Below are 57,671 nucleotides of genomic sequence, written 5' to 3'. Positions count from 1 at the left end.
AAGTTATAAAACCAGCGTAGCGCAGGATAAAAATGCGCTTGACCTGGTCGTCGGAAAAACGGTTCCCGACGCTCTTTTACCTGAAGGCATTGAAACACTCTCCCATGCATTCCGGGAAATACCGGCGGGTGTCTCTTCTGACGTTTTAATGAATCGGCCTGACGTGCTGGAAGCAGAACATAATCTGAAATCGGCAAATGCCAGCATCGGCGCTGCCCGGGCGAATTTCTATCCCAGCATTTCACTGACTGCCAGTGGAGGCGCAGCCAGTTCTGACCTTTCATCTCTGTTTAAACACGGAGCCGGAGTGTGGTCCTTCTCGCCCAGTATCTCCTTGCCTATTTTTTCCGGCGGCTATAACACCTCTCAGCTGAATTACACCAAAGCCCAAAAGGAATATTACGTAGCGGCATATGATAAGGCAGTTCAGACAGCGTTTCAGGAAGTGGCAAATGCGCTGGCACGCAGAGGCACTATCAATGACCAGTTAACAGGTCAGCAGAATTACGTGACCTCAGCTCAAAGCTATTTCCATCTGTCAGATCTTCGCTACCGAAATGGTGTGGATAGCTGGCTTAACGCTCTCATTGCTCAGCGTACCCTTTACACGGCAAGGACGTCGCTTATTAGTACCCAGCAGGCGTATTACGAAAATCTGATAACGCTTTACAAGGTGATGGGGGGAGGAACCGCACTCAAAGAATCGGAGATTAAACACTAAGGCGGATTGCCAGCCAGAAAATTATATTGAGATGGCTGGCATTTACCTGAAAAATACTGATTTTGTGAATAATCAAAAAATTATGAGGTATTTATGAAGAAGATTTACACCTGCACCCTTTTATTTTTTCTGAGCATACCGGCGGGCGTCTATGCCGTTCCCTTTGATGGTCCGGGCAGGGAAATCGCCGCGCCCCCGATGCCAGGTATAGTCGCACCGTTTACTGTCCCGCCTCCTGCGGCAGAAATGATTGTGATCCAAGGTTTGACGTATTGGTTATTCAATAACACTTATTACCGGGAAATAGGTAACCGGTATGTTGTGGTAGAAGCGCCTGTCACGCGCGCCCATAATAAAGCCATGTCAGTGATGGATTTCAACGGGAAACGCTATTATGTCAGGGCGGGCAGGTATTATCAGCGCAACATTGATGGGGAATATATCGAGGTATCGCCACCCGAGGGTATTCATTAAGGATGAATAGCCCTTCGTATCCCAGAGTGGATTAACCCTTAACACAACCTTTATATATTGTCACTGGTGATATTTTGACTGAGAAATCTGACACTCTTATATTTACACAACGAAGAAAAATAATAGCCGAGGCCGCTAAAGTATGTTTTAGCCGCTCCGGATTTCACGGTGGCAGTATAAGCGATCTCTCCAGAGAGACGGGGATGGGGCCGGGACAGTTATATCGCCATTACAAGAGCAAGACAGATCTGATAAATGAGGTGGTGCGAATCATCGCCGCTGAGTGGCGAAATTTTCTAACCGAACGCCTTATGCACCTGACGGAGCTATTACATATTTTGGATGGTCAGTCTCCCTTTTGGCAGGGCTGGTCTTCACAAAATCACGCCCTTTTGCTCGAAGCCTACTCTGAAGCAGCACGCAATAAGGAGGTCAGGGAAATACTATGGAAAGAAGAATTACTGCTGATTGAAACCTTATGTTTCAGAAATGAAGGAAAGATAAAATATTCTTCAGATCGGATCAGGTTGATACTGATTGTTATCGATGGGTTTCTCTGTCGAATTTTTAGAGAGGAAAAACTGGATTTGGAGGAACTCAAAAAAATTGAGTCCTTCCTTTTCGAGATTGAATAACAACTCATCGGTTCTGGCTTGCTGTCATAACATTTAAAAACCGCATAGCTATTTTATCAGCCTCATTATTTGTCTCTTCTCCTAACCTGAGCCGGCGTATCACCAGTCCATCTATCAGAAGTGAGGAAAAATAAAGTCGTGTCCGCAGGGCGCTTTCGGAAATATCAGGATTCCGCTCAGCCTCACGCTGATATACATTATTTTTCAGCTCCTCATACGCTGCGGTAAAAAGAGACTGGTAGCATGGATTACGACGAGCTTCTGCCGAAACTTCAAGCAGCAAAGAAATACTTTCTTGTGCATTATCAATAAATGATCTTTTTTCAGCAAAAACGAAGTCAGGCGAAAAAATGTCAGTTTTACTTTGGCTGTGCGTTTCTGTAAGTAACTCTTTTAAATTATCAACGGCATCAATGATAAGTATTTCAATAATTTCAGCTTTACTTTTGTAATAACGATAAATGAGCCCCGTACTCACCCCTGCCTCTCGGGCAATACTTTGTACGGAAGCATTATGGAAACCTTTTTCTCGCATACATTTGCGAGCCGCACGAAGAATTTCCTCTTTCCTGGTCATACTTGAGCTCTCATTTAAGATAGACTATGTTCCCATCTTTGTTATGGTCACAATATATAATATATAATATATAATATATAATATATAATGAAAGTTATACAGGCTACTTTCCAGTCTAAACAAGGTCTTGGTATAAAGTACTTTTCCATAGAAGACAAATCGCTCAGACTGGTATCATAACAATACTGCATAGATCATTAAACTCTATCCACACATATTTGCCTCTATTTGTGCCACCTCGTTTAGCATATCCCGTTAGAGAAAATGCTGTGCCGGGAAAAATATCCTTACCTTGACCAGGATAAAAAACAACACAGAGGTCAGAATAGCCCGTTGAGAAAATTTCATTTTTTTTCTTTCGCATCAAGCTGAAGACTGTTGCGCACCACCTTATCCAGGAACGACGCAGGAGCGAATCTGAGAATAAAATTCAATTTTCTTGCCAGCGTTCCCGCCGTGTAGCGCACCTTCGGGCGTGAAGTCTGAGCCGCTTTAACAACCACGTCAGCCACAACCTCCGGGCTTTCCGCTTCGGCCATGGCCTTGCTAACCACTTTCGCCAGCTTAGCCCGGATCAGGTCATACTCTTCAAGCCTGGCATCCGGCTCTATATTATTGTTTTCAAATTGTGTTTTCATGTAAGCAGGCTCGATGACAGAAACTCTGATGCCCTGCGTGCGCAGTTCATGATCCAGTGCTCCCGTATACCCTTCGACCGCATGCTTACTGGCTGCATAAAGTGCCACGTATGGCAACGGAACGATTCCGAGTATCGAACCCATGTTAATGATGCGCCCACTCCCCTGACGGCGCATCTGAGGGATCACGGCCCGCGTCATCCTGACTACGCCCAGAAAGTTGGTGTCGAAAATGCGCCTGGCCTGCTCGATAGAACTTTCTTCCGCCGCCGCCGGAGCGACCCCGAAGCCCGCATTATTCACCAGAATATCGATCCGCCCCTCCCGGCGCAGCAACTCCTCAATAGCCGCCCCGACAGAAGCGTCGTCCGTCACATCAAGCATCAATAACGGAAACGGATGCGTTTCCGCCAGTGACCCGCGCCGGCTCGTGCCGTATACCGTATACCCCGCGGCTAAAAGTTTAACGGCTGTCGCTTCGCCGATACCTGAGGAAGCGCCGGTAACCAGTGCTACACGTTTTTTTGTCATGCTGAATAAGGCCTGATTTTTTGAGGTTTCTCATCATTGATGAGAAGACACGCTGTAAGGGATTTATGTCGGATTTACCTCTCTGCAGAACAGCCGGAAAACCGTTCTGCAAAGTGCAACTCATTGACTAAAGTGCTTTATATCGCTCTGCGGCTTCATCTTGTTTGATGTCTGAAAGCAGAGCCTGACGCGAAGCATCAAGAGTGTCCCAGCGGGCAGCATGATGTAACGGCGGGATGGTGACCCGTTCACGGCGATCAAAGCCCACCAGTGCGGCATCCACTAACTCGCCCACTTCCATGAATTTTGCCGAGTTACTGATATCGATACCCGCACGGTCCCAGATTTCCGTATAAGTGCCGGCAGGAAGCACCGCCTGGACATAAATGCCCTTAGATGACAGCTCGACATTCATTCCCTGAGACAGAAAAAGCACAAAGGCTTTGGTTGCGCCGTAAACCGTCATGGCAAATTCCGGGGCGAGTCCGACGATGGAGCTGATGTTGACGATCGATCCCTCACCCGCTTGCACGAGCCGTGGTGCCACGGCACTGGCCAGTCTGGTCAGGGCGGTGACGTTAAGCGCGATAAGGCTTTCTATCGAATCAGGCGTCTGCTCTGTAAAACTGCCAGACTGCGCGATACCCGCGTTATTGATAAGAATGCCAATCTGCGCGTCTTCACGCAGGCGAGCTTCGACCACGGCTAAATCACTGGTTTGCGTGAGGTCAGCGGGCAAAACATCGACAGAAATGCCATTTTCCTGTCGCAGACGTTCGGCAAGGGTCTCTAACCTTGCTTTGTCGCGGGCGACCAGAACAAGGTCGTGGCCCCGGCGGGCAAACCGTTCAGCGTAAACAGCACCAATACCCGTGGATGCGCCTGTAATGAGGACTGAAGCTTTAGTCATAAGTTGATCTTCTTTATTAATGTGTAAACAGAATTCGCAATATGCGATACCGGCATAACCGTGACACCTGTTGCTTTAGTTGCTGGTCTGGGTAAGCGACGGGTAATCGGTATATCCCGCTGCACCACCGCCATACAGCGTTTCAGGATTGAGTGCGGCCAGGGGCGCGCCCGTCTTCAGCCTTTCGACCAGATCAGGGTTGGAGATGAACGGACGACCGAACGCGAACAGATCGGCTTTGCCTTGCGCAAGCTGAGCGGACGCCAGCGCCAGATCATAGCCATTGTTGCCGATGTAGGTGTTTTTAAAGCGCCGGCGCAGGGAGTCGTAATCGAACGGTGATACATCACGCGGGCCGCCCGTAGCACCTTCAACTACATGGAGGTACACGATACCTAATGCATTAAGTTCATCAGCGACGTAGTCATATTGCGGCTGCGGATCACTGCATGAAATCGCATTAGCAGGGGAAACCGGTGAAATGCGCACGCCGGTGCGATCTGCACCGATCTCATCTATTACCGCAGCCGTGACTTCTAACAGCAGGCGTGCACGATTCTCGACAGAGCCGCCGTACTCATCGGTACGCTGATTGGCGCCGTCTTTAAGGAACTGTTCCAGCAGATAACCATTCGCGCCATGAATCTCAACGCCATCAAACCCGGCGGCAATGGCATTGGCCGATGCCTTTCTGAAATCGTCGATAATCCCCTGTATTTCCTGCAACTCAAGCGCACGTGGCTCAGAGACGTCAGCAAAACCGTTGTTCACAAAGGTCTTCGTCGCGGCGCGAATGGCAGACGGCGCGACAGGCGCAGCGCCACCAGGCTGTAAATCGACATGCGAAATTCGTCCTACATGCCATAGCTGTACAAATATGCGCCCACCTTTGGCATGAACCGCGTCAGTCACTTTTCGCCAACCCTCGATCTGAGCTTGTGTATAGATCCCCGGCGTATCCTGATAGCCCTGCGCCTGTGCTGAGATCTGCGTGGCTTCGGTAATCAGCAAACCTGCTGTGGCACGCTGGGCGTAGTATGTCGCCGCCAGTTCGGTGGGGACCAAACCTGCTCCTGCCCGGTTACGCGTCAGGGGTGCCATTACGATATGGTTGGCAAGTGTTATTGTCCCAAGATCATAGGGTTGAAATAATGTCTGGTTCGTCATGTTTATTCGCCTGCTAAGGGGTTGGTCGAAGTGTTCGATATAATGATGATGATCGTAATCTATAAAGTCAACTGGTTTGATTATGATCATCATCAATGTATACTTAAACCCTATTTTTGAGAGGGGCAGGAAAGCATGAAAGTGTCGAAAGAGCAGGTTCGGGAAAACCGAATGCGCATTGTTGAAACGGCCTCAGAACTTTTTCGTGAGCGCGGTTACGATGGCGTGGGCGTCGCGGAACTGATGTCAGCGGCAGGCTTAACCCACGGAGGGTTTTACAAGCACTTTGGTTCCAAGGCTGATCTGATGGCGGAGGCAATGAGCTGCGGTTTTACGCGATCCGCCGAAAGCACGGCAGGTGTGGATCGGAAAAAATTTATTGAATACTACCTCTCCCGACAACATCGCGATGATAGGGGAAAGGGGTGTGTGATGTCGGCATTGGGCACCGATACGGCCCGTCAGTCTGAGTCAATCAAGGCGACATTTGCCGCCGGCATTGAACGTCAGCTGGCCGTTTTAGGAAATGAAAATAATGGAGAAGGCGGAACGCGTGCCGACCTGATTGACACTATTGCCCATCTTGTCGGTGCTCTGGTGTTATCCCGCGCCTGCCCTGATGATTCGTCTCTTGCTGATGAGATTCTGGAGATTTGCCGCGCCCGAATTTTGGGTTGAGAAAAATCATTCAACGTGTCCCGAAGCCTCAGGATTGCGTAAAAATCTGGCGCGTTCAACGATGATTTCATCAGGCGCGGGGTCTGGATGCAAAAGGTCGAGCATCTCAATAAGAAAGTTATCCACGACTTCTTCCTGGCAATCGCGGGGATGTGGCCGCTTGATTTTAATGCTGAGTGGCAACCGCGATTCACCTGGCTAATCTGAAACCTGTTTGCCGTGGCTTATGCGAAATGTCACCCGCTGGGGATGGTTTACTGACACTAAATATTCAACCGGTTGATGAAAACGGTCAGTAATCACCCCCCGATACACCAGCGCCGGGCTATTGGGTTGTGCATTTAATAACGCCTGTTCTTCTTCATTCATTATGGTCACGCGGAGAGTGCCTTCGTCTGAAGCACCTAAAACACCGTAGTTTTCTGCCAGAAGACGATACAGCGAACCGCTCTGCTCAAGCATCTCAGCGGTCAGGTCCGGAATAATCGCTCTTGGCAGGTAGCTGGTTTCCAGACAAAAAGGCACACCGTCAGCGAGACGCAGACGTTTAATCATCACCAAAGGGTCGCCAGCCTGAATTTTTAGTAACGCGGCAATATGAGTGCTGGCCTGAGCCTCCTGAAAATAAATCAACCGGCTACCCGCTACCGCACCATTTAACTCCGTGATTTTGCTAATACCATGCTCAATCGCCTGTGTCAGTGGCCGCTTTATGGTGGTCTCGGTCAGCCATGTCCCCTGGTTTCCCCGCCTTTCCAACATGCCGCTCATCACAAGCTCATCTGTAATTTTTCGCAAAGTCATCCTGCTGATACCTAGCAGGATTGACAGATCACGTTCTGCCGGAATTTGATCGCCTTCGTTGAATTCCGTGTTTAATAAATTCAGCAGCGCCTGCCTGGCCGTCAGATAGGCCTTTCGCGGGCGGCGTTTACTTTCGCTTAACGCTGTCATGGTCTGTTTTATAGCCCAATAAAATTAAAGAACAGACATTATTCTAGCCAACGAGTCATTGATCTGTCACTGAAAATTTCAACCACAGAACAGTTAATAACAATTTTCAATCAGACCATAAAACCATAAGTTATTATTATAATTAAATAAAAACTTTAAACTTATTGCGTATTCTTACCTGCAGGCGTATATCTTTCGTGGTACATTTTACGGTATATTTAACGGGAGTGCATGATGAAAAAAACGCTTGCCCTATTTTCTCTTGGTCTTGCTATGGCAGGGCTTTCCTGTCACGCATTGGCGCAGCAGCAAATCCGGTTTGGTACTGATGCGACGTTTCCGCCCTTTGAGTTTAAAGCCGCAGACGGCAGCCTGCAGGGGTTTGATATTGATCTGGGTAATGCGATTTGCACTCAGCTCAAGGCCAAATGTATTTGGGTTGAAAACGGATTTGATGGTCTGATCCCCGCGCTCCAGGCCCGTAAATTCGATGCCATTATTTCTTCATTGTCGATTACAGATGAACGTAAAAAAGCGATCAACTTCTCCGATAAATTATTCAACACACCCGCGTATCTGGTCGCGTTAAAAGATAGCGGCCTCAAACCCATGGCCGAATCTCTTCAGGGTAAGCGTGTGGGTGTACAACAGGGCTCTGTATTCGAAGCCTATGCGAAGAAACACTGGCAATCACAAGGCGTCGAACTGGTTTCCTATCCCAGTGCAGAGGCCGTTTACGCCGATTTGGTCGTAGGCCGTCTGGACGCGACGCTGGACGATGCGACGGTGGTGAGCACCGCGTTACTGGATAAACCCCAGGGAAAGAATTTCAGCCTGATTGAACCGCAGGTAAAAGATGATGCCATTTTTGGTCCCGGCACCGGTATTGGCATTTCGAAGCAAAATAGCGAACTGCTTGAACAACTCAACGGGGCAATTAAGGCAATACGCAATGACGGTACCTACGACCGGCTGGCTAAAAAATATTTCAATTTCAATGTGTACGGTGAGTGATTTATGAATACTTCAGCAATTATTTCCTCTCTTATCGAACAGCGCTTCCTCCCACAGGGTGGGCTGAGTCAGGTGTTCCTTGTGGCCTGCGGCGGATCTCTGGTGGATATGTATCCGGCAAATTATTTTCTCAATAGTGAATCGACTGCCTTACACAGTTACATGATGACCGCAAACGAGTTTGTTCATGCCGCGCCAAAGACATTGGGTCCTCAGTCGCTGACGATAGTTTGCTCGCATGGGGGGAATACTCCGGAATCTGTCGCGGCGGCCAAACTGGCCCAAAGCCGGGGCAGCGTCACCGTGACGTTGACGCACAATGAAAATGCAGACCTTATCGGCTTTTCTGACAGTAATTTGCTTTATGCCTGGGGGGATGACAGCCAGGTGATTAATAACCCGATGGCAATCATTTTGAGTCTATGTGTCGAAGTTTTGCATCAGACTGAGGGTTATGAAGGATATGCCGATTTCCGGGCAGGAATGGAGCAAATTGATGGGATTATCTCGCGGGCCCGACGTCAGGTACAGGCGCGCTGCGCAGCCTTTGCTGAGCGCTACGCCCGGGAATCACTGTTTTATATTCTGTCCAGTGGCGCTTCCTACGGACATGCCTATGGCTTTGCCATATGTTCATTAATGGAAATGCAGTGGCTTAATGCGGCATCAATTCACAGTGGCGAATTTTTCCATGGCCCGTTTGAAGTGACTGATTTGAATACCCCCTGGATCCTGATGATGAACGAAGGCCGCACCAGGGTGCTTGATGAAAGAGTGCGCAATTTCCTCCTGCAGTACGGAGATAAGGTGGAAATTGTTGATGCCAAGGAGCTGGGGCTTGGCGTCATACCCGCCAGTGTGGTGGAGTATTTTAACCCCGTCCTCTTCTACAGCGTTATGTGCGAATATCGCGCTGCATTAGCGAAAATACGTCAACATCCGTTGGAAACCCGGCGATACATGGGACAGGTCGCGTATTAGGAGATGACAAAATGAGAGTGCTTGGGCTGGGCGATAACGTTATTGACCGGTATACCCATACAGGTATCGGTTACCCCGGAGGGAACGCACTTAACTTCAGTGTGTACGCCCGGTTATTATCTGCAAATACTGCCTATCTTGGGGTTTTTGGCGACGACAGTGCGGCAGGACATATTCGCCGCGTACTGGAAGCAAGGGAGATTGATACCTCTCATTGCCGGGTGGTACCCGGTGAAAACGGTTATGCCAATCTGACCATTGAACAGGGGGAACGACGGTTTATAGACTCCAATGCGGGGGGAATTCGTCAGACGACGTCGATGGATTTTGTCTTAAATGACATGCCCTGGCTCAGTCAGTTTTCGCTGATACATACCAGTGCGTACAGCTACGTTGATGAGCTGCTGCCCGGATTAGGCCTGCTACCCGGCAGTTTATCCTATGACTTTTCAGATGATTTTGATGCCGGAAAGATAGGTCCTTTATGTCGTCGGTTAGACTACGGCTTTTTCTCATGCGCAGAACGCAGTATTGAGGAAACGCGCGCGATACTGGAAACGGCATGGCATGCGGGATGCCGACTGCCTGTTGCGACGCGCGGGGCTGAGGGGGCGCTGCTGTTCAATGGCAGTATCTGGATAAGTCAGCCGCCGGAAATTATCACACCGGTAGACACGCTTGGGGCTGGAGATGCTTTTATCACGGCATTTTTGTTGGCGCATGTTGAAGGCAACACGCTGTCCCAAAGCTTGCGTCAGGGCGCTCTTTTCGCAGCCGAGATTTGTTTAACGGAAGGCGCTTTTGGTGAGGGACTCCCCTACTGACTCTCTACGGTTAACGCCGGAATAATAGTGATAAAAAAACCGCACTATGCGCAATGCGGTTTTTTTCATTATTTCCTCGCAACATACACAGGACTAGCCGGATGTCGGACTTTCACTCTGCTGCTGATTGTCAGGCCGTATCCTGAACCAGATGGCATACATGGCAGGCAGGAAGACCAGCGTGATGATCGTGCCGCCAAATGTTCCGCCAATCAGGGTATAAGCCAGCGTCCCCCAGAACACCGAGTGCGTCAGCGGGATAAACGCCAGAATGGCCGCCATTGCCGTCAGCAACACCGGTCTGGCTCGCTGCACCGTCGCCTCCACCACCGCATGGAAAGGCGCCAGCCCTTCCTGTTCGTTGTGATGGATCTGCCCTATCAGGATCAGGGTGTTACGCATCAGGATGCCCGACAGCGCAATCAGTCCTACCAGCGCATTGATGCCAAACGGCTGGTTGAAGAGCAGCAGCGTTGGCACCACCCCAATCAGCCCCAGTGGCGCGGTGAGGAATACCATCACCATCGCCGACATCGACCGCACCTGCAGGATAATAATCAACAGCGTCATGGCAATCATGACAGGGAACAACGGCACCATGGCTTTGGTCGCTTTCGCGGATTCTTCAATCGGCCCGGCCTGCTCAATGCGGTAACCTGCCGGAAGCGTATCAATCACAGGCTGTAGCTCTTTCATAACTGCCGTGGACGCGTCCGGCGGTTGCAGGTTTTCGGCAATGTCTCCCCGCACGGTAATCGTCGGTGTACGATCGCGACGGCGCAGAACAGGATCTTCCATTTGCACCTCAACCTCCCCGATCTGAGACAGCGGAATGCGCTGACCGGCAGAACCCACTAAGGTAAAACCCGCTATTTTTGCCGGGTCGAGCCGGATATCTCCCGCCGCGCGTCCCATGACCTGCACCGAACGGATATCTTCACGCACAGAGGTAATCGGAACCCCTGAAAGCAGGAACTGAAGCTGCTGCGCAACCGCATTCGATGTCAGCCCTACCGCCTGAAGGCGGTCCTGATTCAGCGTGAAATGCAGCGCCGGCACCCGCGGCCCCCAGTCAGTGTTGACGGTCCTCATCATCGGGCTGGCCTGCATTACCTTTTCGACTTTGCCTGCAATTTCGCGCAGTTTAGTGGGATCCGGCCCCATGACACGGTAGGCCACCGGATAAGGTGAATACGGACCAAACACCAGTTGGGTCACGCGTACGCGCGCTTCAGGAGCCAGGCCACTGGCCGCCGCTTCACGCAGTCTGAACTTGAGCGCCTCACGTGCTTCCTGGCTGTCCGTCAGCACGACAATTTTCGCAAACGACGGATCGGGCAGCTCGGGCGCCATGGCCAGATAGAAACGCGGTGAACCCTGCCCGATATAGGAGGTGACGATTTTTGCCTCTTTTTGCTTTCTCAGCCAGGCTTCGATTGTCGCCGTCGTGGCGCTGGTCTGCTCAATCGCGGTGCCATAAGGCATCTGCACTTCAACCAGTACCTCCGGGCGGTCGGAGGTAGGGAAAAACTGTTTTTTCACCAGCCCCATGCCGAGAATAGCGACCATAAAAACGGCAATAACGGTACCGGCGACTATCCACTTGCGGGCGATAACGCGGGTCAGTACCCGGCGAAAGCGGTTGTAATGGCGGGTGTCGTAAATCGCCGCATGTCCGCCCGCCGCCGTTTTGATTTTCGGCAGCATTTTCACGCCCAGATAAGGCGTAAACACTACCGCCACAATCCAGGAAGCAATCAGGGCGATACCGACAATCCAGAACATGTTGCTGGTGTATTCGCCGGCGGTGGACTGTGCAAAACCGTTGGGCATGAAACCGACAGCGGTGACCAGCGTGCCCGCCAGCATCGGGGCCGCCGTGTGGCTCCAGGCATAGGCCGAGGCTTTGATGCGGTCGTAGCCCTCTTCCATTTTCACCACCATCATTTCGATGGCAATGATGGCATCATCGACCAGCAACCCCAGCGCAAGGATCAGTGAACCCAGGGTAATGCGGTCAAAGTTTTTGCCGGAAGCCTCCATCACCACAAAGACAATCGCCAGCGTCAGTGGCACCGCCGCGGCAACCACCACGCCCACGCGCCAGCCCATACTGACGAAACAGACCACCATGACCACCAGCAGCGCGACAAAGAACTTGATCATGAACTCATCGACGGCGGAGCTGATGTTGACTGACTGATCGGTGACCTTGGTCAGGGTCATGCCCAGCGGCATACCTTCATTGATTTTGACCGTCTCCGCATCCAGCGCCTTGCCCAAATCCAGGCCGTTCCAGCCGTCCCGCATAACGATGCCCAACAACAGCGCCGGTTCACCCTGATTGCGGATCAGGAAGGTCGCCGGATCTTCATAGCCTCGCTCAACGGTAGCCACGTCAGAAAGCTGCAGGGTCCTGCCCTGAACGACGACGGGCGTTTTGCGGATTTTCTCCAGTTTATCGAAAGCGCCATCCAGGCGGATAAAGACCTGCGGCCCTTTGGTGTCAATAGAACCGGCGGGCGTCAGTACGTTCTGGCTGTTGAGGGCGGAGAAAATATCCTGAGGCGAAATGCCCAGTGTGGCCAGCCTGTCATGCGAGAACGAGACAAAGATACGTTCGGCCTGTTCACCGATGATATTGACCTTCTTGACGCCGGGCACATGCAAAATTCGCTGGCGCAACGATTCCGCATCGCGGACCAGCAGTCGCTGTGGCTCCCCTTTCGCCTTCAGCGCAAAGAGTGCAAAGGTCACGTCGGAGAATTCATCATTGACCATCGGCCCTATCACGCCTGCCGGCAGATTTTTAGCCTCATCGCCCAGCTTTTTACGCGCCTGATAAAACTCTTCCTGCACCTGTGAAGGCGGCGTGCTGTCCTGTAGCGACAGCATGGTAAAAGCCAGACCGGGACGCGTGTAGGTCTCACTGCGGTCATACCACTTGAGCTCCTGCATACGCTTTTCCAGCGGTTCAGCCACCTGATCCTGCATCTCCTGCGCGGTGGCGCCCGGCCAGGCAGAAATAATCGTCATCTGCTTAACGGTAAAGGGGGGATCTTCAGCCCGCCCCAGTTCGAAAAACGAAAGAATACCGGCCACGGTGATCAGGATAATAAGGAACAGTGTGATTGAGCGCTCGCGAACGGCAAGCGCTGAAAGATTGAATCTGCCCCCGCTCATGGCTGGCTCCCGGCGACCCGGGTGTCGCTTTGTTCAGCTATGCGTACAGCCTCACCGTCATGCAGGAGATGCGCGCCAAGAGCGACCACCTGTTCACCCGGCTTTAAGCTCCCGGTGACCCTCGCCGCATCGTCACCCAATCCCAACACCTGCACGGGCCGCCATGACACTTTGGCGGGTTTACCTGAAATGCCCCAGACCCCCGGCCCTTTTCCTGAATCATAGAGTGCGGCTAAAGGTACCTGCATCACCTGCCCGGCTATTTTATCTTCTGCAATATGCAGCGTTACGGTAGACCCCAGCGGCGCATTCGCCAGTGCCCCCTCAAGCACATATCTCGCCTCGAAGGTGCGTGTTACCGGATCCGCCGCATCGGAGAGGAGGCGCAGTTTCGCAGGAACTGACTGTTTGTCAGTCCCATACAGCGTTGCCCCGGCCTCACTTCCAACAGCCGGGCGCAGCGTCTCGGGCAACTGCACGATGGCCTCGCGCTGCCCTGCTCTGGCTAACCGGATCACCGGTTGCCCTGCACTGATAACCTGACCGGGTTCAGCCAGCGTATCCATGACCACGCCGTCAGCGTCAGCCAGCAGCACCGCATAGCCCGTGGCGTTTTTCGCCACATTCGCCTGCGCCTGGGCGGCACTGAGTTCTGCTTTGGCCGTATCCGCCGCCGCCTTTATCTGATCGTAGGCCGATGCAGAAACTGCACCTCCAGTGACCAGTCCGCGATAACGCGCCTCATCAGCAGCAGTTTGCCTGGCGCGAGCTAGTGAGGCAGCGACGGCCTGTTGCTGAGCTTGAGCCTGCAGGCTTAGGTCAACGGGATCCAGACGCATCAATGGCTGACCGCGTTTAACGGTCTGGCCGGTATCGACCAGGCGTTCAAGGATTTTTCCCTGCACTCTGAAACCGAGGTCGCTTTGAGTTCGTGCGACAACAACCCCGGTGAATGCGCGTGAGGCATCGACAGCACTCACCACGGTCGCAGACCTGACCAGAGGAGGCTGAGTACGGGGATCGCCGGTACCGGAAGAGTCACCGCAGCCCATAAGGGCAAACGGCAACAGGCAAACAGCAAGGGTGGCAGGATTGAGCCTGAGCATGGGTTACCTTAATTGATTCAACAGGACAGTAACCGCATTCTCAGACTAGTGACCAATAATGTCAATAGTCACCAAGTCAGGGTGACAGACTTCTCAGTATCAGCGAGGACAGGAGCGCAGCCGCAGCCGCAGCTGTTTCCAGATTGTATTGCAGCTGGACAGGGCTGATGTAAGGCCGCATGACCAGATATATCGCATGTGCCGCCTCGTCCAGCGGCGTTTTTCGTTCAAACTCTCCCGCCTGCCGCCCTTCAACAATGATGTGCTCAATCAGTTGTCGCAAACGTTCCTCATGGGCCTCTGCTGAAGGCCACTTATCCCGCGCCGCAACGGCAGCAATATCGTAAAGCTTGCGATCGTGAAAAAACAAATCACTGCCGGCTTCAGTCAGCGCCCGGAATAAACGCCGCAATTTTTCGGAAGCCGACGGGGCATCAGCAATCGCTGCATTGACAATCTCCATGATCATCGCCAGTCGGTTGGTGCAGATCACCTCACCGATCGCCTGCTTGGAATCGAAAAATTTATAGATATAAGATTTTGAAAATCCTATAGATTTAGCCAGTTCTGACACTGTGGTTTTCTCATAGCCATAATGCCCGAAATGCTCTGTGGCAGCGTCGACGACCTGATCGCGGACACTGTGATCCGATGGCCCCCTTGGGGATGTACATTTATGTGTTTAGTCATTTTTCCAGCTTAGCTCAATGAGCCCTGATTGACAACGAGTGACCATTTGGTAATGTAGTCACGCCTCAGAATTGACTCAAGTAATATCCATGTTCCCCCTCCGTACTCTTGCACTGGTAGTGAGCAGCGTCTTACTGGCGGGTCTGCCGTCGGGCCGGATTTACCGCTGATAACTTCACACAACCGTACCGATAACCGGGGAAGGGATGAAAAGAATCGGCATTCTGGGCGTTGTCTCGCCTGCGTCAGACAGGTGCCCGCTAAAAGCGTGTGGGCTAAACCGTCCTTCTGGCGACGGCCTTATTGCGGATTTTTTGCAGATTGCGGCGGCAGGAGTCGCACAGCGAGAGTGGCAACGCGTTTCAGTTCATCCTGCGTAATCCCGTCCTGGGCGGGGATGGACATCCCCTCTAATAGCGTGTTCAGCGTCAGCGCTATTCCCTCGACATCGGTATCCGAAGGCAACTGGCCGGTCTCTTTCCCTGCCTGCAATCGCCGCCTAAAGAAAACCCGCCCCTCTTCTCTCAAAGTCTTTACTGCATCGTAAACATCTTTTGAATCCGGTGAAACGTTAATAGCGGCGAGAACGACAAGGCAACCACAGGGCACTTCCTGCGAGGTCAGAATGACGGCAGATTCCTCAAAAAAGTTACGTATTGACTCATAGACATTCTCCTCCTGGAGCATTTTTTTCCAAGGCTGGTCCCAGTAAGTTCTTTCGTAAAAGTTTACCGCCTCAAGAAACAGCGCAGCCTTGCTGCCGAAAGCCGCGTAAAGGCTAGGCGGATTAATATCCATCACCCGGCAAAGCTCACCAACGGAAGCAGGCTCATATCCGCATCGCCAGAACAGATCCAGTGCGCGCGTCAGAGCCTTGTCCCGGTCGAAATTGCGGGTCTTCCCCGCCGTGAGGGCGTGGAGGATGTTGAAATTGTCATAATTCCCTTCAGTTAAAAAGAGTGGCGCAGCGTGAAGCGCATGACCGTGACATCTGCAATAACGGCAAAATGTATCGATCACTACATAATAATGACATTGTTTATGTTTGGATACCTGAATTGTGAATCTTATTACTGAGATTACGAATGGCAGGTCAGGAAGAGCGGATTGTTACAGTCATCGATCCCCATAAAGCAGACCGCAACCGCATACCCGATAATCTTTGGAATCAGAATATGCAACGCCTGTCGTATCTGTCACCGGTGAAAGACGATGCAAACTGGCAGTCAACGGATATTTGATTAACCGCTCAGTCAGCCTCTTTTTGAAGGACAAATTTCCGGCACGCTGCTGCGGGGCCGTCTCAAGTTCATTGAGCGCCATCAGAAAGCGCGTAAACCCGCAGGGGTGTAAATATGTCCATTGATGATAAGCATATTGTATTTCTCATGCTGTCGGCTTGCGACCTTTTCACTGATGCAATACGTGAACTGATGAGTCAGAGGTTAGTAAGCACGATTTTACCCTGAGTCCCACCCCGGGAAGCGCGCTCGTGCGCAGATGCGGCTTCGGACAGTGAATATATGCTGTCAACCACGACACGAACAGTACCGTTGCTGAGCAGACGCCCGGCCTCAGCCAGTTGCGCACCGTGGGATCGAACCTGTGTTGATGACACGGTGATCCCGCGACTGGCGGCATCATCATGTCCCGAGAAACCCAGAGGATTGACCAGGAAGAGCGAACCACCTTGCCTGATGACCTTCAAAAAGCGCTCCATATGAGGACCGCCGACAGCATCAATAACAAGATCAACATCTTTAACGACGCTTTCGGCCGCCACGCAGGTGTAATCGATAAACTCATCTGCGCCGAGGTCACGCAAAAGTGCTTCATGCTTTCCGGAGGCAACTGCAATGACCCGCGCCCCCTTCCATCTGGCAATCTGAACCGCTAAATGGCCTACACCGCCACCGGCACCATTGACCAAAACGGTTGTTCCTTTGAGCGCGACAGGAACATGCTGGAACGACTGAAAGGGATTCGGATCTTCATGGCTGACGGCAATCAAAAACTGCCACACGGTCAGCAGTGACATTGGCGCTCCGGCTGCATGTACGTGGTCTGTACCCTCAGGTTTCAATGCCAACTCGTTTGCAGGAACGCAGATATAATCGGCATAAGCACCACTGCCTTTCATTAAATCCTGAGGAAAACGCACCATCGCATAGACCTCGTCACCGATATTGAATCCGGAAACCTGGTCGCCCACAGCAGCAACGACCCCTGAGATATCCGTTCCGGGTATCAATGGAAAACCCGGACTCGGGCGCCATTCTGGCGGAAGCGACCGATAACCGTCACGAAGATACAGATCAGGCGGGTTGATACTTGCCGCATGAACGCGGACAAGCACTTCGCCAGCATCTGCGTTTGGCCGGGGTGCATCCTCGTACTTCAGGACAGCCGGTCCACCAAATTCGTGCAATTGTACTGCTTTCATAAACTCACTCATGCTTACCTCATACCTGAATTATTTGGGTAGAGAGAGCGTAATATTATTCTGTCAGGTTGATAATGAGGCTTTGTTTCGTTTTAATGTTGCCATGAAGGAACAAATAGGTTTTGAAAGATTTACAGGTTTAATCGCATTCGCGCGGGCGGGTTCTTTAGGGAGCTACACTGCGGCTGCGCGCTCGTTAGCGGTTTCTCCGTCTGCGATAAGCAAAAGCATTCAGCGGCTGGAATCGCACCTGGGCGTGTCTCTGTTCACCCGCACAACACGTTCGATCGCTTTCACGCCTGAAGGCCGTGACCTGCATGAGCGCGTTTTACAACTGCTGCGCGATGCTGAAGAGATTGAGCAAATTGCGCAATCAGCACGTGCCGAACCCGCCGGGACACTGCGCATTGCGACATCTCTTCCTATTGGCCTGTACATGTTGACTCCCGCCATTCTGATGTTTCGCAAGCTTTACCCTGAGGTAATGATTGATTTGCGAATGAGCGACCACATCGTGGGTCTGGTAGACGACAGCATTGATCTTGCGGTACGAATCGGCGACCTTGCCGATTCCTCTCTCCTGTCTCGCCGACTCTCTCCTTACCAGCTTTGCTGTTATGCATCGCCAGAATATTTGGCAATGCGCGGAATTCCTCGCGAACCCGGCGAGCTTGTGGGCCATGACACGGTAAATTTACGCTATCAAAGTACGGGACAGATGTTTCGCTGGCCGTTTCAGATCGGGGGAAAGGAGAGGGAGATATTGCCCTCATCACCCATCATTATGGATGCGAGTGAAGCTGTTTTAACAGCGATTGCAGGGGGCGCAGGCATTGGAATGGCAACAAGCTTTATGGCCGCGCCCTGGGTCAGTCGTGGGGAGTTAATCCCAGTTCTGGCCGAATTTGCTGTTAAGCGACATAACATCACAGCGGTATGGCCCGAAAGTCGTCGCTCGAACCCAACAGTTCGCGCCTTTTTAGATTTGTTGATCAAACAATATTAAGCCGATTGTGGCAAACGCCGAACTTCTCCTGGTGTACATCGCTGTCAATAAAGTCTCAATGCGGGCTATATCACTGACGCGATTCAGGACTAAGGGAGCCGTGGCTCCCTGATCAGAACGCTTCCGAAACGCGGCAACACATCCTGGATGTGGCCCGAACGCTGATGACAACGAAAGGCTATACGGCCGTCGGACTGGCCAAAGTCGATGCGTTGTTAACCGGCCAGGCTCCGGCAGCAGAAAGGCTGATAAATTATTTCCGCTACTGGAGCGAAACGCAGGATTCCGCGCTGCCGTATGGCAAGTGTCTGGTGGTAAAACTGGGGGCGAAAGGGTGTGAGCTTGCTGCTTTCTCTATCAATCAGCAAACTCGCCTTTGATGAACGCGTTACATTATCCCGTGACCCTGTTCAGGCATCCACAGCGTGTTACGAAGGGCGGCCGCGTTGTAATACGACAGGTGCATGTATGATCTTACTTTTAAATCGTGTGGCGGTATGCTCAACAAACACGGATACGGCCAGGGGAATATGACGCCTGCTGGGATAAACAATCGACATATCATTATTAGGCTGACCGTACATTGGAAGCACGGGAACAAGACGACCGTTTTTTAAACTCTCTTGTAAAAGGGATTCAGGCAATAAACAAATACCCAGGCCGTATAAAGCCGCTTTAAGCTGCGCCTGCGCGGTATTTGCACAAAAACGTCCACCCACTTCGATCTCAAACTCGCCCTCCTCCCCGGTCAAATGCCAGACCGTCTGGTCAGACTGATTTGAAGCCCTGATGCACTGAAAGTTACCCAATTCGTGGATATCGGCCGGTATACCGTGCTGATCCAAAAACGCCTGACTTGCAGCCAGTATCCGGCGGCCTGTGCTGATTTTTCGTGCCACCAGGCTTGAGTCTTTCAGCACCCCACCGCGGAAAGCGACATCAATACCCTCAGCAATCATGTCTGATAACGTATCGCTGAGCACAAAATCAATGTAAAGACCTGGGTAGAGAGAGAGGAAATCAGCAATCCACTCCATTAAATATATTTCAAAAAAATCTGCCGGTGCGGCCACTCTGATATTGCCCATGGGCTCCTGATTTGCGCCCACCAGCAACCTGCTGACTTCGTGCAACCCATTAATTTTATCTGCGCTGTGTTCATAAAGCCGCTTCCCCGCATCGGTCAGGGTTAGCTTGCGCGTCGATCGGTGTAGCAACCGGACATTGAGCGTGTCTTCCAGATGCTGTACCCGGCGGCTTAAGGTGTTGGGCGGTAATCCAACGCGCCGCGCGGCCCCCGCAAAACTTCCTGATTCAGCAACCTTTACGAACAACGCAACATCATTGAGATCAAGCATTCAATTACTTCCAAAAATGGATGAGTGAAATGATATTACACCCCCTAATCAATAAACCTCATATTCATTAACATGTCATCACACGCTGTCTGAAACCAGACTGGCCAGAGTCTAACGACGCAAAGCAACTTACGGGGATCCTATGTCTACCACCTCACTCAGCATTGAAAACACCTCACGTAAAATCGAATACCGTACGCGGGGCACCGGGCATGGGCCGATTGTGCGTCTTATGAGTCCCCATGATTACGGACGGATCGCGAAACCTTTTGTTTTCCTCGACTTGTTTGAAGGTGACGCCGCTGTAATAGAACGGATGCCAATGCATCCTCACTCAGGCATTGCCACCGTAACGGTTATCACGGAAGGCGATCTGCGCTTTGATGATCCAATATCCGGTAGCGGTTTCATTGGTTACGGCGGTGTCGAATGGATGCGTGCAGGGGGCGGTGTCTGGCACGGTAAAGAAATGTCAGCGGGAAAGTCCCAACGGGTACGGGGTTATCAACTGTGGGTGGCGTTACCGGCAGAATTAGAAAATGGCCCGGTCGACAGCCAGTATATCGAAGCCGCAGAGATGCCAAAAACAGGGCCGGCTTACGTGATTGTGGGAGAGCACAATGGTGTTAAGAGTCCCGTCCGCGCACAGCCCGGCCTTAACTATTTGTTGGTCACCCTGCCGCCAAACACCGCCTGGGAATATGTCCCGCCTGCGGGGCATACCACATTGTGGATGAGCGTGAGTCGCGGGAACCTGCACTCTTCTGAAGTTGTTGCAGCCGGTGAATTTGTCATTTTTGAATCAGGTGAACACGCCCTCCAGCTTCGCGCGGGTAATGAAGATGCGGTGTTTGTGATCGGTTCAGCCATTCCCCATCCGCATGATCTGAAATTAGGCAACTATTCGGTTCATACCAGTGATGCTGCTTTACGGTTAGGCGAAGAAAAAATCAAGGATATTGGACGTCGTTTGCAGACAGAAATGCTGAATAAACAGGCTCACACATCCATTCCCATTTTCAAATGACAGTACGGACTGACTCTCCTTTTTAACCCACGGCAATGCTCAGGAAAAACACGAATTGAACCCGATAAAACGTTTTTTTCATCGATTTTTAGACAGTGATAAAAACATCAAAAATGACAATGAGGATAATAAAATGACCAAAGTTTTAGTGCTCTATCATTCAATGTACGGCCATGTTGAAACGCTGGCACAACACGTTGCTGAAGGGGCCAAAACCGTTTCTGGCGTAGAAGTCTCGGTTAAACGCGTGCCGGAAACCATGAATACTGAAAGCTTTAAAGCTCATGGGGGCAAAACAGAGCAGGCGGCCGAGGTGGCCAGCCCGGAAGAACTCGCTAACTATGACGCCATCATAATTGGGACACCTACCCGTTTCGGTAGTATGTCTGGACAGATGCGTAATTTTCTCGATCAAACGGGTGGACTCTGGGTCAAGGGCGCACTTGCAGGAAAAATCGGTAGCGTGTTCACCTCTACCGGCACCGGTGGCGGCCAGGAAATGACCATCATTTCAACGTGGACCACGCTGGCCCACCACGGTATGATTATTGTCCCAATTGGTGGCACAGCGCCTGAAATTTTCGATATTTCAAACTTTAGCGGCGGAACACCTTATGGTGCCTCCACAATAGCGGGTGGTGATGGCTCACGACAACCAAATGACCGTGAAGTAGCGATCGCAAGACATCAAGGTAAGTACGTCGCGGAATTCGCAAGTAAACTCACCGCGTAGGCAAATTTTTGTCATGAGTAAAAGAGAAGGCTATTTCGCCTCTCTTTTATTCACCACGCAAAGTGGTCGGCGAAAACGGGCCATGGCTTTAGCGTTTTCCCAAACCTGAGTGCGTTACCCGTCTGCCCATTCGATCCGGTTCTTACCCCGACATTTCGCGTCATACAGGGCGACATCGACGCGTTTGAGTAAATTCTCGACAGTTTCATCTTCTTTTTTGTGGCCGGCTCCGATACTGACGGTAAAACGGATTTCCCCCCGGATGACTAAGTCCCGGGTTCGGGATAATATTTTTTCCGCCACAACATTGGCTTCCTGTTTTGATGGCAATTGCAATATAACCGCAAACTCTTCGCCGCCGATTCTGGAGGCGGTGACATTACCGTCATACAGGCTGCTTAACAGATTCGCGAAGTCCCGAAGGACTTCATCACCTATGTCGTGCCCATATTTGTCATTGATTTTTTTGAAGAAGTCGACATCAATGATAAAAACATAGATATTTGTAGTGTTTAATTCCAGAAAAATATTTCTGAAATAACGTCGGTTTGGCAAATGCGTCAATTCATCACGATAAGAATCAATGCTGGCATCGGCATATTGATCATTCACGTACCGCACAATAAAATAGATGCCCATCGAAACGCAGAGCATCCCTGTCAGTCTGGAGACATCCTCAATATAATATCCCACCCACAGCGGTTGATGGATAAACTCATCCATCAGATCAAAAGCGGCTGACATTATCCAGATAAACAAACCCAGGTTAATCCACCTGCGCAGGCTGGCTTTAACGGTTAAGCGGTTGAAACTCCATAAGATAAAATTAAGTATTAGCAACTGAACGAGATCAAATACCCCGCCGGAATTCTCCAACCAGGAATGCCCGATTTCTTTTTTGGGAAAGCTGACCAAATTAATAATCATCACCAAAACACACAACGCCAGAGAGAATACCATTGGCATATACAGGGTTTTTCGTGATTCATTCTTAGTAAAAAGTCCGTTCTCATATTTCACGAATGGCATACTACCCCCTGACACATATTGAAATGAAAATCATCCTTATGCAGATTTCCCTGTCTGCATATTTCATCATTTACACATCCCTGGCGGTGCCTTCTCCGCTGAATATTGCGCAATTGTACCCGAAACTTTATTTCAGGTAGATACGATGTTAAAAACCCGCTCAAGGAAACTTAAGCGGGCTTTTGGGTTTACGGTTTAGCCGGAAAATTTTTTCTTGCCCGGCACCAGGTCTCCAAATCCACGGGTATCAGCGGCCTGGAGTAGACATAACCCTGCACCTCGTCACACCCCAACCCGCGCAGAATGTCGACCGTTTGATCATCTTCCACGCCTTCCGCCAGCACCACATAATCGAGTTGCTTAAGCAGCCTGATGACATTGCGAACAATAATGCGACCGGCTTTATCGCTGGCTATGTTACTGACAATAGAACGGTCGAGTTTAATGATATCCATGGGGATCTGCCGCAGATAGTTGATGTTGCTGTAACCGGAACCAAAGTCATCCAGTGAGATCTTAAAGCCCCGCAATTTAAGCATCTCCAGCCCGTGAAGTGCTGCCGGGCTTTCCAGCATCTTCTCGGTTTCTAAACACTCCACACCCAGCAAGGCGGGAGCCAGCCCGGCGTCGCGCATTTTCTGTTCAAGTTCATCGGCAAAATCAGGCCGGGAAAAATCACTGGCGGCCAGATTCACAGAGACAGGTAAAGAAAGCCCCCGGTCACGCCATTGGCTTAACTGAGCAATAGCATGATCAATGACCCATGCCGTCAGTTCCCGCATCAGGCTGGTTCTTTCCACTAAAGGGATAAAAAGCCCGGGCAAGACTTCGCCGTGTTCAGGATGCTTCCAGCGCAAAAGCGCCTCAACGCCCGTGACCAGACCGGTCACCAGCGAAACCTTGGGCTGATACACCAGATATAACCCTTGATCTTCCTGAAGCGCCTTTCTCAGGCCGGTAAGGAGGCTAAAATCATTCTTCTTGCGGTTGTCCAGCGTCGCATCAAAAGTCATAAACCGGTGTTCATGACTTATCGCCTCATGCAGTGCGCTGACCGCACGACGCAGCATTTCAACCGGCGCCATCGTCTTATCGCAATGCCCTGAGTCGCCAATATGAATATCCAGATCCAGCGGAACCTCGGGATTGATTCTGGCCTGAATCCCGCGCAGGCGCAGGGCGATATTTTCTAATGTCGCGCCCTCTTCGGCGGGTGTGAACCAGGCAAATCGCCCGACTGCAACAGCGTAGAGTTGTGCCGATATTTGCAACCGGGTTTGAAGCTGAACCGCCATATCCCGCAGTAAATTTTCCACGGCCGTCATCCCCAGCGAGCGCGCCATTTCATAGGCAAACGGCATGTCAATACAGTCAATAATGACAAGCTTAAACGTGCTCTCAGTCGAAACAGCGATGTCCTTGAGCATCCGCTGGCGATTTGGCAAAAGCGTGACAATGTCGATGTAGCCGACAGCATGCCACGAGGCCAGAAAACCCGACACCAGCCCGGCCAGCGTCTCAAAAATTTCCACCTGCTCGGCTGAAAGTGTGCGGGGTTGTATATCTAAAATACACAATGTGCCTACGGATACCCTGTCCTGGGTATTCAGCGGGCAACCCGCATAAAAACGGACAAAAGGGGCTTCTGTAACAGCCTGATAGTGCCTGAAATCAGGGTGCCGGGCGGTATCAGCACAAATGAACGTCTCGCCTTGTTTCAGCGTTTTTACGCAAAATGCTTCGCTGAGGCTTGTTTCGGTTATTGCAACATTCTGTGCGGATTTGATGTACTGTTTTTCATCATCCATCACCGACACAAAGCATATCGGCACCTTCAAGAGCTGGCAGGCCAGACGCGTGTATTTTTTCAACGCCTCGTCCCGAACCTCATCATGGCTTTTCAGCAGGTCGATCGCCGCGCGCATTTTATTTTCATCGCTGCTGAGATCGGTCAACATGGCAATACTCCCGGTGAAGTTAGATTTTCTGTTCTTCCTCGCCTGCTACAATCACTCTGTACGCCTGGCGAAGATGGCGCAATGAGCGTCACAACCTATCCTATCCCCACATTATAACGTTTCCCAGTCATTCTCAGAAACAGGACTCGCACAAAGGTTCAGCGTCCCTGTTAAAGCGGGTTTGACGGGTTTACAAATAGAAAAAGCGTTGCGCGAAACGCGTGCAGAAATACACAGAACGGCTTGCTTTAGGAAATATTATGGTTCCTTATGCTTTCATTCACATTTCAAAATCATATAACACATAAAATCAGCGAGTTAGATTTGTTTTATCGATCAATAGGTATTAATCAATAGGTTTTATCATAGGAAAAATCGATCAATATATGTTTATTAATTCGCGAAAGTGATCAATGATCACCATTACACAATAACGGACTTTTAGGGAGGAAATGATGTTGCGTTTAAATTTTCAGGTCTCATGCAAATTCAGATGCGAACCTATATATAGTATCGGAGGGTCACTACACGCAGTCGAAGTATTGACGAGTTTTGAGGGCGGTTACGGCGGGGGAAAAATGGAACCTCAAAAATTTATCAGCTCTCTGGACACAAAATCTAAACGTGAATTATTGCTAGCACAGTTAACTGAAATTAACGCCCAATCACTTTTTTTTGAAAAAAACAAACTCCTGTGCTCCCTGAACATCGATCAGAGTATGGCAATCATGATTCTCGAAGAGAATCATATACAAGAAATTTTAGAAAAAAATGACTTTATCAGATTAGAGATATCTGAGCGCTTCCCCAAAATAGATAAATCAGAAGGGAATATCATTCTGGACGCATTGGCTGATAAATACGAATTATGGCTCGATGACTACGGCACTGACTTCAGCAATATCAATACATTAAAAAACACAAAATTCGAATCAGTAAAAATAGATAAGAAATTCTTCTGGGAAAATGGTAATTCGGTAATGTGGGCAAACATCCTGGATAATATCAGCCAGCATTGCGCTTCCATCATCGTTGAAGGTGTTGAAACCGGCACTCAGTTAAGAAGCCTTAAATACAGCGGGGTGTCCTGCGCCCAGGGTTTCTTATTCCCCTCCGTCCCCTGGAAGACATCGAAATATTGATGCCTAAAAAAGGCGACTCTACTCTGTAAACCGACCTCAAATTTGGCGTGGAAATGTCAAAACAAATGCACCCGCGCAAATTTAAAAACGCCAAACATCAAACAACCGACTCGCTAAGCGAAATGACTTTATTTTTCCCACTGGTCTTGGCGGTATAAAGCGCATTATCGGCGCAGCTTATTGTTTCAAGCACAGATTGCGTGAGCGTGTGTTCTGCCAGGCCGATAGAAACGGTCACCTTCACTTCATTACTGTCAAATTTTAAATTACTGTCCTGGATTACCAACCTTATTTTTTCTGCTATTTTCGCAGCATTTTGTAAGTTTGCGTTTATAAATATGATGAATTCCTCCCCGCCATATCGCCCCACAAAATCATTTATCCGGACATTATCCTTTACGATCTGAGCAATTTTCTTGATGACCTTATCTCCGAACGGATGTCCAAAATTATCATTCAACGATTTGAAATTATCGATATCCAGCATGAGCACACAGAAATTTTCTTCAGAGGTCTCACCCAGATAGTTGATATGATCATCGATGCTTCTTCTGTTGCTAACCCCTGTAAGCGGATCGATTTTAGAGGCGTTTTTGAAAAACAACTCTCTTTTTGACAAATTTATCAGGTTATTCAGGAAAACATAAACCAGAGAGATATAGAGCAAACTCATGATGGTTTTAATTATGGCAAGTTCCCAATATCCCTTTTCATTAAGAATACTGATATGGATGAGCAAGTTGAAGGCCTGCGCAATACTGTAGGAGTAAAGAACGTACCTTACACCCACTCGCCCCTTTATATGAAAAATCATTAATAACACAAAATATACAAGAGAAAATGCATCATAAAATGTCGATACACCAAATAAAAACACAGTGCTCACAATCAGACTGGCAAAAAATGTCGGATACCCAAAGATGATGAGTCCAAAAGTGATCGGCGATATAACGACACTATAAATGCTGGTACTGTGCTGCGCTCCGATCTTAAACAAATAAATGCTAGCCAAACCCAGCACTATTCCTAGCACTATCTTCAAGGAGAGGTACCGGCTTAGTGCAGATTTATAGTTTATCAGAGGGATGGATATGCAGGTATAAGTGATACAAATACCGACGAGCGTGTTAATAAACGTTAACTCTATGAAGTCCATAACATGGTAGCCACTGTAATAAAATCACCTGAAAGAGTGTATCTTTTCCACTTAGAAGTAACAAGAAATTACATCCGACATCCGTCCTCTCTGTCCTGCTGAATATTTCGTGTAATACACGGCATGTGACTGGTAAGCAATCTGCAATCGTAATTTATGTGAAATATTGTCTCACCTGCTTTTGAAAGCAGGCAATTTTTTAACTAAAGATATCGCATTTGCATACCTCACACCGATCAGGTTAAAAAACACCAATTCATTAATTTTGCTAAAGTATTGGCGGAATTATAGCGGAAAATAAAACCAGCCTTCACCCTTTTATACCGAATGACAGGTCTGCAGGCTCAGGTTTGCAATGAATGAGTTCACTGTTTAATAAAACTCAAAACACGGACTGGTCACTATTACGTTTAACTTTTACGTTTAATTGAAAATATGCCCTGCTATTTCTCACACAACGTAACCCGTTTTATCTCAAAACCTTTTCTCTTCAGTATTAATTCATCCCGGCGGTTCTGATTTATAGATTTAAAAGACGAGCTGACGGGGAGTTAATAAATTAGTTTTTTTATTTTTATTTAAACGTTAAACGATGAGGTGGTTTTATGAGTACGTTAAATGATAAATCTTTACTGGAACAACCGGCTATTCAATCCAGTATCTGGTCCCGGGCAGATGCATTAAAAGTGAATGAAAATGACCCGACCACAACCCAACCGCTGGTCAGCGCAGATTTCCCGGTAATGAGTGACACTGTGTTCATCTGGGATACTATGCCGCTGCGTGACATTGACGGTAAAGTGCTTTCGGTAAATGGCTGGTCCGTTATTTTCACACTGACGGCTGACCGTGAGCCTGAAAATCCTGAATATATTGATGCCAACGGTCATTATGATATTGCGCTGGACTGGAATAATCGTCATGGCCGGGCAAAAATGTGTTTCTGGTATTCCAAAACAGGGAAGAACTGGAAATTTGGCGGCCGCGTAATGAAAGAAGGCGTTTCTCCGACGACACGCGAATGGGCGGGCTCCCCTATTTTGTTAAATAATCAGGGTGAGATTGACCTGTATTATACCGCCGTCACGCCGGGTGCCACGATTGTCAAAGTCCGTGGACGCATTGCGACCTCCAATAAAGGCGTGAGTCTTAGCGACTTTACTGACGTGAAGGCTTTGTTTGAAGCGGACGGCAATCTTTACCAGACTGAAGCACAAAATCCGTACTGGGGCTTTCGCGACCCGTTCCCATTCCGTGATCCAAAAAGCGGCAAGTTATATATGTTGTTTGAAGGCAATGTGGCCGGTGTGCGCGGTAGCCATATTGTCGGGCCAGACGAAACCGGTGACGTGCCGCCGGGTTATGAAAATGTGGGTAATTCGCGCTATCAGACAGGTTGCGTAGGTATTGCTGAAGCCGATGACGAAAATGGCGACAGCTGGACATTGCTCCCGCCGCTGGTCACTGCCGTTGGCGTAAACGACCAGACCGAGCGCCCACATTTTGTGTTCCAGGACGGTAAATATTATCTGTTCACTATCAGCCATAAATTTACTTATGGTGACGGCCTGACGGGGCCGGATGGGGTTTATGGCTTTGTCAGTGATGAAATTTTCGGGCCTTATACCCCGCTGAATGGTTCTGCATTGGTGTTGGGCAATCCGCCATCCCAGCCCTTCCAGACCTACTCACATTACGTCATGCCCAACGGGCTCGTCACTTCATTCATTGACAGCGTGCCCGCAGATAAAGCCACCACCGGCATGGATTACCGTATTGGTGGTACGGAAGCGCCTACGGTCAAAATCAAGATCAAAGGTGACCGCACGTTTGTGGTCGATGAATACGACTACGGCTACATTCCGCCGATGGCGGACGTGGTCATTAAGGAATAAGTCGCAGCGTTTTCCTGGCTTACGCTAACATTTGTCTGCCTTTACAACGCCCGGTGCAGTGCATCGGGCGTTCTTCCATTCCGGCGTGTTCCGCGCACTGAGAAGTCCTATTTCTCAAACGCCATAATAAGGCTCAAAGAAGCCGGTAACACCGTCAGCGTTAAGAAGGTGGCGACGATCAGTCCGCCGATAATGGCATACGCCATCGGCCCCCAGAATACCTGTTCGGCAATCGGCAGCATTCCCAAAATGGCAGCACAGGCTGTCAGCAGAATCGGTCTTGAACGGTGCTCGGCGGCGGCTTTGATGGCGTCATTACTGCCCATTCCGGCGATGACGTTATTGTCCACTTCGCTGATCAGAATCACCGCGTTGCGGATAATCATCCCGGCCAGCGCGATAACCCCCAGCAAGGCGACGAACCCCATCGGCGTACCCGTCGGTAGCATGGCGAGTATGATGCCGATAAGGCCAAAAGGCGCCATGAATAATGCCAGCAGCATGCGCGAAAAACGCTGTAACTGAATCATCAGCAAGATCAACATCACGAACAGCGTGACCGGCAGCACCGCGTAGACCGAGTTGTTGCCTTTATCTGATTCCGCCGCCACACCGCCCTCTTCGACTTTATATCCTGGTGGCAATGACGCTCTGATGCGCGAAACCTGCGGTGCAAGTTGCCGGGACACGGTTTCCGCATGCAGCCCCGGCGCGATATCCGTCTGCACGGTAATGAACGGCAGCCGCTGGCGACGCCACACGACCGGATCGTCAATCCCCCAGACCGGTGTGGCAACCTGACTTACCGGGATTTTCTGCCCCGTAGCCGTGGTAATCATCAGCCCTGAAAGCGTCGTCATATCCTGACGTTCGCGGTTATTTGCCCGCAGAACCACGTCGATCAGCCGGTTATTGTCCCGGACTGTCGTCACCACGCTGCCTGACCAGACGGTGTTAAGCAGTGCCGCGAGGCTCTCTGAAGAAACGCCCGCCGCGCGCGCCGCCGTCTGATTCACCCGCAGCGTAATAACCCGCTCGGGCTCTCCGGCGGTCAGGTTGACTCCGCGGGTCACGGCGCTGTTGCCCAGAACGGCGGCAAGCTGTTGCGCCGTCATTCTGACTTTCTCGTAGTCCGGGCCACTGACGCGATATTTCACCGGCCAGCCCACCGGCGGACCGAGTTCAAGCGGCGAGACGCGGGTGGTGATGTCGCTGAAATCACGGGCTAACAGGGTTTCCAGTTGCGCGCGAAGTGTGTCCCGGTCCTCCAGACTTTTCGCCACAACCACCAGTTGCGCCGTATTTTCGTTATCCAGCAACACATCCATCGGCAGATAAAAACGCACAGCACCCGACCCGACATAAGCCGAAAAGTGATCGACATATTTGTTGCCTTGCAGCGCATGTTCCAGCCGTTCGGTTTGTCGCGCGGTTTCTGTCTGCGACGCATTGGCGGGAAGGGTCAGGCTGACCAGCAGTTCCGGGCGGTCGGAAGCCGGAAAAAACTCCCCCTGCATAAACGTCGTTGCATACGCCGACATCCCCAGCAGCAGGCAGGCGACGCCCACCGTCATACACCGGTGATGCAGGACAAAATTGAGCAGGCGCTGGTAAAAACGCATTATTTTGCCGCGTTTTTTGGCGTGTGAAGCGGTTTTTCCAGGCAAAATCCACGTGCCGATGAGTGGTGAGAAAAGAACGGCAACGAACCAGGAACACAGAAGCGCAATCAGCACCACGGCGAACAGGGAGTAGCAATATTCGCCCGCGCTCGAGGCCGCGAAACCGACCGGAATAAACCCGGCAATCATCACCAGCGTGCCGGTCAGCATCGGGAATGCGGTGGTTTCAAACGCGTAAGTCGCGGCGCGCCATAAAGAATCTCCCGCCTCGAGACGTGACACCATCGCTTCGACGGTGATCATCGCGTCATCCACCAGCAGCCCCAGCGCAATGATCAGCGCGCCCAGCGAAATACGCTGTAATCCGATTCCGGCCAGCATCATGCCAATAAACGTCATGGCCAGCACAATAGGGATCGCGGCCGCAACCACCAGCCCGGCGCGGGTGCCGAGCGAGACAAAAGACACCGCCAGCACAATCACGACGGCTTCGATAAGCACCCGGATAAAACTGTTAACGGCCTGTGAAACCACGGCGGACTGATCCGCCACTTTCACCATTTCAATCCCGTGCGGAAGACGCGTTTGGATATCCGCCATCCGGTCATTGAGCGTCTTACCAAACGACAACATATTCCCGGAAGACGCCATGGAAATCGCCAGCCCGATGGCCGGTTGCCCGTTAACCCGGAATGCCGGTGACGGCGGCTCGGCGTTCTCACGGCTGATTGTCGCGATATCGGTCAGGGGAATGTAGCGACCGGCAAGGTGCAAGGTGACGGCACGCAAACTTTGCTCTGACGTCAGGGCACCGCTCACGCGCAACGCAATATTCTCGCGATCGCTGCGCAGGACACCCGACGGCTCTACGGCGTTTTGCGCTTTCAGGGCATCGGCGACCTGTTGCAGATCTAAGCCCATACCGGCGAGCTGCGCAGGCGAAAACGCAATCACGATGTTTTCTTCCTGCACACCGAGCAGGCTGGTTTTGCCCATATCCGGCAGCGACATCAGGCTGCGGCGGATATCTTCCACACGGTCGCGCAACTCGCGGGGCGTGTAGCCTTCAGCGGTAAAACCATAGATCGTGCCAAACGTGTCATCGAACTCATCGTTGACCGACGGCCCCTGTACGCCAGCGGGCAATGACGGCGTAATATCCTGCATTTTTTTACGCACCTGATACCAGATCCCGGCGACCGCTGACGGCGGCGTGTCATCGCGCAAATTAATGAAGATCACCGACTGCCCGGCGTGCGTATCACTCTCGACGTAATCAAGATACGGAATTTCCTGTAGTTTTTTTTCCAGCGTGTCCGTGACCAGATTCACCGTATCCGCCACACTGGCACCCGGCCAGGTGGCAGACACCACCGCTGTTTTAATGGTAAAAGCCGGGTCTTCGTTGCGGGGCAATTGCGCGTAACTGATGACGCCTGCGGTCATTAACATGAGCATAAAAAAGGCCATCAGCGGCTGATGTGCCAGCGCCCAGGCGGAGAGATTGAATTTGCCTGCTGGCGATGACGGCTTCATTCGCGGCCCTCCCCGAGGGTCACTTTTTCGCCGTTCCGCAACTGACTCACACCGGCAATGACCACCGTTTCGCCGGGGCTGACGCCCGTTTTAACAAAGATTTCGGAAGTGCTGTAGCCCCCTAACACCACCGGCCGCAGGTGCAGCGTCAGCGTTTTGGTATTCACGATAAAAATGGCGGGCTGCCCCCCGGCGCGGGTCAGGGCGGAAGCGGGAAGTGCTACTGCTGATTCATCTGAAGCGCGAAGAATGAGCTGCACGCTGGCACCCAGCGCCATCGCGGGCGGCGGGTTGTCGAGCGTGATGCGAACACGCCACGTCCGGGTTTGCGCATCGGCCTGCGGGCTGATATCCCGTAAATGCCCCTGAGCAACCACCGATGAATCTGAAAGCAGCGACACGGAAAAAACGTTACCGGCTTGCGCAGAAACAGCCTGCGTGTCGGCCACATCAAATACCGCATCGCGCCCGGCGCCCGACGCCAGTGTCACCACGGTTTGCCCGGCGGTAACGACCTGACCGGCCGAGGCGCTGACCTGTGTGATCACCCCGTCTGCCGGAGACAACAGTTGTGACCAGCCGAGGTTCTCGCGGGCAGTTTTCAGCGCATCTTCACTGCTCTGACGCCGTGAACGGGCCGCCTGCCAGTCGGACTGCGCGCTATCAAGCTGCGTGCGGGCGATAGCACCGCCCGGCATCAGCAACTTCATGCGTCTGAGATTGAGTGAAGCCAGTTGTTCCGCCGCGCGGGCGCTGTCGAGATCGGCCTGCGCGCTGCTGAGCTGATTACGGCGGGTATCTGCTTCCTGCGTGGCTAAAACCTGCCCGGCGGTCACCCGCTGACCGACATCGGCCTGCCGGGTAATAATCCGTCCATCCAGCCGGAACCCGAACAACGCCTCTTCATGAGCCCGTATTTCGCCGGTCTGGATAAACAGGCCGGAAGCCCCGGTAGAAGGCGCGATGACCACGCGCACCGGCCTGACGGAAGCCGCCTGTTTATGCGTTTTATCGCCACAGCCGGACACCAGCATGGCGACGAACAGCAGGAATACAGCAGGAATAAACGGCCACAGGCGGTCACAGGCGGCCAGATGGCGCACCGCGTGGCGAACATAATCAGTAAAAGTAGCGAACATGACAGACTTCCTGAATTGAGATATCGCTATTCAATCCACCCACTGTCCAGATTCCCGCGACATTTCATCAAGGAACCGTCAAGACACGCACTTTTTTTATTGGGGGGTTTCCGGCTGAGGCAAACTGACCGCAATCATCAGCCCGCGCGGTTCTTTGCGCACTGCCCTGATGCTGCCGCCGTGGGCTTCACAGATTGCCCGGGCAATGGACAACCCTAACCCGCTGCCGCCGGAATGCCGCGCGCGGGAAGATTCCGCCCGGCTGAAACGTTCAAACATCACCGGCAAAAAATCGGCATCCACACCCGGCCCGTGATCTTCAAAAGTAATCTCAACGCTGGTTTTCGTGCGCGAAACCGAAATATCCAGGCGATGCCCTTCCTGCGCATAACGCAGCGCATTTTCCATCAGAATGGTCAATACCTGCCCGAGCCGGAAGGGATCGCCGACATAAGGGCATGGGATATCCGGTGTCACGGCAATATCGAACCCGGCTTCCGCTGACTGGGGTTTGAGCCAGGCTACGCGCTCACGCAGCAGCTCAGCCAGATCCAGGCGGGTTTTACTGAGATTGAGCTGACCGGCATCGGCCAGTGAAAGTAAATGCAGTTCGTCGATCAGCCGGTTCAGATGCAAAAGCTGTTTCATGACCATCTGCAACTGACGCGGCTCCGGCTGAAATACGCCGTCAAGCATCCCCTGCAAACGCCCCACCGCGGCCGTCAGCGGCGAGCGAAGTTCATGCGCCATCGCCACATGAGACGCACGCAGTTCCCGCTCATAGCGCGAAAGTTGCAACATCATGGCGTTAAAATCGTCGGTGAACTGGTTAAGCTCCGCCGGGGCATTTTTGACCGGCTCAGCCCGCGTGTTGAAATCCCCTTGCGTGACCGCCCGTGCCACCTGCGCAAGACGGCTGAACTGTAACGAAAGCGGCCGCGCGGCTTTGAGGCCCAACAGAGCGATAATAGGGATCACCACGACGACCAGTATGCCGACCATCATCCAGTCGGCAGAGGCTATAGAAGGATCGGAGTAACGCGCCCCCCAGCCCTGATCTACAATCTCATGAAAACGCGCCAGATTAAGCTCAGGGTTGCTGCGTAAAACCTCAAATTCCGCCCGCATGGCCGGGGACATATGGTGCAAGACCCAGAGATTCTCAATGACAAAGCGCAGCCACATGCACAGCGCAATCAGGATCACACTGCCAATAGCCAGCGTCAGAATACGGACACAAATCCAGCGCCACAGGGACTGATAGTGTGAGCCGCTCATGGTTGCCGGAACCGGTAGCCCACGCCGCGCACGTTGACCAGTACATTCACGATCCCCGCGGATTCCAGTTTTTTACGCAGATTATAGACATGCGTATCCACCACCCTTTCCAGCGCCTCGCTTTCCGGCAGGCAATGTTCGAGCAGATATTGCCGCGAGAACGGACGCGTCGGAGCCCGCATTAATGTGCTCAGAACGCCGAACTCCGTGGGGGTTAAATCAAGATAACGCGGTTCGCCCGAATCTGACCGGACGGAAGCGGTGAGCGCATCGACATCGACATCGAGCCCCTGCCAGGACAAAACGGACGACGCCGCCTCGTTGCCCGACGCCACACGCCTTAACACCGCCTGTACCCGCGCCACCACTTCGCCGGGGTTGTAGGGTTTGACGACATAATCATCCGCACCAAATCGCAGCGCGCCAATTTTATCCGGCATATCACCCATCGCGGTCACCATGATGACGGGTGTGCTGCTTTCACGACGGATCGACGCCAGAACGTCCGTGCCCCGCATCCCCGGCAGCATCACATCCAGCAAAATCAGATCAGGCTTCCAGCGCTGCGCATTCTCCAGCCCGGACACCCCGTCACCGGCAATCTGTACCTCATAACCTTCACGTTTCAGATAAGCATCAAGGACATCTGCCGCATCGGCGTCGTCCTCAATGATCAGAATTCGTTTTGTTTGCATGTTTCTCGCCTTGACTGTTTCTTCATAAATCCCAGACAGTATATTGACACTGCCTCTGCATACTCCGGTTTCAGATGCGGCTACGATCCGCTACGAACCATACGGCTGGGTGATGAGGAACCACAATGATATCCAGAAAACTTATGCTGCACATTACCTGTTTCACCGTGTCCGCAACAGTGCTGCAGGCGCTGGCAGATGACAGCGCTTCGCCTGCGCAAACATTTACCGTCGGGATAGGCGCACAAAGCGCGCCGCGTTACAGCGGCTCGGATGAACGTCACTGGCTGGTTGCGCCGGTCATTCAGGCGCGCGACAACGCCGTTTTCTTCGATTCGCTTAAAGGTCTGGGATATGACTTGCAGGCTGATAATGGCCTGTACCTTGAACATACGCTGGGCGTCAGCCTGGGGCGGACCGACCGGAATTCGACCTGGCGCGATGGCTCAGAAAAACTGAAAGGCATGGGGAATATTGATGTGGCCGTCAATACCGCCATCGCCATCGGCTGGTCGGCGACGCCGTGGCTTTCCTTTGAAGGCAAAACCACGCTTCCCCTGACTGACGGACAAGGCGTGCAGTATCAGACGTCAGTGACAATATTGCCTGTGCAAAATAGCACCGACACCGTCGCGCTCCAGTCGGCAGCACTTTTTGGCGACCGCCGCTACATGAATACCTTTTACGGTGTGAGCGAAAAGCAAAGCGAGCGTACTGATTTTGCGCCCTATCAGGCCGCCGGAGGATTTTATGGCGTGGACACCAGCCTGACATGGAGCCATCAGTTCACACCAAACTGGGGCGGTGTCGTCAGCGCGGATTACACCTGGCTGGGCGATCATGCCGGCAAAAGCCCGATCGTTGAACAACGCGACGGCACCACCGTCAATTTCGCCCTGCTGTATACGTTTTAAGAAAACATTAGCGACATTCACAAGACCCCAGGGGCCGGGGAGATAAACTTAACAATGTGTCATTCATCTGTGCCCGCTTACCGCCCTGCGTAGTCTGTGAGCGGCTGACAGAAAACCCCCAATTTTTTCTTGACCCTTAGGGGCTGTCTCCCTATAGTAATGCCCCGTTGCAGCGCTTGCGGTGTAACGGATCCGGTGAGGTGTCTGAGTGGCTGAAGGAGCACGCCTGGAAAGTGTGTATACGAGTAATCGTATCGAGGGTTCGAACCCCTCCCTCACCGCCATATAAAAGAAAAAGGTTCTGATGAAAATCAGAACCTTTTTCTTTTATATCTACCTTAAAAAAATCTACATCTTCACCAGCATCAGCCCGGCCCTCAGTCCGGGTGCGACATTCGGATTCGGGAAAAGCACCTCTTCTTCCTCTTCTTCCACCCGATAGGTTTTCCCGGTTTCTTTGGCGATCACGAAACCTTTTTTGAAAGGCGTGAAATTCAGCGCACCGGCGGGAATAAACAGATGGAAATCTTCCTTCGAGCGAATCACATCCTGCACCACGCGATAATGCACAAGCGGCTCACCGGTTTCGCGGTCAGGCAGTGGCTCGCCGCTGACCAGAGTTTCCAGCCCCCGGCGAACCCCCGTGAACTGTGAATGATCGTTGCTGCCAAACGGCAATGCTTTACCCAGTTCCAGCGTGCAGCTGTCGGCCTGAAACACTTCGCTGCTGAAATGGGTAAAGGTGCCGCCCGGTGAACGGTGATGTACCAGCGCGTCGAGTCCGCACGCGCTGAGCCATGCCAGCATCGCCTCGTTTTTCGGTCTGGTCTGCAACGGCAACAGCCCGAAACGCACGTGCAGGGAACCACGAATGGCGGTGTGCAGATCATAATGAAAACGCCGTTCCGCACCGGCGGCCGTCGCGCTGTGATAAAACAGCGCCATCGCCTGCTCAAGTTCCTGCGCACGCCGGGTTTCATCATTCTGGGTATAACGTGCGTGACGGCCGCCAAACATGCGGTTCATGTCCGCGTCCACAAAACGCTTGCTGAGTCGCATTGACGGCGGATTTCCCAGCAGCACCAGCAGCCGGACACGCAGCGCGCGTGCGCCGGAGAGCAACTCGCTGACCAGTTGATTCAGCAGTTCTATCGGTGCCGTCTCATTGCCATGAATACCCGCCGAAATCACGACGGCGGTGTCACAGAACGCGCGCGGCGACAGTTCGAGAATGCCCTCGCCGCGCCACTGCCAGTCCAGCGTTTCGGTTTGTCCGGCCGGTTCAGTGACCGGCTCGCCCGCCAGCGTCACTGCTAACAAATCAAACATAACTCACTCCTTTGAGGATCAGCGTTGGAACGGATAAATAGCACCCAGCCCGAGGATATTGGTCAGCTCATCCAGCGCGGTACGCACTTCGGTCAGCAGTTGCGGATCGGCCAGATCTTTAGCCTGCATCCGGTCACGGTAATGCGTATCCACCCACGTATTCAGGCGCACAAACTGGCCGTCGCTCATCATCGACGCCACATTCACCGCATTCAGTTCATTACGGTTAAGCGCCACGCGCAGACGCAGGCACGCCGGGCCGCCGCCGTTGCGCATACTCTCGCGCAAATCAAACACTTCGATCTGATTAATTGGCCCGCCGCTTTCGATCAATTCGGACAAATAAGCCCAGACACCGGTGTGCTGGCGCGATTCTTCCGGCACCACTAAAAGCATTTTTCCGTCGGATTTGGTCAGCAGCTGGCTGTTGAAAAGATACGTTGCCACGGCGTCATCCAGCGAAACTTTCGCCTGCGGCACTTCAATCGGCTGGAAATCCAGTTCAAGCGCGGCCATTTTGCGGCGGATTTCACTGAGTGCGCTGGCCGTATTCACAAACGCCTGCTGATGATGGAACAGCACGTTGCCGTTACTGACCGAAATCACATCATTATGGAAAACGCCGCTGTCGATGGCCTGCGGATTTTGCTGGATGAAAACCGTTCTTTTTTCATCGAGCTGATGCAAACGCGCTACGGCGTCACTGGCCAGACGCGTCTGACGCGCCGGATAACGCACCGGTTCGTTTTCGCCCGTCGCCAGCCCGTCGCGTCCGTACACAAAAACCTGCACGCCGGGTTTGTCGTAAGCACCACATAACCGGTTATGGTTAGCAGCGCCTTCATCGCCTAACGCAGCCACCTGCGGCAGCGCTTCGTGATGCGCAAAATAGCGGTCCGCGTGGAACGTCGCGCGCAGAATAGCTGACGTGGTTTCCGCTTCAATCGCACGGTGGAACTTGTTATTCAGGTTAGCGACGGTGAAATGGACGCGCCCGTCGCCGCTGTCTGCCGAAGGGGAAACCGTCGCTGCATTCGCCACCCACATGGACGACGCAGAACTCAGCGAAGACAACAGACGCGGCGAATACGCCTGCGCTTTTGCCAGCACTTCACGGTCGCTTCCGCCGAATCCCATCTTACGCAACGTGCTGAGATGCGGCCGTTCGTGAGGCGGCAAAATGCCCTGCGCAAAGCCCAGGTCGGCCAGCGCTTTCATTTTCAGTAAGCCTTGTTTCGCCGCCAGACGCGGGTTGGCGACGGCGTACTGATTTTTAGTCGAGGCTTCATTGCCAAAAGACAGCCCCGCATAGTGGTGCGTTGGCCCGACGAGTCCGTCAAAATTTGCTTCACATCCAGACATTCCAGCTCTCCTCAGGTTGTGCGGAAATCAACACCCGGCGACAGCGTCGCAGGAAGTTCCAGCTTGTCTGTTTCCAGCGAGGCCATCGGCCACGCGCAGTAATCCGCCGCATAATACGCGCTCGGACGGTGGTTACCGGAAGCGCCGATACCGCCGAATGGCGCGTTGCTTGATGCGCCAGTCAGCGGTTTGTTCCAGTTCACAATACCCGCCCTCGCTTCCAATAATAGCTGCTCAAACTGAGCACGCTCAGTGGAGATCAGCCCGGTGGCCAGCCCGAAACGGGTCTGATTGGCAAGACGGATGGCACTGTCAAAATCGCTGTAACGGTAAACGCCCAGCAGCGGGCCAAAATATTCTTCATCCGGAATGCCAGCCACGCCGGTGAGATCGATAATCCCCGGTGTCAGTACCGTGTTCAGCGGGTCAGGACGCGTCAGCAGCAGCAAAGGTTTGCCGCCCAGCGCCAGCAGTTCATCCTGCGCTTTCAGCATATTGCGGGCTGCGGTATCCGAAATGACACCGCCCATAAACGGTTGCGGCTCGTCATTCCAGCCGCCAACGCGCAGTTGCATCGTGACATCCAGCAGACGCGCGATAAACGCATCGCCCGCCGCGCCCTCTCTTACCAGCAAACGGCGCGCGCAGGTACAACGCTGCCCGGCGGAAATAAACGCCGACTGAATCGTCAGATTGACGGCGGCATCAATATCCTCAACCGGCTCGACGATCAGCGCGTTGTTGCCGCCCATTTCCAGCGCCAGAATTTTTTCCGGCTGCCCCGCCAGCTGGCGATGCAACTGATAACCCGTGCCCGCACTGCCGGTAAACAACAGCCCGTCGATAGTCCCGCAGGCTGCCAGCGCTTCGCCTGTCGTGCGCCCGCCCTGCACCAGATTCAGTACGCCTTCCGGTAAACCGGCCTGCTGCCAGAGTTTCACGGTTTCTTCTGCGGTTTTCGGCGTCAGCTCGCTCGGTTTGAAAACGATCGTATTGCCCGCCAGCAGCGCCGGAACGATGTGGCCGTTTGGCAGATGACCGGGGAAGTTATACGGGCCGAACACCGCCAGAACGCCGTGCGGGCGATGGCGTAACACCGCTTCGCCGTCCGGCATTGCCGTGTGTTTTTCACCGGTGCGTTGCTGATTGGCTTCCAGTGAAATCGCCACTTTACCGATCATCGCCTGCATTTCTGTCAGTGTTTCCCAGCGCGGTTTGCTGGTTTCCAGGCTGATGATTTCCGCCAGACGGGTTTTATGTTCGGTCAGTAAATCCGCGAAACGTTTAATCACATCGCTACGTTCGGCCACGGTTTTACGTGCCCACGCCGGAAACGCTGTGCGCGCTGCCGTGCAGGCCATTTCAACATCTTCCGCGTCAGCGCTCAGCGCCGACCACAACAATGTGTTATCCGCCGGATTGGTTTTGCTAAGCTGCGCACCTTGCCCGCTGCGCCACTGGCCCTGAATAAAGAGTGCGGGTTGCATCATGCGAGACTTTCCTTTTTATGAAATTGTGTCGGTTGAATTGCGCTGCTGCCGGGAAAAAGCGCCACGGCGCGCAGGCTGTCGCCTTCACGAAGACCGAGCAAGTCAGCTTCGCGGGCGTTTAACTGGATGGACTCCGGCGAATCACCGCCGGGGATCAGCAAGGCACGGAAATTCTGGTACTGCTCGTTGGCGACCAGATATTGCGGCTCGTCACGGTCGGCGCGATGTTCTGCCAGCCGGACCGGCAACAGGCGGCTTTCTTTAACGGCGCGCAGCGAATCAATTTCGCCTTCAAGGGTCGGGCCCGCGTCGAAAATATCGACATAACCTTCGTAGCGCAGCCCTTCACCTTCCAGCACAGCGCGCGCCGGTGCGGTTTGCGGGTGCACCTCACCAATCACTTCCCGCGCGTCGTGGCTGAGCAGTTCGGTGTACAGCGGATGTTTTGGCATCAGTTCGGCAATAAAAGATTTTTGCCCCATGCCGGTCAGACGATCGGCTTCGGCGAATTCCATGCCGAAGAAATGTCGCCCGACGCTGTCCCAGAACGGAGAATGGCCGCTTTCATCCGACATGCCGCGCATCTCCGCAATCACCTTGCGGGAGAAGTATTCGCGAAAAGCGGCCAGAAACAGAAAGCGAACCTTTGATAACAGCTGGCCGTTTTTACCGTGACGGTAATCCGGGTCGAGGAACAGCGTGCATAGTTCGGTGTAACCGGTGTGGTCGTTGCTGAGGAACAGCGTTGGCACCGGTTTGTAGATATTCAGGCTTTTTGAGGCGTGAACCAGCGTGCCGAGGCGGAAGTTATACCAGGGTTCGCTCAGCCCGACGGCCACTTCAATGGCGCTGACGCCCACGACTTTTTCAAGCTCCGTGTCTTCAAGCACAAACAAATAACCCTGATCAGCTTTCTCAAGGCGACCTTCCCAGGTCGCCACCGAACGCTCAATGCGTCCGCGTAAATGCGCTTCATCCTTGGGCAAAGACGTTAAACCGATGCCGGTTTTGCCTGACAACTGCAGGATATCGGCGAGATCGCCGGGCCGCACAGGTCGAATCAACATCATGATGCTTTACCTCTTTCATCCCAAAGCTTATGTATCCGAAACCATCATACGCAAAGGCGCGCCACGGCGCGTTCAAGGCGGTTAAGCCCTTCTTCAATATCCGCACCCGGAATAATCAGCGACGGCGCAAAGCGCAACACGTTTGGCCCGGCAATCAGCGCAATCAGCCCTTCTTCGGCCGCCAGCGTATTCAATTGTTTTGCCTGATCTTTATAGCGTTCACTCATCACCGCGCCGAGCAGCAAACCTTGCCCGCGCACTTCGCTGAAGACGTGATAACGGTCGTTTATGCGTTTCAGGCCATCGAGGAACCACTGATGACGTTTCTTCACGCCCGACAACACCTCCGGCGTATTGATCATCTCGAAGACTTTCCCCGCCACCGCCGTCGCCAGCGGGTTGCCGCCGTAGGTGGTGCCGTGCGTGCCCGGCTGGAACAGTACGGCGTAGCGGTCGGTGGTGAGCATCGCCCCAATCGGGAAACCACCACCGAGCGCTTTGGCGCTGGTTAAAATGTCCGGTACCACGCCGTAATGCTGGTAGGCATACAGCTCGCCGGTACGGCCCACGCCGGTCTGGACTTCATCGAAAATCAGCACGGCCTGATGTTTGTCGCACAGTTCGCGCAGCCCTTGCAGGAAATGCGCATCGGCTGGCACCACGCCGCCTTCGCCCTGAATCGGCTCAACAATCACGGCGCAGGTACGGGAAGAAATCTGGCTGGCAACGGCGGCCAGATCGTTAAACGGCAGATGCGTAATGGCCGGTGGCAGCGGCGCGAAATCTTCGGAATATTTCGGCTGGCCGCCCGCAGTGACGGTAAACAACGTGCGGCCGTGGAAGGCGTTTTTGAAGGCAATAATTTCGTTCTTATCGCCACCGGCTTTGTGTCCGTAAAGCCGCGCCAGTTTGAGCGCCGCTTCGTTGGCTTCCGCACCGGAATTACAGAAAAACACTTTGTCGGCAAACGTCGCGTCGATCAGTTGTTTCGCCAGACGCAGCACCGGTTCGTTGGTGTAACCGTTGCCCAGATGCCAGACTTTATCGGCCTGATCATGCAGCGCTTTACGAATTTCAGGATGCGCATGTCCCAGCGCATTCACCGCGATACCGCCAGCAAAATCCACATAGTCTTTGCCCGCTTGATCCCACAGCCAGGATCCTTCGCCGCGCACCGGAATAAACGCGGCAGGGGCGTAAACAGGCACCATCCAGTCATCAAAGTTCTGGCGGCTGACATTTTGCGGGTGCTGTTGGTGTTCCATATAAACCTCTTTATTAAGTATCGATGGCCGACTGAATTCAGGGTGCACGTTTGGGTCCCCATACAGGCAGGAAATGCAGTTATTAATTTGTTATCCAAAAGTTAATAAATAATCTCATTCAGTCTCATCATAGAGTGCAGTCTTCGTGCCAGCAAAGGAAAAAAGTGAATAAAAAAGGCGGCACCGAGAAAAAACAACCACTTAAAACCGCCTGTTATTCACATTAATTGCATAAAAAATGAATAAAATAAAAAATCCCCTTTTACAGCAACGAGGGAAAAGGAATGAGTATGCAGGGAATTATTTTGATTTCTGACGGCAGCTATTGTGCAGGATTGTGATCTGGCGCGTATGCAGCGATGCAGCGTGGCGGCACATCGCACAAAACCGGTGCAGCGACGCACCCGTTTGACGCATTCATACCCCGTGACCGCCTTCACATTCTGTGCAAATAAAAATCTGTGGGGGATTTTCGGGGCTTAAAAATCCATCATTTTTATTTTATTGATGCAAAAGTGTTATTTAATTGTTAATGATTTGAGCTTTTGTTATCGGTAACTTCGCTTCGCGATTCCGCCGGAGGCTTGGATAGAGAATTTATGAAACCTAAATTTAACGTGATTTATTATATTTTTTAACAATTACGGGCACTGATCACACTCCGTTCACGAGCATGCGAAAAGCGCTTTCCCGTTAAGTTAATCTCTGATTGCGGCATTTACCCCGTCCGCCCCTACACAAACCCTCATAAGAAAGGTACAGACATGAAATTTAACCTCGCATTAGTCAGTGCATGTGTGGTTTCAGCATGCATGTTATTAACAACACCGGCTTTCGCTGCCAACAAACCCTACGACATCGCTGTCGTGGCGAAAGTCACCGGCATTCCCTGGTTCACCCGCATGGAAGTCGGCGTAAAAGAAGCCGCGCAAAAACTGGACGTTAACGCCTATCAGGTTGGCGGTTCGACGCCAGACCCCGCTCAGCAGGTGAAAGTGATTGAAGACCTCATCGCTAAAAAAGTGGACGCCATTATCGTGGTGCCGAACGACGCCAAAGTCTTAGAGCCGGTGCTGAAAAAAGCCCGCGATCAGGGCATCGTGGTATTAACGCACGAATCCCCGGATCAGCAGATTGGTCAGTGGGATATCGAAACCATCGACAGCCAGAAATATGCCGAAGCCAATATGGATGAGCTGGCAAAAGACATGGGCAGCAAAGGCGGTTATGCCATTTATGTCGGCTCCCTGACCGTGCCATTGCATAACGCGTGGGCTGATGCGGCAATTAAATATCAGAAAGAAAAATACCCGGACATGCACGAAGTGACCTCACGTTTACCGGTGGCGGAAAATATCGACAAGTCCTACTCCACCACACTGGATTTAATGAAAACGTATCCTGATCTGAAAGGAATTATCGGTTTCGGTTCGCTCGGCCCGATCGGTGCCGGTCAGGCCGTTCAGCAGAAACGTGCGAAAAATAAAATCGCCGTCGTCGGTATCGCCATGCCTGCGCAGGCTGCGCCTTACCTGATGCGCGGTGACATTAAGAAAGTCCTGCTGTGGGATCCAAAAGATGCCGGTTACGCACTTGTTTCAGTTGCCGACCAGCTGTTGCAGGGTAAAGAAGTGACCAAAGATCTGAGCATTGATGGTTTAGGCAAAGCCGATGTCGATACCGAAAAACATGTGATTCGCTTTAACAAGATCCTCGAAGTTACGCCGGACAATGCGAAATCACTGGGCTTCTGATTTAACGAAAAAAGACCGATTTTACCGGAGATAAATTATCTCCCGCGCCACACCAGGGGAATGAAACAAATAGGGCGTAGTTTGCTGTGCCGTATTTGTTTCCCCCAATATAAAAAAAGACCCCTAAATAATTCGGATTGCAGGAAGGCGGCAAGCGAGAGAATCCCGATGAGCTTACTTGTGTAAGTGATTCGGGTGAGCAAGCGCAGCCAACGCACCTGCAATTTGAAGTATGACGGGGTAAACGCTGTAAGGATTATGTGATGAAAACACTCACTCCGTCGTCCGGTTCACTCACGCCCGCCGTTCCTGCTGAGGCGTTTATCAGCCTCGAAAAAATCAGCAAAAAATTCCCCGGCGTACTGGCTCTGGATAATGTCTCGCTCACCTTAAATAAAGGCGAAGTACATTGTCTGGCAGGCCAGAATGGCTGCGGGAAAAGCACCATTATTAAAGTCATTTCCGGCGTTTATCAGCCGGAAAAAGGCGCCGCGATTACGCTGGACGGCAAACTCTTTCATTCCTTAACGCCGCAACTGTCTTCTTATTACGGCATTCAGGTGATTTATCAGGACCTCTCTTTATTCCCCAATTTATCGGTGGCCGAAAATATCGCGATTCACCGCTATTTGCCGGGCGGCGATTTTTGGGTACATCGCGAGGCAATGCGCAAAAAAGCGATAGCGGCTATGCAACGGGTTGGGGTTTCTCTCGACCCGGATCGTAAAGTCGAAAAGTTATCGATCGCCGACCGTCAACTGGTGGCAATATGCCGGGCAATCGCTGCTGACGCCAGCCTGGTGATCATGGATGAACCCACCGCGTCACTGACCCGCACCGAGGTGAACGGCCTGCTGCGGGTGGTCAACGAGCTGAAAGCGGCGGGCATTTGCGTGGTGTTCGTCAGCCACCGTTTAGATGAAGTGATGGAAGTCGCCGACCGGATAAGCGTCATGCGCGACGGCAAGCTGGTCGGCACCTATCCGGCGAGTTCGCTCGACAGCAACGAGCTGGCATTCCTGATGACCGGGCAGCGTTTTAGCTACAGCCATCTGCCGCACCGCGCGCCCGCTGAAGCCACGCCGCTGCTGGAAGTCAGCCATCTGAGCCGCAAAGGCCAGTATCAGGATATTTCGCTGTCACTGCGTCAGGGCGAAATCACCTCGATTATCGGCCTGCTGGGGTCGGGGCGCACCGAACTGTGTCTGAGCCTGTTTGGCATGAGCACGCCTGACAGCGGTGAAATCCGCGTGAACGGCAATGCGGTGAAATTTCACAGTAACCGTGACGCTATCCGCCACGGCATCGCATATGTCTCGGAAGATCGCCTGACGCAGGGGCTGGTCATGGAGCAGTCCATTTACGACAACACGCTGGTGTCCATTTTTGACAAGCTGCACACCGCCACCGGTCTGATGGATCACCGCAAAGCCGCCGCCGTGGTGAAAGATTTGATCCGGGATCTGAACATTAAAGTCTCGGACAGCGCGCTGCCGGTGAAAACGTTATCCGGCGGGAATGCGCAGCGTATCGCCATCGCTAAATGGGTGGCGACGCAGCCGCATATTCTGATCCTGGATTCACCGACGGTCGGCGTGGATATCGCTAACAAAGAAGGCATTTACCGTATTGCGCGCGATCTGGCGGAGTCCGGCATGGCCGTTCTGATGATTTGCGATGAAATTCCCGAAGCGTATTACAACAGTCACCGCGTGCTGGTGATGCGCAAAGGCCTGCTGGTGGCGGAGTTCGCCCCGCACCAGAGCAACGAAGCGCAGATTGCGGAGGCAATCAATGGATAACAAAAAGCTCTCCAGATTGTTTTCTCAGCATGAATTCTGGCTGGGATTACTGGTTCTGCTGCTGGTCATCGGCCTGAGCCTGCGCACCCATGAATTTATGACGCTCGGCAACCTCACGGATGTTGCTACCAGCTATGCCATTCTCGGCATTCTGGCCTGTGGCCTGTTTGTGGTGCTGATTGCCGGCGGCATTGATATCTCCTTCCCTGCCGTGACCTCTATCGGCCAGTACGTGATGGCGAGTTATATCATTCACCACGGTGGCAGTTTTCCGCTGGCGTTTGCGATGTCGATGGGCACCGGCTTGCTGCTCGGGCTGGTCAACGGATTCCTGGTTTACTGGCTGCGCGTTCCGGCAATTATCATCACCATTGCCACACTGAACTTGTTTTACGGTTTGCTGGTGTATCTGACCAACGGCACCTGGCTTTACGGTTTCCCGGACTGGTTTATGAACGGCATCAGCTGGTTCTCGTTTACCGCCGCCGACGGCTATGACTATGGCCTGACGTTGCCGCTGCTCAGCCTGCTGGGCGTGATTATCGCCACCGGCGTGCTGATGAACCGCACCCGCGTAGGCCGCCAGATTTATGCGATGGGCAGCAACCGTGACGCCGCCTCGCGCCTCGGCATGAACATTCTCCGTCTGCATTTTTACGTTTACGGCTTTATGGGATTACTGGCGGGCATTGCGGCGGTGGTACAGGCGCAAATCACCCAGTCGGTCGCGCCCAATTCCCTGCTCGGCTATGAACTGACAGTGCTGGCAGCAGTGGTGTTAGGCGGTACCAGCATGACCGGCGGGCGCGGGTCGCTGACCGGCACCCTTCTCGGCGTCATGCTGCTGGCCTTCCTGCAAAACGGACTGACATTACTGAGCATTTCGTCTTACTGGCATCAGGTTTTCAGCGGCGTGATCATTCTGGTCAGCATCAGCAGCACCGCGTGGAACGAAAAACGCAAACTGGCGAAGGGGATGTGACATGACGACCTTAATCCGAATTCTCCCTGGCGACCGCATTATCCGCTTGCAGTTGCTGATCATCGTCGCCGTCGCCGTGCTGTTTTCCTTCACGCTGGGCGGCAGTTTTTACAGCGTCGGCAATTTCCAGTCGATCTCCTCGCAGTTGCCGGTTCTGGGGATGCTGGCGTTAGGCATGGGCATCACCATGCTGACCGGCGGCATCAACCTTTCCGTCATTGCCGGGGCTAATGCCTGTTCACTGGTGATGGCCGCCATTCTGGTGGCGCATCCCGATCAGCCGGCCTATTTCGCGCTGGCAATGCTGGCCGGCCTGGCCGTGGCGGTGGTGATTGGCGTACTGAACGGCGCGCTGATCGCGTACGTCGGGGTTTCCCCGATTCTGGCAACGCTCGGCACCATGACGCTGATTGCCGGGCTGAACATTTTACTCACCAGCGGCGCCGTGATTTCCGGCTTCCCGGCGGCGATTCAGTACCTGAGCAATGGCAGCCTGCTGGGCATTCCGGTCGCCCTGCTGATTTTCCTGCTGGTGGCACTGCTGCTGTGGGTTTTGCTGGAACACACCACGCTCGGGCGCAGTGTGTATCTGATGGGTTCCAACGAACAGGCCACGCGCTTTAGCGGCGTCAACACAAATAAAGTCACCCTCGCGGTGTATGTGCTTTCCGCCCTGCTCGGCTGGGGAGCGGCGCTGATGATGATGTCTAAATTCAACTCGGCGAAAGCGGGCTACGGCGATTCGTATCTGCTGGTGACTATCCTTGCGTCCGTCCTTGGCGGGATCAATCCCGACGGCGGATTCGGGCGGGTTATCGGGCTGGTACTGGCGCTGATCGTCCTGCAAATGCTGGAAAGCGGCCTGAACCTGATGGGCGTGAGCAGTTACCTGACAATGGCACTCTGGGGCGGCGTCCTGATCCTGTTCATCGCCTTACAAAACAGAAAATCTTAAGCGAATTGCTTTTACCGAAGGGAAAAAACATGGCGAGTTATTTTATTGGAGTTGACGTAGGAACCGGCAGCGCCCGTGCGGGCGTCTTCGACATGACCGGCCGCATGGTCGGCCAGGCCAGCCGTGAGATTACGCTGTACCGCCCGAAGGCCGATTTCGTTGAGCAGTCTTCCGATGAGATCTGGCAATCCGTCTGCAACGCCGTCAAAGATGCGGTGAATCAGGCCGACATCAACCCGATTCAGGTAAAAGGCATCGGCTTTGACGCCACCTGTTCGCTGGTGGTACTCGATAAAGAGGGTAAACCGCTGACCGTCAGCCCGTCCGGCCGCAGCGAGCAGAACATTATTGTGTGGATGGATCACCGCGCCATCACGCAGGCCGAACGCATCAACGCCACCGGCCACCGCGTGCTGGAATTCGTCGGCGGGATTATTTCGCCAGAAATGCAGACGCCAAAACTCCTGTGGCTGAAACAACATATGCCGACGACGTGGAATAACGTCGGGCATCTGTTTGATTTGCCGGATTTCCTGACCTGGCGCGCCACGCAAAGCACCACGCGTTCACTGTGTTCCACGGTGTGTAAATGGACCTACATCGGTCACGAAGACCGCTGGGATCCGAGTTATTTCCGCCAGATTGGTCTGGAAGATTTGCTGGAAAATAATGCGGCGAAAATCGGCAGCGAAGTCAAAACCATGGGCGAACCGCTGGGCCACGGCCTGACGCAACGCGCCGCCGCTGAAATGGGACTGATGGCCGGCACCGCAGTCAGCGTCTCGATTATCGATGCGCACGCAGGCAGCCTCGGCATTCTCGGCGCCAGCGGAGCGTCCGGTGAATCCGCCGATTTCGACAACCGTATCGCGCTGATTGGCGGCACATCCACCGCACACATGGCGATGTCCCGCAGCGCACGCTACATCGGCGGCATCTGGGGGCCGTATTTCTCCGCGATCCTGCCGGATTACTGGCTGAACGAAGGCGGCCAGTCCACCACCGGGGCGCTGATCGACCATGTTATTCAGTCACATCCGTGCTATCAGGATTTGTTGAAACAGGGCAAAGACAGCGGCAAAACCATTTATGAGGTGCTCAACAGTCTGCTGCGGAAAATGGCCGGTGAACCGGAAAACATCGCGTTCCTGACCAAAGACATTCATATGTTGCCCTACTTCCACGGCAACCGTTCGCCGCGCGCCAACCCGACGCTCACCGGCACACTGACCGGCCTGAAACTCTCTCGCACGCCGGAAGATATGGCGCTGCATTATCTTGCGACCATTCAGGCGCTGGCACTCGGCACCCGCCATATCATTGAAACCATGAATCAGAGCGGCTACCGCATTGATACCATGATGGCGAGCGGCGGCGGTACCAAAAACCCGGTGTTTGTGCAGGAGCATTCCAACGCGACAGGCTGCGCGATGTTGTTGCCGGAAGAGAGTGAGGCGATGTTGCTCGGCAGCGCCATGATGGGCACCGTGGCCGCAGGTGCGTACGATTCTCTGCCCGAAGCGATGGCCGCCATGAGCCGCATCGGCAAAACCGTCACGCCGCAAACCAACAAAATCAAAGAGTATTACGACCGCAAATATCGCGTATTCCACGAGATGTATCACGACAGCATGAAGTACCGCCGCCTGATGCAGGGGGAAGAACAATGACCGCAGATGAGGAATTTCAGCTGGCGTGTCAGGGCTGGCGGACGTACAGCCAGGAACTGCTGGCGCTGCAAAACCATCTTGACGCCGATATCTGGCGTCAGTTACTGACGCTGGTAACCGGCTGCAAAGGCAAGATTGCCGTCACCGGCGTGGGCACATCAGGGATTGCCGCACGAAAAATTGCGCACATGCTGGCCTGCGTAGAACAGCCGTCAGTGTATCTCAGCGCTACCGACGCCGCGCACGGCGATCTGGGTTTTCTGCGCAGTGACGACCTGATCATCCTGATTTCACGCGGCGGTAATTCCGAAGAACTGACCCGCCTGTTACCGGCGCTGAAAACCAAAGGCGTCGCCATCATCAGCGTGACAGAGAATCTGGATTCCGCCATTGCGCGCGCCGCCACGCTGGTGGTAAAAACGCACATTCAGCAGGAAATCGACCCGCTTAATATGCTGGCCACCACCTCCATCGTTCTGGTGCTGGCCATTTTCGACGCCCTGTGCGGCAACATCATGCTGCGCAACGGCTTCAATCAGCAAAGGCTTCTTAAGGTGCATCCGGGCGGAAATGTCGGGAAGACATTAAGGGAGAAGGATGTGTAGTCACCCCCGAATCTCTTCCGCCACCAATCCGGCCAGAACAGATATCGCGCGGGCGGTGTGCGGGCCCCATTCGAATGACGTATTGATGCGCAGGCAGTGGCGGAAACGTTCGTCGGCGGAAAACATGGTGCCCGGCGCGACGCTGACGCCTTTGGCCAGTGCGCGCTGGTACACCCGCGCAGCGTCTACGTTGTCACCCAGATCCAGCCAGAGAAAATAGCCGCCCTGCGGTTGGGAAACGGAAACCTGTGCGGGGAATTGGTTGATGATGGCGTGGTGCATCGCCATCTGGCGCTGTTCCAGCACACGGCGCAGGCGGCGCAAATGGATGTCGTAACCCCCCTGCTGCCCGCCTTTTTGCAAGAAATCTGCCAGCGCCAGCTGTACCGGCACACTGGCGGATAACGTACTCATCAGTTGCAACCGCTCAATACGTCCGACGTATTTTCCCGCTGCCACCCAACCGACGCGAAAACCGGGTGCCAGACATTTAGAAAAAGAAGAGCAATGCAGGATTTCGCTGCGATACGACGACGCCTTGAGCGGCACCGGGCGTTCACCGCCAAAGTACAGTTCGCTGTACACGTCGTCTTCGATTATCGCCACCTGATGCCTTTGCAGGATATCCACCAGCCGTGCCTTATTTTCGGGCGGCATTGTGCATCCGAGCGGGTTCTGGAAACTCGACATCAGCCAGCAGGCTTTGACCGGATAAGTTCCCAGCGCTTTTTCCAGCGCATCCGGATCCATACCGAAACGCACGTCGGTCGGGATGGCGATAGCTTTTAACTTGCGGCGCTCAATGGCCTGCAACGCGCCATAAAATGCCGGGGATTCAATGGCCACCCAGTCACCCGGCTCAGTCACGGCCTGCAAGCTCAGCCCCAGAGATTCCATCGCGCCGGACGTAATGACGATTTCATCGGGCGCGACTTCAATTCCGTTCTGAGCGTAACGCCGGGCAATGCTGCGGCGCAGTTCTTCGTTTCCCGGCGGCAAGTTGGCCGTGGCGCTGTGCGGGGACATGCGGCGGACGGCGCTTGCAAGCGAGCGCGCCAGGCGTGGCTGCGGGAATAATGTCGGATCGGGAAATGCCGAGCCCAGCGGCACGATAGAAGGATCCTGCCCGGCTTTCAGGATATCGAAAATCGCATCATTGACGTCCACCTGTTCGGCGGCGTGCAGGCGCTCATCGGGCTGATGACGAACCGGTCGCTGCAAACCCGCCGCGACGTAATAGCCGGACTGCGGGCGGGCGACGATCACCCCCTGACTTTCAAGAAGCTGATACGCCTGCAACACCGTCATCAGGCTCAGCCCGGACTGTTTGCAGGACTCGCGTAAAGAAGGCAGACGGTCGCCCGGCAGCCAGACCTGGGTGTCGATTTGTCTGCGCAAGGTGCGCGCCAGCGTTTCGTATCGGGATTCAGTCATGGGCAATCAGCACTGTTATATAAAATGTTAACCAAATGGTAACTATTATGCAGGGTTTTGCCCACAGCCGGCGATCTAAACCAGACATCAACCGCAAACAATCTTTACCTGAGAAGTCTGGCGGCCAAACATTCACCATGTTAATGTGTGAATTCACCGCATTACTCAGATTTATCTGACCCGCCATTCATGTCTGTTCTCGCAACCTTACGCTTTCTAAACATTTTCTCCACGATCGGCTGAAAAGTGACACGTCGGCTTTCACTCTTTTACATCCTGCCCGCATTACTATTCATTGGATTCAGTAGACTTGTTTTCGTCGAAACAAAACGGGCGATGTGCCTGAATCTCCAATGAGGAATTTAATTATGCGTAAACTTACCGCAATGATTGTGGCTTCAACTCTGGCTCTGAGCTCTGCTTCTTTCGCGTTTGCTGCTGAAACCACGGCCACACCGGCAACTGACGCACCTGCGGCGACGCAGGGTAAAATGATGCACCATAAAGGCCCGCACAACATGAACCCGTTCGCTGGCCTGACCCTGACTGAGCAGCAGAAAACTCAGATGAAAGAAATTATGAAAGACAGCGGCGCGCGCCCTGACCGCGCTGCCATGAAAGCGCAGATGGATCAGATGCATAACCTGGTCGCTTCAGACAGCTTCGATGAAGCGAAAGTGAAATCGCAGATTGACACCATCACCAAAGCACAGTCTGACCGCATGCTCGACCGCGCCCGTGCTGAAAACAAAATGTACAACCTGCTGACGCCTGTGCAGAAAAAACAGTTCAATGAGAACTACCAGAAACGCGCTGAAAAAATGGAACAGATGCGTGACCACAAACCGGGTCAGCCAAAACCTGCTGATGCCGAGTAATCTTTATCGTCGTCAGTTCTGACCTTCTGACCCGAACCGGCCTTTTACAGGCCGGTTTTTTTCGTTTATCCGCCGAATAAGCCCTTCTGACAAAAGTTGCACCGCAATTCCGCCCTTCAAGACCCTCTCAGTTTTCTCACTTTTTACCTGCCACCGGACTAAAAATGTTCACGTCAAAATGTGTTGCCATGTGATTTTCGCCCCAATTCCTCTGATGATAATTTAACCCTGCACGCTTTATTCTACTTCTGAGGAAAACATTATGATCAGTGCAGCAAATGCCAGAGATGTCGTGTTACTGAATCACGAGATCATTCGGGCTGTTATCGGGATGTCAGCGTGGGGTGGGATAGTCCGCTATATCATGCTGAGACAGAAAAAACCGATTATGGAAGAACTTCTGGCCTGTCTCTTACAGGTTGTAGTCTCTTGTTTTACCGGCATGCTGTTAAGCATCTTCGTACTTTCGCGCGATGCCAACGACGACAAGTTGCTTATCATGGCCGGGCTTGGCGGGGTATTTGCCGGGCCGATCATCACCCTGCTCGGTAAGAAAATTGCCTCGCTTATAGATTCTTTTGCTCCTTCAACCAAAATATCTGAGTAACACCGTTCCCCGGCAGAGTCTCTCCTCCGGGGGATTTTTTTGCCTTCTGTACAACCCCCCCCTTTCTGCAGAGAAAAAAAACGGAGCACCAGAAGTGCCCCGCTTTGCTATTCCACTATGATGAGGCAAGAACCTCAGGAATATTGCCTCAACCTGTTAGAGTAATTTCCACTGTGCCCATTCGCCGGTGAACTCTGGATTGCCCGGCTCATTGCCCTGAGTCCAGTAGTTAGCCACGTAGTCTTTACCTTTATGGCTGATTTTCTCGCCGGTATTGTAGACCTTGCTGGTCTCCCATTCGGAATATTTGCCCACAGGATCAACGACGGGATCCACCACCGGTTCGACAACTGGATCGACAACCGGGTCAACCACAGGGTCGACGACTGGATCCACGACCGGGACAACAACCGGTTCTGCGACTTCTTCACCAAATACAACCAGTGTGAACTGTTTGGAGACTGAAGAGGCAGCATGGGTATCCGTGACAACCAGTGAGAACGAGAATTCTGCGCGGCTGACCACAGTCGGAGCGGTAAAAGTGATGGTTGAGGTGGTCGTACTGCTTGGCGAAATTCCGGCAGGCACGCTCCATTTGTAGGTCAGTGCATCGTTGTCGGCATCGCGGGATCCGGCACCGCTGAGACGTACTTTTGAACCGCTGATGACCTGCAACTGGATATCAGCAACCGGCGCAGTATTGGTGGCGGGTTTATCCTCATCCGGCACTTCACCCGCAATGTTAATCCCGTCAAAGTAGAACGGTGCCATATCGATGACCTGATTGGTTACGGTGCAACCCAGACCTTCGCGGGCGGCGTTAACCAGCACACCGTTGTCCTGATCGATAGTCCAGGTAAAAAGTGCGCCCAGCCCTTTTTTCGCCACATATTGCCCTTTGGCACGCACGCTGCGCGGGGTGTCGAGGGACATAAACAGCTTGGACTCTTTGTTGTAAAGATAATCGGCATCTGCCACCTGATCGGTGTAAACGCTGAAGCCGTTACGACCCTTCTGGTTTTCCAGATCAAGGTAGTTGTTGATCAGGTCATACCATTCGCTGCAACCGCTTTCGAATGTCCCCGTGGTTTCGGCATTCGCCGTCGGGGTGTATGTGCCTTTGAGCGGAGAGAAACTTTCCAGTACCGCGTTCTGACCATTGCGTGAATAACCGGCGTAACCCACGTTGATGCGGTCAGCCGGGAAACCTTTCGCCAGCAGATAATCGACGATGGTATCCACGCCCCACCCGCCTTCTACCAGCGCATGCAGGTTAGTGTGGTGATCCAGCTGCGTCGCCCACGGTGTGCCAAAGAAGTCATAGGTCATCACGTTAATGCTGTACAGACCGCTGTTCAGCAAGGTTTTTACATCTGATTTTTCCAGAATCGCCACCACGGCAGAACTCGCGATACTGATTTTGACATCACTGCGTTTGATGGCTTTCAGCTCTTTAGTGATTTCCGTCAGCAGCAACGCATAGTTCGCGCCGTCTTCGTCACCATAGGCATTGTTGTTGCCGGCATTGCCCGGATATTCCCAGTCAATATCCACTTCGGAGAACATCGGGAAACGGGTGAACAATTTCGCGACGCCTTTTGCAAAGGTGCTGCGGCCAGCCGACGTTTTCGACATATTGTGGAAGCCACTGCTCATGGTCCAGCCGCCGATACTCAGAGAAAGCGCCAGCGTATGGCCTAACGTTTTGGCCTTCGCCTGAAGGTCACGCAGACCGCCGACAATGCCTTTAACGGTCGCCTGAGTGGCGGTATTCACGTCCATTTCCACCCAGCCGGAATCGTTCAGACCGACATTGGCACTGGTCTGGAAATCGCCCCACGGGTCGAGGAAAGTGGGTTCATTGATAGATTTATTCAAATTACCGGCAGCACGGGCGATGACATCGGCTTTTTCACCGGTGGTATCACCAACAATGCCCAGGAAACCGAGAATGATTTTGTCATAGGCTGTCGGGCTAACGTTGGCTAAATCGTACCCGCGCCCACGATTTGCCGGAGTGTCATCGCCATCAGACTGGCGGCTATCATACTGAGACCAGTCGGTATAATAACCGAACACCTTAGGTTTATTCGTGGTGTCATATTTATTGTACACCGGTTTGGCGACACGGGCGGAAGTGTAGCTGTATTTCTCCGTATCTTTAGAGGCGTCAAAGCCATCAGCTTTATAAGATTTGTCAGTCAGGGAATCGGTTTTGATCAATTTACTGGTAGTCATAATATTTTCCTGAATAAAAGTTAAGGGTCGAACAGCATCGTGCTGTCGGGTCTATAATTGGAAAGAAATTGTTTTCTCTCAAATCATCATTCAGCAAAAATATTTATGACGTCGATGAGGAGTAAAAAAGATACATCATTTAAATTTCTGATCGTGCGTAATTAATGAAGGAAATGTTTGCTGGCACATTGCATGGGTTGAAAAATAACCACGACCGAACCACCTCCGCCGTTTAAACATAGCGAGCGTTGTGACTAAAATGAGAAGAACAAAACCCCACAACCTGACCTAAATCATTAATTTTTGATGCGTAACATTTAAATTAAAATTCAAAAAGGTTTTTAGTTTTATTTAAAAAGGTCACTATTCCTCATAACAGATCACAACTTATCTAAAATTATTGATAATATTCTGATTGAATATGGTGAATTTCAAAAAACCAGATACGATAAATCCTATCGAAAATTGGATTTCTGATAAGTTCCTTTACCGACCTGGAGAGAGTTGAAAGATGAGTATTTATCTTATTAATGGACAGTACGTTTTCAATGAAGGAAAGAAAGAACTTAAAACACTGAATAATGGCACTAACATCAGACTCACGACAATGAGAGCCCGCTGCCTCAGCTTCATTATTGAACACGCTAACGATGAAGTGATAGAGAAATCTGCTATATCTTATGCCTTATGGGGGGCAAGAAGTACTTTTACCAGTGATGCCAGCCTTACCCAAACCCTGTATTTGATTCGTCGTGATTTAAAAACGCTGGGGCTGGATGAATTGTTTATTACGGTACCCAAATCAGGAATACGGGTTAACTCATCCATAACTATCGATGTTATTCATGAAAAAATGCCCAAAACAAAGTCTTTTTATAAACCGCTCTTTTTTGGCCTGATTTTATTACTGCTATTGATTGGTATTGGAGTGCAACTTGCTTTAACAATCTAAACCTACTGAGGATCAGATAATGGCACATAATCCCGTGATTGATGCAGTTCTGGAAAATGAGGGTGCTTATGTCAATCATCCCGACGATCCTGGCGGCCCGACCCATTGGGGAATTACCGAGAAAACCGCACGGGATTATGGTTACACGGGGAATATGAAAGATTTTACCCGCGATCAGGCCTATATTCTTCTTGAGAAAAATTACTGGTATCAGCCCGGATTTGACAAGGTCAATGTATTATCGCCGGCACTGGCTCTGGAGCTGTGTGATACCGGAACCAATATGGGGCCATCTGTCGGCGTGAAATGGCTGCAACGTTGGTTGAACATCTATAATCAGCAGGGCCGTTATTATTCCGATATGAGTGTTGATGGAAAAATAGGACCGGCCACGCTGACGGCCTTATCTGCTTTTCTCAAACTGCGAGGGCAGGAAGGGGAAGCGGTACTCGTCACTTCGCTCAACTGCAGCCAGGGGCAACGATATCTTGAACTCGCAGAAAATAAGGCCAGTAATGAATCTTTCATCTATGGCTGGATGAAAGGCCGTATCCGCCTGAGTATTTTGTCAACATAAATGTTCCTTATAACAACAATCGGAACCTGGACTTTCACTTGTGATAAATAACATAGCCTGCTGGCCAGACATTAGTCCCCCCGGTTTTTAACCTGTATATATCTCAATAAATATCTCTTTTCTTACTTTATTTGTAGCGTCACAATGTGAATTATTCTGGTTCCAAACCTGTGTTACGGAGAAAAGTAATGTATTACGACAAAATTAATGAATTTGATTACAACCTGATTAAAATTATGAATGAAGTGATCCTCTCAGGGAGTCTTTCGCGCGCAGCTGAGAAACTTGAAATTTCTGTTTCAGCCGTCAGTCTTTCGATCAGTAAGCTACAACGATATTTAGCCGTTGAGCTTTTCATCAGAACAGCCCAGGGAATGAAACCAACACAAACAGCACTGGAAATTCATGAATCATTTTCACATGCCATGTGTATTATTGATGATGTTGTGCATCGGGCCAAAAATCAGACAAAAAAGGTCTCTTCTGTCAAAGTGATGTGTTCAGATCTGATTGAAAGTTATTACTTCCAGCAGTTGCATCAACGAGATGACTTAAGGGAAACCCTTTTTACCTTTACGAATGACACCCTGTCTAATCATGATGAATGTGTGAGGAATTTGTTGCAGTCAGGAAATGATATTGTTCTGAGTAACTTCCCGCTACACCATAACAGTATTACCTCCGTTG

Annotated in this window: 51 protein-coding genes, 1 tRNA gene and 1 pseudogene (2 of these 53 running past the window's edge); 27 read left to right on the top strand and 26 right to left on the bottom strand. The window is 52.3% G+C overall.

What is annotated here, in order from left to right; all coding sequences use genetic code 11:
• The 3 genes from ACM5QY_RS14125 to ACM5QY_RS14115 form a co-directional block, all read left to right on the top strand.
• Window positions 1-721 carry the 3' portion of an efflux transporter outer membrane subunit gene (locus tag ACM5QY_RS14125; protein WP_416121399.1) on the top strand. Its footprint begins 734 nt before the window's first position, so 721 of the gene's 1,455 nt are visible here — the last part of the coding sequence; its start codon lies off the left edge, out of view; it ends in the stop codon at window positions 719-721.
• Between the two features lie 93 nt (window positions 722-814).
• A complete protein-coding gene (locus ACM5QY_RS14120) occupies window positions 815-1,195 on the top strand; it encodes a DUF6515 family protein (protein WP_416121398.1) in 381 nt (126 codons plus the stop codon).
• Between the two features lie 74 nt (window positions 1,196-1,269).
• Window positions 1,270-1,830 (top strand): TetR/AcrR family transcriptional regulator, encoded by a 561-nt coding sequence (locus ACM5QY_RS14115; protein WP_416121397.1) that lies wholly within the window; start codon window positions 1,270-1,272, stop codon window positions 1,828-1,830.
• Between the two features lie 4 nt (window positions 1,831-1,834).
• On the opposite strand, the gene ACM5QY_RS14110 is transcribed toward ACM5QY_RS14115, so the two are convergent.
• The 4 genes from ACM5QY_RS14110 to ACM5QY_RS14095 form a co-directional block, all read right to left on the bottom strand.
• The gene (locus ACM5QY_RS14110; protein ID WP_416121396.1) at window positions 1,835-2,407 is read right to left on the bottom strand and encodes a TetR/AcrR family transcriptional regulator; all 573 of its coding nucleotides are present in this window, start codon (window positions 2,405-2,407) and stop codon (window positions 1,835-1,837) included.
• A gap of 344 nt (window positions 2,408-2,751) precedes the next feature.
• The gene (locus ACM5QY_RS14105) at window positions 2,752-3,576 is read right to left on the bottom strand and encodes an oxidoreductase (RefSeq protein ID WP_416121395.1); all 825 of its coding nucleotides are present in this window, start codon (window positions 3,574-3,576) and stop codon (window positions 2,752-2,754) included.
• Window positions 3,577-3,703: 127 nt separating this feature from the next.
• Window positions 3,704-4,486, bottom strand: a complete 783-nt coding sequence (locus ACM5QY_RS14100) for an SDR family NAD(P)-dependent oxidoreductase (RefSeq protein WP_416121394.1) — start codon at window positions 4,484-4,486, stop codon at window positions 3,704-3,706.
• 75 nt (window positions 4,487-4,561) lie between these two features.
• Window positions 4,562-5,653 carry an alkene reductase gene (locus ACM5QY_RS14095; protein WP_416121393.1) on the bottom strand — a complete coding sequence of 364 codons (1,092 nt, stop codon included), beginning with the start codon at window positions 5,651-5,653 and terminating at the stop codon, window positions 4,562-4,564.
• Between the two features lie 135 nt (window positions 5,654-5,788).
• On the opposite strand from ACM5QY_RS14095, the gene ACM5QY_RS14090 reads away from it, so the two are divergent.
• On the top strand, window positions 5,789-6,331 hold the full coding sequence (locus ACM5QY_RS14090) for a TetR/AcrR family transcriptional regulator (RefSeq protein ID WP_416121392.1): 543 nt from the start codon (window positions 5,789-5,791) through the stop codon (window positions 6,329-6,331).
• A 6-nt stretch (window positions 6,332-6,337) separates the two neighbouring features.
• Here ACM5QY_RS14090 and ACM5QY_RS14085 read toward each other — a convergent pair whose 3' ends face one another.
• The gene (locus tag ACM5QY_RS14085) at window positions 6,338-6,514 is read right to left on the bottom strand and encodes a hypothetical protein (protein ID WP_416121391.1); all 177 of its coding nucleotides are present in this window, start codon (window positions 6,512-6,514) and stop codon (window positions 6,338-6,340) included.
• A gap of 15 nt (window positions 6,515-6,529) precedes the next feature.
• Window positions 6,530-7,285, bottom strand: coding sequence for a GntR family transcriptional regulator (locus tag ACM5QY_RS14080; RefSeq protein ID WP_416121390.1), 756 nt, complete (start codon window positions 7,283-7,285; stop codon window positions 6,530-6,532).
• A 234-nt stretch (window positions 7,286-7,519) separates the two neighbouring features.
• Here ACM5QY_RS14080 and ACM5QY_RS14075 point away from each other — a divergent pair, with 234 nt between their 5' ends.
• From ACM5QY_RS14075 to ACM5QY_RS14065, 3 genes are read left to right on the top strand one after another with little or no spacing between them, the layout of a single operon-like run.
• On the top strand, window positions 7,520-8,299 hold the full coding sequence (locus tag ACM5QY_RS14075; RefSeq protein ID WP_416122888.1) for an ABC transporter substrate-binding protein: 780 nt from the start codon (window positions 7,520-7,522) through the stop codon (window positions 8,297-8,299).
• Window positions 8,300-8,302: 3 nt separating this feature from the next.
• A complete protein-coding gene (locus tag ACM5QY_RS14070; RefSeq protein WP_416121389.1) occupies window positions 8,303-9,280 on the top strand; it encodes an SIS domain-containing protein in 978 nt (325 codons plus the stop codon).
• 11 nt (window positions 9,281-9,291) lie between these two features.
• Window positions 9,292-10,104, top strand: a complete 813-nt coding sequence (locus tag ACM5QY_RS14065; RefSeq protein ID WP_416121388.1) for a PfkB family carbohydrate kinase — start codon at window positions 9,292-9,294, stop codon at window positions 10,102-10,104.
• A gap of 93 nt (window positions 10,105-10,197) precedes the next feature.
• Here the strand turns inward: ACM5QY_RS14065 and ACM5QY_RS14060 are convergent, their stop codons facing one another.
• From ACM5QY_RS14060 to ACM5QY_RS14045, 4 genes and pseudogenes are all read right to left on the bottom strand, one after another.
• Complete coding sequence (locus ACM5QY_RS14060; RefSeq protein WP_416121387.1) at window positions 10,198-13,287, bottom strand: efflux RND transporter permease subunit; 3,090 nt, start codon at window positions 13,285-13,287, stop codon at window positions 10,198-10,200.
• Window positions 13,284-14,393, bottom strand: coding sequence for an efflux RND transporter periplasmic adaptor subunit (locus tag ACM5QY_RS14055; RefSeq protein ID WP_416121386.1), 1,110 nt, complete (start codon window positions 14,391-14,393; stop codon window positions 13,284-13,286). The genes ACM5QY_RS14060 and ACM5QY_RS14055 overlap by 4 nt, the downstream gene beginning before the upstream one ends.
• A gap of 76 nt (window positions 14,394-14,469) precedes the next feature.
• Window positions 14,470-15,083, bottom strand: a pseudogene (locus tag ACM5QY_RS14050) (TetR/AcrR family transcriptional regulator).
• Window positions 15,084-15,383: 300 nt separating this feature from the next.
• Window positions 15,384-16,103 carry a TetR/AcrR family transcriptional regulator gene (locus tag ACM5QY_RS14045; protein ID WP_416121385.1) on the bottom strand — a complete coding sequence of 240 codons (720 nt, stop codon included), beginning with the start codon at window positions 16,101-16,103 and terminating at the stop codon, window positions 15,384-15,386.
• 65 nt (window positions 16,104-16,168) lie between these two features.
• Here ACM5QY_RS14045 and ACM5QY_RS14040 point away from each other — a divergent pair, with 65 nt between their 5' ends.
• A complete protein-coding gene (locus tag ACM5QY_RS14040; RefSeq protein ID WP_416121384.1) occupies window positions 16,169-16,324 on the top strand; it encodes a hypothetical protein in 156 nt (51 codons plus the stop codon).
• 197 nt (window positions 16,325-16,521) lie between these two features.
• Here the strand turns inward: ACM5QY_RS14040 and ACM5QY_RS14035 are convergent, their stop codons facing one another.
• Window positions 16,522-17,538 (bottom strand): NADP-dependent oxidoreductase, encoded by a 1,017-nt coding sequence (locus tag ACM5QY_RS14035; RefSeq protein WP_416121383.1) that lies wholly within the window; start codon window positions 17,536-17,538, stop codon window positions 16,522-16,524.
• Window positions 17,539-17,629: 91 nt separating this feature from the next.
• Between ACM5QY_RS14035 and ACM5QY_RS14030 the strand changes: the two genes are divergently transcribed.
• Window positions 17,630-18,532, top strand: coding sequence for a LysR family transcriptional regulator (locus ACM5QY_RS14030; protein WP_416122887.1), 903 nt, complete (start codon window positions 17,630-17,632; stop codon window positions 18,530-18,532).
• Between the two features lie 164 nt (window positions 18,533-18,696).
• Window positions 18,697-18,912 carry a hypothetical protein gene (locus ACM5QY_RS14025; protein ID WP_416121382.1) on the top strand — a complete coding sequence of 72 codons (216 nt, stop codon included), beginning with the start codon at window positions 18,697-18,699 and terminating at the stop codon, window positions 18,910-18,912.
• Between the two features lie 48 nt (window positions 18,913-18,960).
• On the opposite strand, the gene ACM5QY_RS14020 is transcribed toward ACM5QY_RS14025, so the two are convergent.
• Window positions 18,961-19,890: a LysR family transcriptional regulator gene (locus tag ACM5QY_RS14020; RefSeq protein WP_416121381.1), complete on the bottom strand. Its 930-nt coding sequence runs from the start codon at window positions 19,888-19,890 to the stop codon at window positions 18,961-18,963.
• Window positions 19,891-20,032: 142 nt separating this feature from the next.
• On the opposite strand from ACM5QY_RS14020, the gene ACM5QY_RS14015 reads away from it, so the two are divergent.
• Together ACM5QY_RS14015 and wrbA are read left to right on the top strand one after the other, a co-directional pair.
• Window positions 20,033-20,917 (top strand): pirin family protein, encoded by an 885-nt coding sequence (locus tag ACM5QY_RS14015; protein WP_416121380.1) that lies wholly within the window; start codon window positions 20,033-20,035, stop codon window positions 20,915-20,917.
• Window positions 20,918-21,050: 133 nt separating this feature from the next.
• A complete protein-coding gene (gene wrbA, locus ACM5QY_RS14010; protein WP_416122886.1) occupies window positions 21,051-21,650 on the top strand; it encodes an NAD(P)H:quinone oxidoreductase in 600 nt (199 codons plus the stop codon).
• 114 nt (window positions 21,651-21,764) lie between these two features.
• On the opposite strand, the gene ACM5QY_RS14005 is transcribed toward wrbA, so the two are convergent.
• Window positions 21,765-22,679 carry a GGDEF domain-containing protein gene (locus ACM5QY_RS14005; protein ID WP_416121379.1) on the bottom strand — a complete coding sequence of 305 codons (915 nt, stop codon included), beginning with the start codon at window positions 22,677-22,679 and terminating at the stop codon, window positions 21,765-21,767.
• Window positions 22,680-22,867: 188 nt separating this feature from the next.
• Window positions 22,868-24,637: a sensor domain-containing phosphodiesterase gene (locus ACM5QY_RS14000; protein WP_416121378.1), complete on the bottom strand. Its 1,770-nt coding sequence runs from the start codon at window positions 24,635-24,637 to the stop codon at window positions 22,868-22,870.
• Between the two features lie 452 nt (window positions 24,638-25,089).
• Here ACM5QY_RS14000 and ACM5QY_RS13995 point away from each other — a divergent pair, with 452 nt between their 5' ends.
• Window positions 25,090-25,779 carry an EAL domain-containing protein gene (locus ACM5QY_RS13995; RefSeq protein WP_416121377.1) on the top strand — a complete coding sequence of 230 codons (690 nt, stop codon included), beginning with the start codon at window positions 25,090-25,092 and terminating at the stop codon, window positions 25,777-25,779.
• Window positions 25,780-25,876: 97 nt separating this feature from the next.
• Here ACM5QY_RS13995 and ACM5QY_RS13990 read toward each other — a convergent pair whose 3' ends face one another.
• Window positions 25,877-26,812, bottom strand: coding sequence for a GGDEF domain-containing protein (locus ACM5QY_RS13990; protein WP_416122885.1), 936 nt, complete (start codon window positions 26,810-26,812; stop codon window positions 25,877-25,879).
• Window positions 26,813-27,540: 728 nt separating this feature from the next.
• Here ACM5QY_RS13990 and ACM5QY_RS13985 point away from each other — a divergent pair.
• Complete coding sequence (locus ACM5QY_RS13985; protein ID WP_416121376.1) at window positions 27,541-28,830, top strand: glycoside hydrolase family 68 protein; 1,290 nt, start codon at window positions 27,541-27,543, stop codon at window positions 28,828-28,830.
• A gap of 107 nt (window positions 28,831-28,937) precedes the next feature.
• Here ACM5QY_RS13985 and ACM5QY_RS13980 read toward each other — a convergent pair whose 3' ends face one another.
• The 4 genes from ACM5QY_RS13980 to ACM5QY_RS13965 form a co-directional block, all read right to left on the bottom strand.
• Window positions 28,938-31,988, bottom strand: coding sequence for an efflux RND transporter permease subunit (locus ACM5QY_RS13980; protein ID WP_416121375.1), 3,051 nt, complete (start codon window positions 31,986-31,988; stop codon window positions 28,938-28,940).
• Window positions 31,985-33,127: an efflux RND transporter periplasmic adaptor subunit gene (locus tag ACM5QY_RS13975; protein ID WP_416121374.1), complete on the bottom strand. Its 1,143-nt coding sequence runs from the start codon at window positions 33,125-33,127 to the stop codon at window positions 31,985-31,987. Before ACM5QY_RS13975 ends, ACM5QY_RS13980 begins: the two co-directional genes overlap by 4 nt.
• A gap of 96 nt (window positions 33,128-33,223) precedes the next feature.
• On the bottom strand, window positions 33,224-34,405 hold the full coding sequence (locus ACM5QY_RS13970) for a sensor histidine kinase (protein WP_416121373.1): 1,182 nt from the start codon (window positions 34,403-34,405) through the stop codon (window positions 33,224-33,226).
• Window positions 34,402-35,100 (bottom strand): response regulator, encoded by a 699-nt coding sequence (locus ACM5QY_RS13965; RefSeq protein ID WP_416121372.1) that lies wholly within the window; start codon window positions 35,098-35,100, stop codon window positions 34,402-34,404. The genes ACM5QY_RS13970 and ACM5QY_RS13965 overlap by 4 nt, the downstream gene beginning before the upstream one ends.
• Window positions 35,101-35,225: 125 nt before the next feature.
• Here ACM5QY_RS13965 and ACM5QY_RS13960 point away from each other — a divergent pair, with 125 nt between their 5' ends.
• Window positions 35,226-36,014 carry a MipA/OmpV family protein gene (locus ACM5QY_RS13960; protein WP_416121371.1) on the top strand — a complete coding sequence of 263 codons (789 nt, stop codon included), beginning with the start codon at window positions 35,226-35,228 and terminating at the stop codon, window positions 36,012-36,014.
• A 194-nt stretch (window positions 36,015-36,208) separates the two neighbouring features.
• Window positions 36,209-36,298: transfer RNA gene (locus ACM5QY_RS13955), tRNA-Ser, on the top strand.
• A 64-nt stretch (window positions 36,299-36,362) separates the two neighbouring features.
• On the opposite strand, the gene astE is transcribed toward ACM5QY_RS13955, so the two are convergent.
• The 5 genes from astE to ACM5QY_RS13930 are packed head-to-tail and all read right to left on the bottom strand — an operon-like array spanning window position 36,363 to window position 42,530.
• Window positions 36,363-37,343 (bottom strand): succinylglutamate desuccinylase, encoded by a 981-nt coding sequence (gene astE / locus ACM5QY_RS13950; protein WP_416121370.1) that lies wholly within the window; start codon window positions 37,341-37,343, stop codon window positions 36,363-36,365.
• 18 nt (window positions 37,344-37,361) lie between these two features.
• Entirely contained in the window at window positions 37,362-38,705 is a 1,344-nt protein-coding gene (astB, locus tag ACM5QY_RS13945; protein WP_416121369.1) for an N-succinylarginine dihydrolase, read from the bottom strand.
• Window positions 38,706-38,716: 11 nt separating this feature from the next.
• Entirely contained in the window at window positions 38,717-40,195 is a 1,479-nt protein-coding gene (gene astD / locus ACM5QY_RS13940) for a succinylglutamate-semialdehyde dehydrogenase (RefSeq protein WP_416121368.1), read from the bottom strand.
• Complete coding sequence (astA, locus tag ACM5QY_RS13935) at window positions 40,192-41,265, bottom strand: arginine N-succinyltransferase (protein ID WP_416121367.1); 1,074 nt, start codon at window positions 41,263-41,265, stop codon at window positions 40,192-40,194. Before astA ends, astD begins: the two co-directional genes overlap by 4 nt.
• A 44-nt stretch (window positions 41,266-41,309) precedes the next feature.
• Window positions 41,310-42,530 (bottom strand): aspartate aminotransferase family protein, encoded by a 1,221-nt coding sequence (locus ACM5QY_RS13930; RefSeq protein ID WP_416121366.1) that lies wholly within the window; start codon window positions 42,528-42,530, stop codon window positions 41,310-41,312.
• Window positions 42,531-43,294: 764 nt separating this feature from the next.
• Here ACM5QY_RS13930 and ACM5QY_RS13925 point away from each other — a divergent pair.
• From ACM5QY_RS13925 to ACM5QY_RS13900, 6 genes are all read left to right on the top strand, one after another.
• Window positions 43,295-44,284 carry an autoinducer 2 ABC transporter substrate-binding protein gene (locus ACM5QY_RS13925; protein ID WP_416121365.1) on the top strand — a complete coding sequence of 330 codons (990 nt, stop codon included), beginning with the start codon at window positions 43,295-43,297 and terminating at the stop codon, window positions 44,282-44,284.
• 263 nt (window positions 44,285-44,547) lie between these two features.
• Window positions 44,548-46,086 (top strand): sugar ABC transporter ATP-binding protein, encoded by a 1,539-nt coding sequence (locus ACM5QY_RS13920; RefSeq protein ID WP_416121364.1) that lies wholly within the window; start codon window positions 44,548-44,550, stop codon window positions 46,084-46,086.
• Entirely contained in the window at window positions 46,079-47,068 is a 990-nt protein-coding gene (locus ACM5QY_RS13915) for an ABC transporter permease (protein ID WP_416121363.1), read from the top strand. Before ACM5QY_RS13920 ends, ACM5QY_RS13915 begins: the two co-directional genes overlap by 8 nt.
• Window position 47,069: 1 nt before the next feature.
• Window positions 47,070-48,023 carry an ABC transporter permease gene (locus tag ACM5QY_RS13910; protein ID WP_416121362.1) on the top strand — a complete coding sequence of 318 codons (954 nt, stop codon included), beginning with the start codon at window positions 47,070-47,072 and terminating at the stop codon, window positions 48,021-48,023.
• A gap of 29 nt (window positions 48,024-48,052) precedes the next feature.
• Window positions 48,053-49,693: an FGGY-family carbohydrate kinase gene (locus ACM5QY_RS13905; protein WP_101078744.1), complete on the top strand. Its 1,641-nt coding sequence runs from the start codon at window positions 48,053-48,055 to the stop codon at window positions 49,691-49,693.
• A complete protein-coding gene (locus tag ACM5QY_RS13900; protein ID WP_416121361.1) occupies window positions 49,690-50,298 on the top strand; it encodes an SIS domain-containing protein in 609 nt (202 codons plus the stop codon). The genes ACM5QY_RS13905 and ACM5QY_RS13900 overlap by 4 nt, the downstream gene beginning before the upstream one ends.
• On the opposite strand, the gene ACM5QY_RS13895 is transcribed toward ACM5QY_RS13900, so the two are convergent.
• On the bottom strand, window positions 50,299-51,732 hold the full coding sequence (locus tag ACM5QY_RS13895; RefSeq protein ID WP_416121360.1) for an aminotransferase-like domain-containing protein: 1,434 nt from the start codon (window positions 51,730-51,732) through the stop codon (window positions 50,299-50,301).
• Between the two features lie 368 nt (window positions 51,733-52,100).
• Here ACM5QY_RS13895 and spy point away from each other — a divergent pair, with 368 nt between their 5' ends.
• Window positions 52,101-52,610: an ATP-independent periplasmic protein-refolding chaperone Spy gene (spy, locus tag ACM5QY_RS13890; protein WP_416121359.1), complete on the top strand. Its 510-nt coding sequence runs from the start codon at window positions 52,101-52,103 to the stop codon at window positions 52,608-52,610.
• A gap of 262 nt (window positions 52,611-52,872) precedes the next feature.
• Complete coding sequence (locus tag ACM5QY_RS13885) at window positions 52,873-53,217, top strand: phage holin family protein (RefSeq protein WP_416121358.1); 345 nt, start codon at window positions 52,873-52,875, stop codon at window positions 53,215-53,217.
• A gap of 156 nt (window positions 53,218-53,373) precedes the next feature.
• Here the strand turns inward: ACM5QY_RS13885 and ACM5QY_RS13880 are convergent, their stop codons facing one another.
• Window positions 53,374-55,455, bottom strand: a complete 2,082-nt coding sequence (locus ACM5QY_RS13880; protein ID WP_416121357.1) for a glycosyl hydrolase family 18 protein — start codon at window positions 55,453-55,455, stop codon at window positions 53,374-53,376.
• A 511-nt stretch (window positions 55,456-55,966) separates the two neighbouring features.
• Between ACM5QY_RS13880 and ACM5QY_RS13875 the strand changes: the two genes are divergently transcribed.
• The 3 genes from ACM5QY_RS13875 to ACM5QY_RS13865 all read left to right on the top strand — a co-directional run.
• A complete protein-coding gene (locus ACM5QY_RS13875) occupies window positions 55,967-56,407 on the top strand; it encodes a winged helix-turn-helix domain-containing protein (protein WP_416121356.1) in 441 nt (146 codons plus the stop codon).
• Window positions 56,408-56,426: 19 nt separating this feature from the next.
• On the top strand, window positions 56,427-56,984 hold the full coding sequence (locus ACM5QY_RS13870; protein WP_416121355.1) for a glycoside hydrolase family 108 protein: 558 nt from the start codon (window positions 56,427-56,429) through the stop codon (window positions 56,982-56,984).
• A gap of 188 nt (window positions 56,985-57,172) precedes the next feature.
• A protein-coding gene (locus ACM5QY_RS13865; RefSeq protein ID WP_416121354.1) for a LysR family transcriptional regulator crosses the window boundary here: on the top strand, window positions 57,173-57,671 show its 5' portion. Its footprint extends 446 nt past the window's final position; only the first 499 of its 945 coding nucleotides appear in the window; its start codon is at window positions 57,173-57,175; its stop codon lies off the right edge, out of view.

This window comes from Rahnella sp. PCH160 (assembly GCF_047784855.1).
Taxonomy (GTDB): Bacteria; Pseudomonadota; Gammaproteobacteria; order Enterobacterales; family Enterobacteriaceae; genus Rahnella.
The sequence above is the reverse complement of the archived record's forward strand: the minus strand, read 5'-3'. Positions and strand labels throughout refer to the sequence as shown.

Coding starts and splice junctions, on each gene's coding strand:
- ACM5QY_RS13920 (WP_416121364.1), top strand. CDS start 44,548: ATGAAAACACTCACTCCGTCGTCCGGTTCACTCACGCCCGCCGTTCCT.
- ACM5QY_RS13980 (WP_416121375.1), bottom strand. CDS start 31,988: ATGAAGCCGTCATCGCCAGCAGGCAAATTCAATCTCTCCGCCTGGGCG.
- ACM5QY_RS14000 (WP_416121378.1), bottom strand. CDS start 24,637: ATGTTGACCGATCTCAGCAGCGATGAAAATAAAATGCGCGCGGCGATC.
- ACM5QY_RS14025 (WP_416121382.1), top strand. CDS start 18,697: ATGACAACGAAAGGCTATACGGCCGTCGGACTGGCCAAAGTCGATGCG.
- ACM5QY_RS14060 (WP_416121387.1), bottom strand. CDS start 13,287: ATGAGCGGGGGCAGATTCAATCTTTCAGCGCTTGCCGTTCGCGAGCGC.
- ACM5QY_RS13880 (WP_416121357.1), bottom strand. CDS start 55,455: ATGACTACCAGTAAATTGATCAAAACCGATTCCCTGACTGACAAATCT.
- ACM5QY_RS13975 (WP_416121374.1), bottom strand. CDS start 33,127: ATGTTCGCTACTTTTACTGATTATGTTCGCCACGCGGTGCGCCATCTG.
- ACM5QY_RS13900 (WP_416121361.1), top strand. CDS start 49,690: ATGACCGCAGATGAGGAATTTCAGCTGGCGTGTCAGGGCTGGCGGACG.
- ACM5QY_RS13885 (WP_416121358.1), top strand. CDS start 52,873: ATGATCAGTGCAGCAAATGCCAGAGATGTCGTGTTACTGAATCACGAG.
- ACM5QY_RS13970 (WP_416121373.1), bottom strand. CDS start 34,405: ATGAGCGGCTCACACTATCAGTCCCTGTGGCGCTGGATTTGTGTCCGT.
- ACM5QY_RS14100 (WP_416121394.1), bottom strand. CDS start 4,486: ATGACTAAAGCTTCAGTCCTCATTACAGGCGCATCCACGGGTATTGGT.
- ACM5QY_RS13870 (WP_416121355.1), top strand. CDS start 56,427: ATGGCACATAATCCCGTGATTGATGCAGTTCTGGAAAATGAGGGTGCT.
- ACM5QY_RS14105 (WP_416121395.1), bottom strand. CDS start 3,576: ATGACAAAAAAACGTGTAGCACTGGTTACCGGCGCTTCCTCAGGTATC.
- ACM5QY_RS14120 (WP_416121398.1), top strand. CDS start 815: ATGAAGAAGATTTACACCTGCACCCTTTTATTTTTTCTGAGCATACCG.
- ACM5QY_RS13930 (WP_416121366.1), bottom strand. CDS start 42,530: ATGGAACACCAACAGCACCCGCAAAATGTCAGCCGCCAGAACTTTGAT.
- ACM5QY_RS13985 (WP_416121376.1), top strand. CDS start 27,541: ATGAGTACGTTAAATGATAAATCTTTACTGGAACAACCGGCTATTCAA.
- ACM5QY_RS14055 (WP_416121386.1), bottom strand. CDS start 14,393: ATGCTCAGGCTCAATCCTGCCACCCTTGCTGTTTGCCTGTTGCCGTTT.
- ACM5QY_RS13895 (WP_416121360.1), bottom strand. CDS start 51,732: ATGACTGAATCCCGATACGAAACGCTGGCGCGCACCTTGCGCAGACAA.
- ACM5QY_RS13875 (WP_416121356.1), top strand. CDS start 55,967: ATGAGTATTTATCTTATTAATGGACAGTACGTTTTCAATGAAGGAAAG.
- spy (WP_416121359.1), top strand. CDS start 52,101: ATGCGTAAACTTACCGCAATGATTGTGGCTTCAACTCTGGCTCTGAGC.
- astA (WP_416121367.1), bottom strand. CDS start 41,265: ATGATGTTGATTCGACCTGTGCGGCCCGGCGATCTCGCCGATATCCTG.
- ACM5QY_RS14065 (WP_416121388.1), top strand. CDS start 9,292: ATGAGAGTGCTTGGGCTGGGCGATAACGTTATTGACCGGTATACCCAT.
- ACM5QY_RS13995 (WP_416121377.1), top strand. CDS start 25,090: ATGATGTTGCGTTTAAATTTTCAGGTCTCATGCAAATTCAGATGCGAA.
- ACM5QY_RS14005 (WP_416121379.1), bottom strand. CDS start 22,679: ATGCCATTCGTGAAATATGAGAACGGACTTTTTACTAAGAATGAATCA.
- ACM5QY_RS13960 (WP_416121371.1), top strand. CDS start 35,226: ATGATATCCAGAAAACTTATGCTGCACATTACCTGTTTCACCGTGTCC.
- wrbA (WP_416122886.1), top strand. CDS start 21,051: ATGACCAAAGTTTTAGTGCTCTATCATTCAATGTACGGCCATGTTGAA.
- ACM5QY_RS13910 (WP_416121362.1), top strand. CDS start 47,070: ATGACGACCTTAATCCGAATTCTCCCTGGCGACCGCATTATCCGCTTG.
- ACM5QY_RS14070 (WP_416121389.1), top strand. CDS start 8,303: ATGAATACTTCAGCAATTATTTCCTCTCTTATCGAACAGCGCTTCCTC.
- ACM5QY_RS14090 (WP_416121392.1), top strand. CDS start 5,789: ATGAAAGTGTCGAAAGAGCAGGTTCGGGAAAACCGAATGCGCATTGTT.
- ACM5QY_RS14110 (WP_416121396.1), bottom strand. CDS start 2,407: ATGACCAGGAAAGAGGAAATTCTTCGTGCGGCTCGCAAATGTATGCGA.
- ACM5QY_RS13905 (WP_101078744.1), top strand. CDS start 48,053: ATGGCGAGTTATTTTATTGGAGTTGACGTAGGAACCGGCAGCGCCCGT.
- ACM5QY_RS14020 (WP_416121381.1), bottom strand. CDS start 19,890: ATGCTTGATCTCAATGATGTTGCGTTGTTCGTAAAGGTTGCTGAATCA.
- ACM5QY_RS13965 (WP_416121372.1), bottom strand. CDS start 35,100: ATGCAAACAAAACGAATTCTGATCATTGAGGACGACGCCGATGCGGCA.
- ACM5QY_RS13915 (WP_416121363.1), top strand. CDS start 46,079: ATGGATAACAAAAAGCTCTCCAGATTGTTTTCTCAGCATGAATTCTGG.
- ACM5QY_RS14095 (WP_416121393.1), bottom strand. CDS start 5,653: ATGACGAACCAGACATTATTTCAACCCTATGATCTTGGGACAATAACA.
- astB (WP_416121369.1), bottom strand. CDS start 38,705: ATGTCTGGATGTGAAGCAAATTTTGACGGACTCGTCGGGCCAACGCAC.
- astD (WP_416121368.1), bottom strand. CDS start 40,195: ATGATGCAACCCGCACTCTTTATTCAGGGCCAGTGGCGCAGCGGGCAA.
- ACM5QY_RS14035 (WP_416121383.1), bottom strand. CDS start 17,538: ATGAGTGAGTTTATGAAAGCAGTACAATTGCACGAATTTGGTGGACCG.
- ACM5QY_RS14080 (WP_416121390.1), bottom strand. CDS start 7,285: ATGACAGCGTTAAGCGAAAGTAAACGCCGCCCGCGAAAGGCCTATCTG.
- ACM5QY_RS14030 (WP_416122887.1), top strand. CDS start 17,630: ATGAAGGAACAAATAGGTTTTGAAAGATTTACAGGTTTAATCGCATTC.
- ACM5QY_RS14015 (WP_416121380.1), top strand. CDS start 20,033: ATGTCTACCACCTCACTCAGCATTGAAAACACCTCACGTAAAATCGAA.
- ACM5QY_RS14075 (WP_416122888.1), top strand. CDS start 7,520: ATGAAAAAAACGCTTGCCCTATTTTCTCTTGGTCTTGCTATGGCAGGG.
- astE (WP_416121370.1), bottom strand. CDS start 37,343: ATGTTTGATTTGTTAGCAGTGACGCTGGCGGGCGAGCCGGTCACTGAA.
- ACM5QY_RS13925 (WP_416121365.1), top strand. CDS start 43,295: ATGAAATTTAACCTCGCATTAGTCAGTGCATGTGTGGTTTCAGCATGC.
- ACM5QY_RS14040 (WP_416121384.1), top strand. CDS start 16,169: ATGGCAGGTCAGGAAGAGCGGATTGTTACAGTCATCGATCCCCATAAA.